The organism is Kitasatospora sp. NPDC056076 (genome assembly GCF_042266305.1).
Classification (GTDB): Bacteria; Actinomycetota; Actinomycetes; order Streptomycetales; family Streptomycetaceae; genus Kitasatospora.
On record NZ_JBHJWG010000004.1, the window covers coordinates 174,147 to 228,488 of the forward strand.

At 74.3% G+C, this 54,342-nt stretch carries 53 protein-coding genes and 1 riboswitch (2 of these 54 running past the window's edge); of the genes, 29 read left to right on the plus strand and 24 right to left on the minus strand.

Annotated features, from left to right (window positions below; translation table 11 throughout):
* Positions 1–575: the start of an SDR family NAD(P)-dependent oxidoreductase gene (locus ACFC1T_RS05410; protein WP_375884028.1), read on the minus strand. It extends 910 nt beyond the left edge of the window; only the first 575 of its 1,485 coding nucleotides appear in the window; it begins with the start codon at positions 573–575; its stop codon lies off the left edge, out of view.
* Positions 576–888: 313 nt separating this feature from the next.
* Here ACFC1T_RS05410 and ACFC1T_RS05415 point away from each other — a divergent pair, with 313 nt between their 5' ends.
* On the plus strand, positions 889–2,328 hold the full coding sequence (locus ACFC1T_RS05415) for a GuaB1 family IMP dehydrogenase-related protein (protein WP_375883858.1): 1,440 nt from the start codon (positions 889–891) through the stop codon (positions 2,326–2,328).
* Positions 2,329–2,364: 36 nt separating this feature from the next.
* Here ACFC1T_RS05415 and ACFC1T_RS05420 read toward each other — a convergent pair whose 3' ends face one another.
* Positions 2,365–3,288, minus strand: a complete 924-nt coding sequence (locus ACFC1T_RS05420) for a DUF5995 family protein (RefSeq protein ID WP_375883860.1) — start codon at positions 3,286–3,288, stop codon at positions 2,365–2,367.
* Between the two features lie 232 nt (positions 3,289–3,520).
* Between ACFC1T_RS05420 and ACFC1T_RS05425 the strand changes: the two genes are divergently transcribed.
* Complete coding sequence (locus ACFC1T_RS05425; protein ID WP_375883862.1) at positions 3,521–4,363, plus strand: poly-gamma-glutamate hydrolase family protein; 843 nt, start codon at positions 3,521–3,523, stop codon at positions 4,361–4,363.
* A gap of 68 nt (positions 4,364–4,431) precedes the next feature.
* Here ACFC1T_RS05425 and ACFC1T_RS05430 read toward each other — a convergent pair whose 3' ends face one another.
* Positions 4,432–4,818: a DUF3224 domain-containing protein gene (locus ACFC1T_RS05430; protein ID WP_375883865.1), complete on the minus strand. Its 387-nt coding sequence runs from the start codon at positions 4,816–4,818 to the stop codon at positions 4,432–4,434.
* A gap of 196 nt (positions 4,819–5,014) precedes the next feature.
* Positions 5,015–6,103: a PP2C family protein-serine/threonine phosphatase gene (locus ACFC1T_RS05435; RefSeq protein WP_375883867.1), complete on the minus strand. Its 1,089-nt coding sequence runs from the start codon at positions 6,101–6,103 to the stop codon at positions 5,015–5,017.
* Between the two features lie 261 nt (positions 6,104–6,364).
* Between ACFC1T_RS05435 and ACFC1T_RS05440 the strand changes: the two genes are divergently transcribed.
* From ACFC1T_RS05440 to ACFC1T_RS05450, 3 genes are all read left to right on the plus strand, one after another.
* Positions 6,365–7,312, plus strand: a complete 948-nt coding sequence (locus ACFC1T_RS05440) for an RluA family pseudouridine synthase (RefSeq protein WP_375883868.1) — start codon at positions 6,365–6,367, stop codon at positions 7,310–7,312.
* A 197-nt stretch (positions 7,313–7,509) separates the two neighbouring features.
* Positions 7,510–8,298: an SDR family oxidoreductase gene (locus ACFC1T_RS05445; protein ID WP_375883870.1), complete on the plus strand. Its 789-nt coding sequence runs from the start codon at positions 7,510–7,512 to the stop codon at positions 8,296–8,298.
* Positions 8,295–9,362, plus strand: a complete 1,068-nt coding sequence (locus tag ACFC1T_RS05450; protein WP_375883872.1) for an S-adenosylmethionine:tRNA ribosyltransferase-isomerase — start codon at positions 8,295–8,297, stop codon at positions 9,360–9,362. Before ACFC1T_RS05445 ends, ACFC1T_RS05450 begins: the two co-directional genes overlap by 4 nt.
* A gap of 43 nt (positions 9,363–9,405) precedes the next feature.
* Here the strand turns inward: ACFC1T_RS05450 and ACFC1T_RS05455 are convergent, their stop codons facing one another.
* From ACFC1T_RS05455 to ACFC1T_RS05465, 3 genes are all read right to left on the minus strand, one after another.
* Positions 9,406–9,810 (minus strand): nuclear transport factor 2 family protein, encoded by a 405-nt coding sequence (locus ACFC1T_RS05455; RefSeq protein ID WP_375883874.1) that lies wholly within the window; start codon positions 9,808–9,810, stop codon positions 9,406–9,408.
* 120 nt (positions 9,811–9,930) lie between these two features.
* Positions 9,931–13,614: a SpoIIE family protein phosphatase gene (locus tag ACFC1T_RS05460; protein WP_375883877.1), complete on the minus strand. Its 3,684-nt coding sequence runs from the start codon at positions 13,612–13,614 to the stop codon at positions 9,931–9,933.
* 1,239 nt (positions 13,615–14,853) lie between these two features.
* Complete coding sequence (locus tag ACFC1T_RS05465; RefSeq protein WP_375883879.1) at positions 14,854–16,332, minus strand: MFS transporter; 1,479 nt, start codon at positions 16,330–16,332, stop codon at positions 14,854–14,856.
* A 132-nt stretch (positions 16,333–16,464) separates the two neighbouring features.
* Between ACFC1T_RS05465 and ACFC1T_RS05470 the strand changes: the two genes are divergently transcribed.
* Entirely contained in the window at positions 16,465–17,013 is a 549-nt protein-coding gene (locus tag ACFC1T_RS05470; protein ID WP_375883881.1) for a winged helix-turn-helix transcriptional regulator, read from the plus strand.
* Between the two features lie 84 nt (positions 17,014–17,097).
* Here the strand turns inward: ACFC1T_RS05470 and ACFC1T_RS05475 are convergent, their stop codons facing one another.
* The 5 genes from ACFC1T_RS05475 to ACFC1T_RS05495 all read right to left on the minus strand — a co-directional run bounded on the left by ACFC1T_RS05475 (position 17,098) and on the right by ACFC1T_RS05495 (position 22,332).
* Entirely contained in the window at positions 17,098–18,300 is a 1,203-nt protein-coding gene (locus ACFC1T_RS05475; protein WP_375883883.1) for an alpha/beta hydrolase family protein, read from the minus strand.
* A 170-nt stretch (positions 18,301–18,470) separates the two neighbouring features.
* Positions 18,471–19,301: a hypothetical protein gene (locus ACFC1T_RS05480; protein ID WP_375883885.1), complete on the minus strand. Its 831-nt coding sequence runs from the start codon at positions 19,299–19,301 to the stop codon at positions 18,471–18,473.
* Positions 19,302–19,591: 290 nt separating this feature from the next.
* On the minus strand, positions 19,592–20,647 hold the full coding sequence (locus tag ACFC1T_RS05485) for a serine hydrolase domain-containing protein (RefSeq protein WP_375883887.1): 1,056 nt from the start codon (positions 20,645–20,647) through the stop codon (positions 19,592–19,594).
* Positions 20,648–20,725: 78 nt separating this feature from the next.
* On the minus strand, positions 20,726–21,634 hold the full coding sequence (locus ACFC1T_RS05490) for a glycoside hydrolase family 19 protein (RefSeq protein ID WP_375883890.1): 909 nt from the start codon (positions 21,632–21,634) through the stop codon (positions 20,726–20,728).
* A 281-nt stretch (positions 21,635–21,915) separates the two neighbouring features.
* Entirely contained in the window at positions 21,916–22,332 is a 417-nt protein-coding gene (locus tag ACFC1T_RS05495; RefSeq protein WP_375883893.1) for an HIT family protein, read from the minus strand.
* A 177-nt stretch (positions 22,333–22,509) separates the two neighbouring features.
* On the opposite strand from ACFC1T_RS05495, the gene ACFC1T_RS05500 reads away from it, so the two are divergent.
* Positions 22,510–22,698, plus strand: a complete 189-nt coding sequence (locus tag ACFC1T_RS05500; protein WP_375883894.1) for a YegP family protein — start codon at positions 22,510–22,512, stop codon at positions 22,696–22,698.
* A gap of 142 nt (positions 22,699–22,840) precedes the next feature.
* Here the strand turns inward: ACFC1T_RS05500 and ACFC1T_RS05505 are convergent, their stop codons facing one another.
* Positions 22,841–23,536 carry an MSMEG_1061 family FMN-dependent PPOX-type flavoprotein gene (locus ACFC1T_RS05505; protein ID WP_375883897.1) on the minus strand — a complete coding sequence of 232 codons (696 nt, stop codon included), beginning with the start codon at positions 23,534–23,536 and terminating at the stop codon, positions 22,841–22,843.
* 144 nt (positions 23,537–23,680) lie between these two features.
* Here ACFC1T_RS05505 and ACFC1T_RS05510 point away from each other — a divergent pair, with 144 nt between their 5' ends.
* Positions 23,681–23,995: an antibiotic biosynthesis monooxygenase family protein gene (locus ACFC1T_RS05510; protein ID WP_375883900.1), complete on the plus strand. Its 315-nt coding sequence runs from the start codon at positions 23,681–23,683 to the stop codon at positions 23,993–23,995.
* A gap of 57 nt (positions 23,996–24,052) precedes the next feature.
* On the opposite strand, the gene ACFC1T_RS05515 is transcribed toward ACFC1T_RS05510, so the two are convergent.
* Complete coding sequence (locus tag ACFC1T_RS05515) at positions 24,053–24,298, minus strand: SCO4226 family nickel-binding protein (RefSeq protein WP_375883903.1); 246 nt, start codon at positions 24,296–24,298, stop codon at positions 24,053–24,055.
* A 281-nt stretch (positions 24,299–24,579) separates the two neighbouring features.
* Positions 24,580–24,707: riboswitch (FMN riboswitch) on the plus strand.
* A 219-nt stretch (positions 24,708–24,926) separates the two neighbouring features.
* Between ACFC1T_RS05515 and ACFC1T_RS05520 the strand changes: the two genes are divergently transcribed.
* From ACFC1T_RS05520 to ACFC1T_RS05565, 10 genes are all read left to right on the plus strand, one after another.
* A complete protein-coding gene (locus tag ACFC1T_RS05520) occupies positions 24,927–25,658 on the plus strand; it encodes a riboflavin synthase (protein WP_375883905.1) in 732 nt (243 codons plus the stop codon).
* Complete coding sequence (locus ACFC1T_RS05525) at positions 25,655–26,302, plus strand: nicotinamide riboside transporter PnuC (protein WP_375883906.1); 648 nt, start codon at positions 25,655–25,657, stop codon at positions 26,300–26,302. The genes ACFC1T_RS05520 and ACFC1T_RS05525 overlap by 4 nt, the downstream gene beginning before the upstream one ends.
* The gene (locus ACFC1T_RS05530; RefSeq protein ID WP_375883908.1) at positions 26,299–27,654 is read left to right on the plus strand and encodes a bifunctional 3,4-dihydroxy-2-butanone-4-phosphate synthase/GTP cyclohydrolase II; all 1,356 of its coding nucleotides are present in this window, start codon (positions 26,299–26,301) and stop codon (positions 27,652–27,654) included. Before ACFC1T_RS05525 ends, ACFC1T_RS05530 begins: the two co-directional genes overlap by 4 nt.
* A gap of 39 nt (positions 27,655–27,693) precedes the next feature.
* Positions 27,694–28,167 (plus strand): 6,7-dimethyl-8-ribityllumazine synthase, encoded by a 474-nt coding sequence (gene ribH, locus ACFC1T_RS05535; protein WP_375883911.1) that lies wholly within the window; start codon positions 27,694–27,696, stop codon positions 28,165–28,167.
* Positions 28,168–28,269: 102 nt separating this feature from the next.
* Positions 28,270–28,542, plus strand: a complete 273-nt coding sequence (locus tag ACFC1T_RS05540) for a phosphoribosyl-ATP diphosphatase (protein WP_363567577.1) — start codon at positions 28,270–28,272, stop codon at positions 28,540–28,542.
* A gap of 49 nt (positions 28,543–28,591) precedes the next feature.
* Positions 28,592–29,440: an ATP phosphoribosyltransferase gene (gene hisG / locus ACFC1T_RS05545; protein ID WP_375883914.1), complete on the plus strand. Its 849-nt coding sequence runs from the start codon at positions 28,592–28,594 to the stop codon at positions 29,438–29,440.
* 112 nt (positions 29,441–29,552) lie between these two features.
* Positions 29,553–30,074, plus strand: a complete 522-nt coding sequence (locus ACFC1T_RS05550) for a PH domain-containing protein (RefSeq protein WP_375883917.1) — start codon at positions 29,553–29,555, stop codon at positions 30,072–30,074.
* A 288-nt stretch (positions 30,075–30,362) separates the two neighbouring features.
* The gene (locus ACFC1T_RS05555) at positions 30,363–31,706 is read left to right on the plus strand and encodes a hemolysin family protein (RefSeq protein WP_375883919.1); all 1,344 of its coding nucleotides are present in this window, start codon (positions 30,363–30,365) and stop codon (positions 31,704–31,706) included.
* Positions 31,703–32,749: a hemolysin family protein gene (locus tag ACFC1T_RS05560; protein ID WP_375883921.1), complete on the plus strand. Its 1,047-nt coding sequence runs from the start codon at positions 31,703–31,705 to the stop codon at positions 32,747–32,749. The genes ACFC1T_RS05555 and ACFC1T_RS05560 overlap by 4 nt, the downstream gene beginning before the upstream one ends.
* 113 nt (positions 32,750–32,862) lie before the next feature.
* The gene (locus tag ACFC1T_RS05565) at positions 32,863–33,849 is read left to right on the plus strand and encodes an NAD-dependent epimerase/dehydratase family protein (protein ID WP_375883924.1); all 987 of its coding nucleotides are present in this window, start codon (positions 32,863–32,865) and stop codon (positions 33,847–33,849) included.
* Between the two features lie 35 nt (positions 33,850–33,884).
* On the opposite strand, the gene ACFC1T_RS05570 is transcribed toward ACFC1T_RS05565, so the two are convergent.
* Both ACFC1T_RS05570 and ACFC1T_RS05575 read right to left on the minus strand, forming a co-directional pair.
* On the minus strand, positions 33,885–35,951 hold the full coding sequence (locus ACFC1T_RS05570) for an AAA family ATPase (RefSeq protein WP_375884029.1): 2,067 nt from the start codon (positions 35,949–35,951) through the stop codon (positions 33,885–33,887).
* A 388-nt stretch (positions 35,952–36,339) separates the two neighbouring features.
* Positions 36,340–36,996, minus strand: a complete 657-nt coding sequence (locus tag ACFC1T_RS05575) for a uridine kinase (RefSeq protein WP_375883927.1) — start codon at positions 36,994–36,996, stop codon at positions 36,340–36,342.
* A 211-nt stretch (positions 36,997–37,207) separates the two neighbouring features.
* Here ACFC1T_RS05575 and ACFC1T_RS05580 point away from each other — a divergent pair, with 211 nt between their 5' ends.
* Entirely contained in the window at positions 37,208–38,371 is a 1,164-nt protein-coding gene (locus ACFC1T_RS05580; protein WP_375883928.1) for an acyl-CoA dehydrogenase family protein, read from the plus strand.
* 210 nt (positions 38,372–38,581) lie between these two features.
* Here ACFC1T_RS05580 and ACFC1T_RS05585 read toward each other — a convergent pair whose 3' ends face one another.
* Positions 38,582–39,082 (minus strand): hypothetical protein, encoded by a 501-nt coding sequence (locus tag ACFC1T_RS05585; protein ID WP_375883930.1) that lies wholly within the window; start codon positions 39,080–39,082, stop codon positions 38,582–38,584.
* A gap of 232 nt (positions 39,083–39,314) precedes the next feature.
* Here ACFC1T_RS05585 and ACFC1T_RS05590 point away from each other — a divergent pair, with 232 nt between their 5' ends.
* From ACFC1T_RS05590 to fxsA, 5 genes are all read left to right on the plus strand, one after another.
* A complete protein-coding gene (locus ACFC1T_RS05590) occupies positions 39,315–39,755 on the plus strand; it encodes an Lrp/AsnC family transcriptional regulator (protein ID WP_218200145.1) in 441 nt (146 codons plus the stop codon).
* 31 nt (positions 39,756–39,786) lie between these two features.
* The gene (locus ACFC1T_RS05595) at positions 39,787–41,394 is read left to right on the plus strand and encodes an amidohydrolase (protein ID WP_375883933.1); all 1,608 of its coding nucleotides are present in this window, start codon (positions 39,787–39,789) and stop codon (positions 41,392–41,394) included.
* Positions 41,395–41,455: 61 nt separating this feature from the next.
* Complete coding sequence (locus ACFC1T_RS05600) at positions 41,456–41,908, plus strand: N-acetyltransferase (RefSeq protein ID WP_375883935.1); 453 nt, start codon at positions 41,456–41,458, stop codon at positions 41,906–41,908.
* A 119-nt stretch (positions 41,909–42,027) separates the two neighbouring features.
* A complete protein-coding gene (gene lnt, locus ACFC1T_RS05605; RefSeq protein ID WP_375883938.1) occupies positions 42,028–43,680 on the plus strand; it encodes an apolipoprotein N-acyltransferase in 1,653 nt (550 codons plus the stop codon).
* Between the two features lie 55 nt (positions 43,681–43,735).
* Positions 43,736–44,314, plus strand: coding sequence for an FxsA family membrane protein (gene fxsA, locus ACFC1T_RS05610; protein ID WP_375883940.1), 579 nt, complete (start codon positions 43,736–43,738; stop codon positions 44,312–44,314).
* 121 nt (positions 44,315–44,435) lie between these two features.
* Here fxsA and ACFC1T_RS05615 read toward each other — a convergent pair whose 3' ends face one another.
* The 3 genes from ACFC1T_RS05615 to ACFC1T_RS05625 all read right to left on the minus strand — a co-directional run bounded on the left by ACFC1T_RS05615 (position 44,436) and on the right by ACFC1T_RS05625 (position 47,009).
* A complete protein-coding gene (locus ACFC1T_RS05615; RefSeq protein ID WP_350506367.1) occupies positions 44,436–44,810 on the minus strand; it encodes an RNA polymerase-binding protein RbpA in 375 nt (124 codons plus the stop codon).
* A gap of 278 nt (positions 44,811–45,088) precedes the next feature.
* On the minus strand, positions 45,089–46,702 hold the full coding sequence (locus tag ACFC1T_RS05620; RefSeq protein ID WP_375883943.1) for a hypothetical protein: 1,614 nt from the start codon (positions 46,700–46,702) through the stop codon (positions 45,089–45,091).
* Between the two features lie 112 nt (positions 46,703–46,814).
* Complete coding sequence (locus tag ACFC1T_RS05625; protein WP_188305060.1) at positions 46,815–47,009, minus strand: hypothetical protein; 195 nt, start codon at positions 47,007–47,009, stop codon at positions 46,815–46,817.
* A 421-nt stretch (positions 47,010–47,430) separates the two neighbouring features.
* Here ACFC1T_RS05625 and ACFC1T_RS05630 point away from each other — a divergent pair, with 421 nt between their 5' ends.
* From ACFC1T_RS05630 to ACFC1T_RS05645, 4 genes are all read left to right on the plus strand, one after another.
* On the plus strand, positions 47,431–47,823 hold the full coding sequence (locus tag ACFC1T_RS05630; RefSeq protein ID WP_375883946.1) for an ankyrin repeat domain-containing protein: 393 nt from the start codon (positions 47,431–47,433) through the stop codon (positions 47,821–47,823).
* Positions 47,824–47,847: 24 nt separating this feature from the next.
* A complete protein-coding gene (locus ACFC1T_RS05635) occupies positions 47,848–48,363 on the plus strand; it encodes a GNAT family N-acetyltransferase (RefSeq protein WP_375883949.1) in 516 nt (171 codons plus the stop codon).
* 29 nt (positions 48,364–48,392) lie between these two features.
* The gene (locus ACFC1T_RS05640; protein WP_375883951.1) at positions 48,393–49,466 is read left to right on the plus strand and encodes a serine hydrolase domain-containing protein; all 1,074 of its coding nucleotides are present in this window, start codon (positions 48,393–48,395) and stop codon (positions 49,464–49,466) included.
* Between the two features lie 95 nt (positions 49,467–49,561).
* Positions 49,562–50,062: an NUDIX domain-containing protein gene (locus ACFC1T_RS05645; protein ID WP_375883953.1), complete on the plus strand. Its 501-nt coding sequence runs from the start codon at positions 49,562–49,564 to the stop codon at positions 50,060–50,062.
* A 9-nt stretch (positions 50,063–50,071) separates the two neighbouring features.
* Here ACFC1T_RS05645 and ACFC1T_RS05650 read toward each other — a convergent pair whose 3' ends face one another.
* The 3 genes from ACFC1T_RS05650 to ACFC1T_RS05660 all read right to left on the minus strand — a co-directional run bounded on the left by ACFC1T_RS05650 (position 50,072) and on the right by ACFC1T_RS05660 (position 52,445).
* Positions 50,072–50,722, minus strand: coding sequence for a vitamin K epoxide reductase family protein (locus tag ACFC1T_RS05650; RefSeq protein WP_375883956.1), 651 nt, complete (start codon positions 50,720–50,722; stop codon positions 50,072–50,074).
* A gap of 96 nt (positions 50,723–50,818) precedes the next feature.
* Positions 50,819–51,625 (minus strand): DsbA family protein, encoded by an 807-nt coding sequence (locus tag ACFC1T_RS05655; protein ID WP_375883959.1) that lies wholly within the window; start codon positions 51,623–51,625, stop codon positions 50,819–50,821.
* 145 nt (positions 51,626–51,770) lie between these two features.
* Positions 51,771–52,445 carry a hypothetical protein gene (locus ACFC1T_RS05660; RefSeq protein WP_375883962.1) on the minus strand — a complete coding sequence of 225 codons (675 nt, stop codon included), beginning with the start codon at positions 52,443–52,445 and terminating at the stop codon, positions 51,771–51,773.
* Between the two features lie 180 nt (positions 52,446–52,625).
* Between ACFC1T_RS05660 and ACFC1T_RS05665 the strand changes: the two genes are divergently transcribed.
* Positions 52,626–53,504 (plus strand): CHAD domain-containing protein, encoded by an 879-nt coding sequence (locus ACFC1T_RS05665; protein ID WP_375883965.1) that lies wholly within the window; start codon positions 52,626–52,628, stop codon positions 53,502–53,504.
* A gap of 24 nt (positions 53,505–53,528) precedes the next feature.
* Here ACFC1T_RS05665 and ACFC1T_RS05670 read toward each other — a convergent pair whose 3' ends face one another.
* Positions 53,529–54,342, minus strand: the 3' portion of a protein-coding gene (locus ACFC1T_RS05670; protein ID WP_375883967.1) for a helix-turn-helix transcriptional regulator. It continues 71 nt past the right edge of the window; only the last 814 of its 885 coding nucleotides appear in the window; the start codon falls outside the window, past its right edge — the gene reads right to left on this strand; its stop codon occupies positions 53,529–53,531.

Genomic DNA, 54,342 nt, shown 5'->3' on the forward strand with positions numbered 1-54,342 from the left:
CGGATCGCGTCGTTGGGGAAGCGGGTGGTGATGGTGGTGTGGGCGCCGTCGCGCAGCAGCATCAGCGCGATGTACATCCCGATCTTGGCCCGGCCGCCGGTGAGCAGCGCGCGCTTGCCGGTGAGGTCGGCCCGGGCGTCCCGGCGGGACCGGTTCAGGAGGGCGCACTTCTGGCACAGGTTGTGGTAGAACGCGTCGACCTCGACGTACCGGGTCTTGCAGGTGTAGCAGGAGCGCGGGCGCTCCAGGATGCCGGCGATCTCGGTGGTGGTGACGGTGGTCAGGCCGAAGGCGCCGGCCGTCTCGTCGTCGATCCGGGTCGGCGCGCCGGTGGCGGTGCGGGCGGTGACCTCGCGGTCGTTGGCCGTCTTGCGGGCCCGGGTCTCCTGGCGGCGGCGCTGCTTGAGCGTCCGGAATATGCCGCCGACGGCCTGGCGCACGGTGATCGCGTCCGGGTGGTCGACGTGCAGCTCGTCGAGCTCGGCGAGCACCTCCAGGCAGAGCCGCAGCCGCTCGGGGGCGAGGCCCGGACCGTAGTCGATCTCCTCCTCGCCTTGACCCTGCTCGATGTCCATCTGCTCGATGCTCACGCCCGCTGCTTTCCCGATCGCCCCGCCGTTACCGCCTGAATGCTACGGGAGCGGCCCCGGCCGGGGCGAAAGCCGGAAGCGGGAGCCCGGCCCCGACGGGCTTTGGAGGATCGCACATGTCTACGCGCGGAGCATTGATCATGCTTTGTGTGCACACCCAGCAATGGTGTTCGAACTGGCTTTTGTCCCCACCCTCACGGAGAATCGAATGCTGGGTGCCGGGCGCCCGAGTGCGCCCCGGCGGCATCGCCGCAACCGCACCCGAGGTGTACCTTCCCCCAGCCGGAGAGCCCCCTTCATGCGCTTCCTGAACGACCTCAAGCCCTCGTACGACCTGACGTACGACGACGTCTTCATGGTCCCCAGCCGTTCCTCCGTGGGCTCCCGGCAGGCCGTCGACCTCTCCTCGAACGACGGCACCGGCACCACCATCCCGCTGGTCGTCGCCAACATGACCGCCATCGCCGGCCGCCGGATGGCCGAGACCGTCGCCCGCCGCGGCGGCCTGGTCGCCATCCCCCAGGACATCCCCACCGAGGTCATCGCCGAGGTCATCTCCTGGGTCAAGCAGCGCCACCTGGTGGTCGACACCGCGATCACCCTCGCGCCCGGCGCCACCGTCGCCGAGGCCCTCTCGCTGCTGCCCAAGCGCGCCCACGGCGCCCTCGTGGTGGTCGAGGACGGCAAGCCCGTCGGCGTGGTCACCGACTCCGACTGCCAGGGCGTCGACCGCTTCACCAGCCTCGCCGACGTGATGTCCCGCGACCTGCTGCTGCTCGACGAGGGCCTCGACCCGCGCACCGCCTTCGACAAGCTCACCGAGGCGCACCGCAAGCTCGCCCCCGTCGTCGACGGCGAGGGCAAGCTGGTCGGCCTGCTGACCCGCAGGAACGCGCTGCGCGCCACCCTGTACACCCCGGCCGTCGACGCGAACGACAAGCTGCGGATCGCCGCCACCGTCGGCATCAACGGCGACGTCGCGGGCAAGGCCAAGGCGCTCATCGACGCCGGCGCCGACGTGCTCGTCGTCGACACCGCGCACGGCCACCAGGAGAGCATGATCAGCGCGCTGCGCGCCGTGCGCGGCCTGGACCCGCAGATCCCGATCGTGGCCGGCAACGTGGTCTCCGCCGCCGGTGTCCGCGACCTGGTCGAGGCGGGCGCGGACATCCTCAAGGTCGGTGTCGGCCCCGGCGCGATGTGCACCACCCGGATGATGACCGGCGTCGGCCGGCCGCAGTTCTCCGCCGTCCTGGAGTGCGCCGCCGAGGCCCGCCGGCTCGGCAAGCACGTCTGGGCCGACGGCGGCGTGCGCCACCCGCGCGACGTCGCCATGGCGCTGGCCGCCGGCGCCTCCAACGTGATGATCGGCTCCTGGTTCGCCGGGACCTACGAGTCCCCGGGCGACCTCCAGACCGCCGCCGACGGCCGCCAGTACAAGGAGAGCTTCGGCATGGCCTCGGCCCGCGCGGTCAGCAACCGCACCGCCCAGGACTCCTCCTACGACCGGGCCCGCAAGGCGCTGTTCGAGGAGGGCATCTCGCACTCCCGGATGTTCCTCGACCCGGCCCGCCCGGGCGTCGAGGACCTGATCGACTCGATCGTGGCCGGCGTGCGCAGCTCCTGCACCTACGCGGGCGCCAACACCCTGGAGGAGTTCCACGAGAAGGCGATCGTGGGCATCCAGAGCGCGGCCGGCTACGCCGAGGGCAAGCCGCTGCACTCCAGCTGGGCCTGATCCGGCTGCCCGGTCTCGCCCGGCTGCCCGGCCTGGTCAGCCTGCGGAGCCTGCCGCGCTGATCGGCCCGGCGGGTTCGCTGAGCCGGTTGGGCCCGCCCGCGTCCGTACCGTCGGCCGTCCGGTTCCTCGCTTCGGGGAGCCGGGCGGCCGCGGCCGTTCCGGGGCCCGCGCCGCCCTCGTGCCGCTCGGCGTCCGCTGCGAGCGCGGTGCGTCCGGCACGGTCGTGGGCGCTGCGGTCGCCGCCGTCGTGGTGGTCGCCGTGGTCGCCGTGGTTGTCGTACGGCACCAGCGGGAGCAGCAGCGCGTGGCCGAGCAGCCCGACGGAGCCGTCCAGCATCGTGGCGAAGGCCTGGGCGGCGGTCGGGAGCCCGCGCAGTTCCCAGAGCGCCTGGACGGCGGACCAGGCCCCTTCCCGGGCGGCCTCGACCGACCAGGCGCCGAGCAGGTGGGTGAGCAGTTCGGCGCACCCGGGCAGCTCGGACCCGGGCAGCAGCTGCTCCCGGACCACCGCCTCCACCTCGGCCAGCACCCCGTTGATCCGGTGGTAGTCCTGCTCGACCCCCGCCGGTGCGCAGTCCCGGCGGCGGCACAGCTCCACCACCGCGAGCGGCAGGTCGTGCTGGATGTGGGCGTTCATCCCGGCCAGCGCGAACTGCAGCGGGTGCACGCCCGGGTGGGCGCGCAGCGCGAACAGCGGCCGCCAGCAGGCGGGCGGCTCCTGCCCGGCCGAGTCGGCGGCCACGGCCAGCAGGTACCGCCCGGCGAACAGCGCGTCCAGCTCGGCCACCGCGGGCGGGTCGATGAAGTACCCGTCCGCGAGCCGGTCGCGGACCGCCTCTGTGACGGTGAGGTAGAGGCGGTTGAACACCGCCACCCCGTCCGCCAGGGGCAGGGCCGCCGCGATCTCCCGCAGCCGTCCGGCCACCTCCTCGACCGACGCCGGCGTGCGGGCCGCCACCGTGGCTGCCGATGCTGCCGTTGCCGCAGGGCCTGTTGCGGTACCGGGCATGTGCCACCCTCCGATGCCGATCGTGCACTGATCGCATCATCGTGACAGCGTGGAGGTAGGCCCGGTGGTCGCGGCGCGCGTCCGCGGAGCCCGTGTCACACGTTCAGGCCGCCCCCGCCGCAATGGGGTGCAGACTTGATCGTTGCTTTGCGTCGACTTTACCGATGCCCCACCTCCTGTCATGATCCCGAACGTGATCAACCGTCGTACCCTGATCGCCGCGCTCGCCGCGGCCCCGGCCCTCAGCACCCTCGGCGCCGCCGTGGGCAGCACCCCCGCGAGCGCCGCCGACCAGTACCCCTCCAACACCGCGCTGTACGCCGACCCCAGCCTGGTCGAGGGCGTCGACTACGGCCGCCGCTACCGCCGGCACCTGATCGACGACCAGAGCCCGCAGGGCCGTCCGGCCTTCATCCGGACCACCGTCGTCGCCCCGCACGGCGGCGGCATCGAGGGCGGCACCTCCGAGCTGTGCCTGGCCGTCGCCGGCTACCACCCCGCCGACCTCGCCCCGATCCCGGCCACCGGGCCGGTCCACGACTTCTGGATGTTCGAGGGCCTGCGCCCCTCCAACAACAGCGCGCTGCACGTCACCTCGACCCACTGCGACGACACCGTGGTCCGGGCGATGTGCTCCGGCAGCCTCAACGTGCTCTCGCTGCACGGCTGCACCACCGGCCAGGCAGGTCTGGAGGCGGGTGCCCGGGCCGTGCTGGTCGGCGGGCTGAACTCCACCTTCCGCCAGTACCTGATGGAGGAGTTCGGCGCAGCGGGCATCCGCGCCGTCACCGCCTCGGGCGAGGAGGAGATCGCCGGCATCTCCCCGGAGAACATCTGCAACCGCAGCATGCTCGGCGCGGGCGCCCAGTTGGAGCTGACCACCGAGCTGCGGGTCGCGATGTTCGCCCCCGGCAAGAACACCCGGGCCGACCGGGCGGCCAACACGCTGCCGCTGTTCTGGAGCTTCGCGACGGCCGTCCGGACCGCGATCCAGCGCCTGGAGGCGACCCAGCCCATCCTCTGAGCGGACACGGGGCCGGACCGCACCGGCCCCGGCTGCCACCGGTCCGGTCCGGGCCGGTGCGCCGGTCGTCAGCCCAGCTCGTAGGCCAGCACGTAGGTGTGGGCGCCGGACGCGTCGACGGCCAGCCGGAACTCGCCGGTGATCCCGGCCAGCTCGCCCGCCCCCGTGCCCGGCACCACGCGTATCGTCACACCGGTGGCGTCCCAGGCCGCGTGCTGCAGCACGAACGAGCCCTTGCGCCCGTCCAGTTCGCCCGTCACGTGCTCCACCGCGACGTACGAGGCCGGCCCGCCCGAAGCGTCGCCGACGGACAGCATCCGCACCTCGCCGCGACCGCTCAGCCCACCCGTGAAGGTCTTGGCGATCCGCACCCGCCCGAACACCGCGCCCTCGCGCTGCTCCGTCTCCACCGGCTCGAACGCCGTCACCTCGAACGACCCGCTCGCCTCGGCCATGGCACGCTCCCCTCGTCGGTCCTCACGCGCCGTCGACACGCGCCGCCCGGCACGTACTCCGACCCGTACGGTCGACTTCCGGCGACCGTGTGTGAAGCGTTGCACACGGCACTGACAATCGCGTCCGCCAGCGGCGGTCCGCCGTCCGCCAGCCGCCGGCGGCCTCCCGCGCTCCCGTACTTCCGGCGCCCCTGCCTCAGTGGTCCCAGCGCAGCGCCAGCAGCGCCGCGTCGTCCGCCAGCCCGGCGTCCCCGACCCAGCCCCGGACGTCCGCCAGCACGGCGTCCAGCAGGTCGGCGGGGCTGCTGCCGTGCAGTCCGGGCAGCCGCTCCGCCAGCGGGTAGAACCGGCCCCCGGAGTCCCGGGCCTCGGACACCCCGTCGGTGTGCAGCAGCAACAGGTCGCCCGGGCCCGGTTCGAAGCGGCTGGCCGAGTAGTCCTCCCCGGTCAGCTCGCGCAGGCCCAACGGCGGCGCGGGGACGGTCGGCGCGAGCTCCTCGACCCGGCCCGCCCGGCGCAGCAGCGGGGGCGGGTGGCCGCAGTTCACCACCCGCACCGGCTCCCGGCCGGCCGGCACGTCCAGCAGCAGCGCGGTGGCGAACCGGCCGTCGCCCGGCCGCGCGGTGAGCGCCGCGTCCAGCCGCTCGGCGAGCCGCCCGGGGTCGGGCTCGGTGCGGGCCGCCTCCCGGAACACCCCCAGCACGTCGGCGGCCGTCTCCACCGCCGGGAGCCCGTGGCCCTGTACGTCGCCCAGCAGGATCCGCACCCCGAAGCGGGTCTCCACCACGGCGTACAGGTCCCCGCCGATCCGGGCCTCGGCGGTCGCCGCGACGTACCGCACGGCCAGCCGCAGCGGCCCGATCCGTTCGGCGGGCGGCCGCAGCAGGGCCCGCTGGGCGGCCTCGGCCACCGTCCGGACCTGGTACAGCTGCCGCTCCCGGGCCGCCACCAGCACCACGCTGGCGGCACTGGCCAGGGTCGCCGCCAGCACCGTGACCGGCACGCTGATCCGCACCGAGAGCGGCAGCTGGGTGTTGTCGGACTCCAGCGCGCCGACCGCCAGCAGCGCCGCCGCGCCGACCAGCAGCGGCACCCGGGCCTTGCGGGTGGTGGCCCCGAAGAGCACCGGGGCCACCGCGAGCAACGGGGACAGGGTCGCTCCGGGGCCGAGGGCCAGGGCGGCCACCACCGCGGCGACCAGCAGGACGAGGGCGCCGTACAGCAGCAGCCGGGTCCGCCGTGGCAGGTGCAGCGGCGGAAGCCCGTCCGGGCCGTCGGCGCTCACGCGTTCTCCTCCAGTGGTCGGGAAGCTCCAGGCCCCAGGGCCTGTCCCCTGGATCCTTTGGATCCTTGCCGGGTCCGCCGGAATCCAGGAGACAGGCCCGAGGGCCTTCGAACCACTTTCCCCGCCCTGCCCCGGGTCAGCACCTCGGCGCGGGGGCGCACCGGCGGCGTGCCGGTGCTCGGACCCTCCCGGCACCTCGCCGCCGGGGCGGACGGGGCGCGCACCGGGCCCTGTCCGGCAGGGCCTAGGCTGGGCCGGGAGATGAGACGCAAGAACCGCCGCCCGGCCTCCCCCCTCCCGCAGCGCCTCGGCGTGGACCCGGTGCACCTGCGGCTGCCCCTGGAGGGCGACTGGCCGACCGTCCGGGAGCACCTGGTCGAGCGGCTGCCCGCGGTGGCGGCGGCGCGGATCGACGCGGCGCTGCGCGCGGGCGAGATCGTCGGCGAGCAGGGCCCGGTCGCCCCCGACGAACCGTTTCGTCCCGGCGCGCACCTGTGGTTCTACCGGGACCTCCCGGCGGAGGTGCCCGTCCCCTTCGAGCTGGTGGTGCTGCACCGCGACGAGCACCTGGTGGTGGTCGACAAGCCGCACTTCCTGGCCACCACCCCGCGCGGCCGGCACGTCATCGAGACGGCGCTCTGCCGGTTGCGGCACGCCCTCGACCTGCCCGCGCTCAGCCCCGCCCACCGGATCGATCGGCTCACCGCGGGCCTGGCCATGTTCGTGGTCCGCCCCGAGGACCGCGGCGCCTACCAGACGCTCTTCCGCGACCGGCAGGTGCGCAAGGAGTACCGGGCGATCGCGCCGTACGACCCGGACCTGGCACTGCCGTGCACGGTGCGTAGCCACATCGTCAAGGAGCGCGGGGTGATCGCCGCCCGGGAGCTCGACGCGCCGCCGAACAGCGAGAGCCGGATCGAGCTGCTGGAGCGCCGCGACGACCTCGCCTGCTACGGGCTGCAGCCGCTCAGCGGGCGCACCCACCAGCTGCGGCTGCACATGAGCGGCCTCGGAGTGCCGATCCTCGGTGACCCGGTGTACCCGGTGGTGCTGCCCGAACCGGCCCCCGACGACTTCCGCCGACCACTGCAACTGCTGGCCTCGACGGTCGAGTTCACCGACCCGCTGACCGGTCGGGAGCGCCGCTTCGAGAGCCGCCGCACGCTCGCCGCCTGGGACGACCCGTCCGGCTGGGCGGCCGGGGGCTGACCTCCCGCCGGGGGTGCAGGCCACCCGGGCCGATCTCCCGCCGGGGGGGGGGGGGGGGGAGGGGGAGGGGGAGGGGGAGTGGGAGTGGGCCCCCGGGTCCCGGTCCTAGGTCCGGCCGGCGGTCTAGGACGAACGGAGGGCCCGGCCCCGGTTCCAGGGCCGATCCGCCGCCCGCCCGGTGGCGCGATGGTAGGGCCATGAACGCAGCGCAGCACACCGATTCCGCTCCCGTCGCCCTGGTCACCGGTGCCTCCCGCGGCCTCGGGCTGGCCCTCGCCCGCACCCTCGCCGCCGAGGGCTGGCGGCTGGTGGTCACCGCCCGGGGCGCGACCGCACTCGCCGGGGCCGCGGCCGAACTGTCCGCCCTGACCGAGGTCGTCGCCCTGCCGGGTTCGATCGTCGACGACGACCACCGGGCCCACCTCGCCGCGGCCGCCGACCGCCTCGGCGGCGCGAGCCTCCTGATCAACAACGCCGGTTCGCTCAACGGCGCCACCGCGCCCGGCGCCGAACCGCTGCCCCGGATGGCCGACTTCCCGCTGCCGGACCTGCTGGAACTCTTCGAGGTCAACGCGCTCGCCCCGCTCGCCCTCACCCAGCTCGTCCTGCCGCAACTGCGCGCCCACGCCGGGGCCGTGCTGAACATCAGCTCGGACGCCGCCGTGGAGCCCTACCTCGGTTGGGGCGGCTACGGTGCCAGCAAGGCGGCGCTCGACCAGGCCACCGCCGTACTCGCCCGGGAGGAGCCGGAGTTGCGGGTCTGGGCGGTCGACCCGGGCAGCATGCGCACCGCGATGCTGCAGGAGGCCAGTCCCGGCGAGGACATCTCCGGCGAGCCGCTGCCCGAACAGGTCGCCCCGCTGCTGCTCGGCCTGCTGCACCACCGCACGCCGTCCGGCCGCTACCGCGCCGAGGACCTGGCCGCCCTCCCCGCCCCTGCCCCTGCCACCGTCCCCGCCCCTGCCCTCGGCCGGAGCGGGCGATGACCACCCTGGCCGCGCTGGGCCTCGATGTGACCGTCCCGTCCGAACTCTCCGCCCGCGCACCGGCGGAGGCCCGCGGCACGGCCCGGGACGGGGTGCGGATGCTGGTCGGCCGGCGCGACACCGGCGCCGTCGAGCACCACCGCTTCACCGAGCTGCCCGAGGTGCTGCGCCCGGGGGACCTCCTGGTGGTGAACAACTCGGCCACCGTCCCGGCCGCCCTCCCCGGCCGACTGCCCGACGGCACCCCGGTCGCGCTGCACCTGTCCTCCGCCCAGCCCGACCGACAGGGCTCCTACCTGGTCGAGTTGCGCCGGTCCGTGCCGGGCGCGGCCGCGGCCTACTACCCGCCGGAGGAGTCCCCGGCCCGTCCCGGCCTGCGCGTCGCCCTGCCGGCGGGCGGCGGGGCCGTCCTGGTGCAGCCCTTCACCGCCCGTCTCTGGTACGCCGAACTGTCCCTGCCCGCGCCCCTGTTGTCGTACCTGGACCGGCACGGCCGGGCGATCCGGTACGGCTACGTGGACCGCGACTGGCCGATCGAGGCCTACCGGACGGTCTTCGCGACCGTCCCCGGCAGCAGCGAAATGCCCAGCGCCGCCCGCCCGTTCACGCCGGACTCGGTGGCGCGGCTGGCCGGTCGGGGCGTGCTGGTCGCTCCGGTCACCCTGCACACCGGGGTGGCCTCGCCGGAGGCGCACGAGGCCCCGTACGCGGAGCGCTTCCACGTCCCGGCGGCCACCGCCCGGCTGGTCGGTCACGTCCGGGCCGAGGGCGGCCGGGTGGTCGCCGTCGGTACCACCGTGGTCCGCGCCCTGGAGTCGGCGGTCGCGCCGGACGGCACGCTCCAGGAGGCGGACGGCTGGACGGAGTTGGTGATCACCCCGGAACGCGGCGTGCGCGCGGTGGACGGCCTGCTCACGGGCTGGCACGAGCCGCGCGCCTCGCACCTGCTGATGCTGGCCGCCGTCGCGGGCCGTCCACTGTTGGCTGCCTGCTACCGCGCGGCCGTGCAACAGCATTACCTGTGGCACGAGTTCGGGGACGTCAACCTGCTGCTGCCGGACTGAGCGGGTGCCGCGGCCGACTGCCGGTCGCCCGGCCGGCAGGGGCTCAGGCCAGCAGGGTCCGCGCCACGTGGTGGGTGTCCAGGTACTCGCGGACGGCGGTGATCAGCCCGTTCTCGACGGTGAACACGCCCAGGCAGTGGTTCTCGTAGCGGGCGCCGTTGGCGGCCGTCCCGACGGCGGTCCACTCGGCCACCGCCTGCGGGCCGTCGGCGAGGACGCCGGTGAGGGTGAGGCTCGGCAGGCCGTCGGAGGCGAAGAGGGTGCCGACCTGACCGAGGAAGTCGCCGAAGATCTCCTGCTTGCCTCGCCAGGTGCGGGAGAGCGCCAGGTCGCCCGGGTAGGTCCAGGTGGCGTCCTCGGCGAACAGGGCGACGGCGGCGTCGAGTTCGCCTGCGGCGAGCCGGGTGACGTACTCGGTGACGACGGTGCGGGCGTCGTTCTGCGGCATGGTGGGCTCCTGTGGCTCGTCGTTCCGTCCGGTCGGGCTGCCCGGCCGTGGCACCAGCAAAGCCCTGCGGCCGCCCCGGGGGCCAACAACGCCCGTCCCGGGCCGACAACCCATCGTTGTTCACACAGGCGGCGGGTGGTCCGGCGGCAGTTCCAGCTCGAACCAGACCACCTTGCCGTCCGCGGTCCGGCGGCTGCCCCAGCGGTGCGCCAGCTCGTTGACCAGGTGGATGCCGCGGCCGCCCTCGTCCTCGCTGCGGGCGCGCCGGATCCGGGGCGTCTCGCTCTCCCGGTCCGCGACCTCGACGGTGAGTACCCGGTTGCAGAACAGCCTTAGCTGGACGGGTGATCCGGCGTGCACCAGGGCGTTGGTGATCAGCTCGCTGGTGAGCAGCTCGGCCCAGTCGGTGAGCGAGGCCAGGCCCCAGGCGGTGAGCGTCTCGCGGGTGAAGCGCCGGGAGTGGGCGACCATCGCGTGGTCGCCGGTGAGCGGCAGGACGGCGATCCGGTCGGCGCCGGCCGGGCGGACCTGCGCCATGATGACGGCGATGTCGTCCTCCTGGGTGCGCCCGGTGAGCCGGGTCAGGACGGCGTCGCAGGTCTGCTCCAGCGAGCGGCGCCGGTCGGCGACCGTGCGGCAGAGCAACTCCAGCCCCTCGTCCAGGTCGTGGCCCCGGCGCTCGACCAGTCCGTCGGTGTAGAGGGTCAGGATGGCCTGCTCGGGGAGGGTGAACTCGACGCTCTCGAACGGGACTCCACCCACGCCCAGCGGTGCGCCGGGTGGCAGTTCGACCAGGTGGGCGTTGCCCTCGGTGTCGGCGACGACGGGCGGCAGGTGGCCGGCGCAGGCGGCGGTGCAGCTGCGGTCCGCCGGGTCGTAGACCACGCAGACGCAGGTCGCGAACTGTCCCTCGCCGAGCGCCGAGGTGGCCTCGTCCAGTCGGTGCAGGACTCGTACCGGGTTGAGCTCCAGGGTGATCAACGTCCGTGCCACCGTCCGTAGTTGGCCCATGGTGGCGGCGGCCCGGATGCCGTGGCCCATCACGTCGCCGACGATCAGGGCGACCCGGCCGGAGGACAGCGGGACCACGTCGAACCAGTCGCCGCCGACCTCGCTGACCACGCTGCTCGGCAGGTAGCGGTAGGCCAGCTCCAGGCCGAGGGTGCGGTGGATCTCCTGCGGCAGCAGGCTGCGCTGGAGGGTCAGAGCGGTGTCCCGCTCCCGGCGGTAGAGCCGGGCGTTGTCGATCGCCAGTGCGGTGCGGGCGGCCAGCTCCTCGGCCAGCGAACGGTCCGCCGGTCCGAACGGCGCCGGATTGTGGGTGCGGACGAACTCCGCGCCGCCGAGCACCAGTCCGCGCGCCACCAGCGGCACCATCAGGTAGGAGTGCACCCCGGCGGCCAGCCCCGGCTCCACCCGGTCGGGGGAGGCGACGATCCGCCGCAGTTCCTGCTCCGTCACCTCGGAGACCAGGATCGAGCGCCGGGTCCGCAGGCTCTGCGCGTACACCTCGGCCGACTGCGAGGTCTCGCCGACCTGGTCCGCGGCCGCCGTCATACTGCCGTCCGGCGCCGACTCGCCGACCGCCACCGCCCGCATCAGCACCGGCCCGTCCCTCGGCACCGGCCCGGGCTCCTCGCCGCCGAGCACCGCGTCGCGCAGGTCCACCGTCACGAAGTCGGCGAAGCGCGGGATCACCACCTCCACCAACTCCCGTGCGGTGCGGTGCAGATCGAGCGTGGTGCCGATCCGGTTGCTGGCCTCGTTCAACAGGCCCAGCCGCTGCTGGGCGGCCCAGGCCTCGTCCAGCGCCCGCTGCCGGGCCGCGGCCGCGTCCCGCTCCCGGGTGAACAGCAGCGCATTGTCGATCGACACCGCCGCGCGTACGGCCAACTCCCCGGCCAGCGCCAGGTCCTCGTCCTCGTACGGGCGCTCCACCAGCGTCCGGTAGAAGCCCGCGACACCGACCGGATTACCGCGCGCGATCAGCGGGACGACCATGAACGAGCGCACGTTCTGCTCCCGCACCGCAGCCGTGCGCACCGGATCGTCGGCGAACCAGGCCAGCCCCTCCTCGTCCATCCGCGGCACCAGCACCGGCCTGCGGTGCGCCAGGCTCCACGCGTACGGCGAACCGGGCTGGAACCGGTGCACCCCGCCCAGTCGGGCGATCGGCGCCAGGGTGGAACCGCGCACCGAGTGGAACGCCATCCGCCGCAGCAGCGCCGAACCGTCCGCCGGGGCGCGCGGCTCGCGCTCGCCCCGCACGAGCTCCTCCAGCACCTCCACCACGACCGTGTCCGCCAGCCGGGGCGTCGCCACCTCGGCCAACTCGTGGGCGGTGCGGTCGAGATCGAGCGTGGTCCCGATCCGGGCGGAGGCCGTGTTCACCAGCGCCAGCCGCTCCTGCGCGGCCTTCGCCTCGCGCAACGCCTGCTGCCGGGCCAGCACCGTCTGGTGCTGGCGCAGGTACAGCCGGGCGTTGTCGATCGCGACGGCCGCGCGCGAGGCCAGCTCGTCGCCGAGCGTGATGTCCGCCTCCGCGAAGGACTCCCGCTCGCCGCGCCGCGAGTAGACCACCATGCCGAGCGTCGTGCCCCGCGCCACCAGCGGGGTGATCCGCACCGAGCGCGGCCGGTCGCCCAGGAACGCCCGGCGACGGCTCTCGCTGAGCGCGTCGGCCAGCGGCGACAGCTCCCAGGACGGCACCACCACCGTCCGCCCGGTGATCAGCGCCCGGGCGTACGGGGAGTCCGCGGTCAGCTCGTACACCGAGTCCACCGGCAGCGCGTCGGCCGGGTACAGCGGATCCGTGGTGGCCAGCGCCAGCCGGCGCACCAGCTGGGCCGCGTCCGGGGCGGGCGGCTCGACGTTGCGCCCGGCGATCAGCGCCTCCAGCGCGAACACCCCGCTGATGTCGGCGACCCGGGGCACCATCGCGTCCGCCAGCTCCCGGGCCGTCTGCCGCAGGTCCAGCGTGGTGCCGATCGAGGCGGTCGCGTCGACCAGCAGCGACAGCCGCTCCTGCGCCCTCGCCGCCCGGGCATCGGCCCGGTAGCGCTCGGTGACGTCGATGATGGTCGCGCTCACCCCGAGCACCCGCCCGCTCCGGTCCGCCAGCCGGAAGTACGAGGCGGACCAGGCCCGGTCCCGCTGCGGATCCCCCGGCGTACGGCCCTGGGTACGGAAGTCCACCACCGGCCGGCCGGTCGACAGCACCTGCCGCATCACCGCCTCGGCCTCGTCCCCGTTGATCCCGGGCAGCACCTCGGTGAGCCGGCGGCCCAGGTGCTCGGGCACGGCCAGGCCGTTCGCCACCGCCAGGGCCTCGTTCAGCCGCACGTAGCGCAGACCGGTGTCGAACACCGCCATGCCGACCGGGGACTGGGTGAAGAAACCGTCCAGCACGGCCAGGTCCGCCTGGATCCGGCGCAGCGTCGTCACCTCCGACGCCACCGCCAGCACCAGCGGCTCCCCGCCGGGCCCCCGGACCGGATGGGTCCGGAACTCCAGGTTCACCAGGTGCCCGTCCCGGTGCCGCACCGGGAACACCCCGGACCACTCGCGGCCCGCCAGGATCTCCCGGAACAGCTCCAGCACCTCCGGCCGGTGCTCGTCCGAGGTCAGCAGCCGGGCGGCCTTCGCCCCCACCGCCTCGTCCGCACGGTAACCGAGCAGTGCCTCCGCGTCGCCGCTCCAGTGCAGGATCCGCCCGTCGGCCTCGATCAGCGCCGTGGCGATCGGCACCATCAGCAGGGCGCCGTGCTGCGGCTCCCCCCGGCGTTGCGCGTCATCGTCCACCATGGCCAGAGAACCGCCCGGAGATCGTTCCCACCAGCCCTGCCATCCTCGCACGCAGCCCCCGCGCCCCGCCCCTCGTGGCCGCCGCCGACCCGCGCGAGCAGGCTGTACCCGATCCGGCACCGGGCGTCACCCGCGACCCTGGCTCCCCGCTCACCCGCGGCAACGCTCCGACAGCCGAACGAAGTTGGGCAGACGTCTGTCGGACGCCGGGGGACCCCTGCGATCCTCGGACAGAGCCCGCTCACCCGCACGCCCCGACCACCTGGAGGAGCCCCCATGCCAGACTTCGGCGGAGGATTCACCGACCCCGACGAGCCCACCGACGACCAGCCCGAAGACCTCGCCGACGAGCCCCCCACCGAGGAAGCCCCCACCCCCAACGACTGACCCCCATGGCAGGCCCCGACCCGCACAGGAAGTCAGCCGGATCGACTTCCTGCGTGGCCTGCGTTCCGGCCGGGCTGCTGTAGTCGCCGTGGGCAGGAGTTGCCCGGTGCCTGTCTGGTGGGTGTGCGTGGGAAGTCGGTGGGTCCGACTTCCTGTGTCGGCCGCGGGACCAGATGGCCTTTGCAGCCGAGGGTGGTCGGCTGGTTCGCGTCGGGGTGTCGGCGTGCATGGAAAGTCGGCCGGGTCGACTTCTTGTGTTGGTTGTGGCGGGGCCAAGCGGCCTTCCCGTTCCAGGTGGCTGGTTGGTCTGCGTAGGAAGTCGGCGGGTTCGACTTTCTGTGCGGCCTGCGTTCCGGCTGAGTGGCTGGTGCCGCCGTGGGCAGGAGTTGCCCGGTGCCTGTCTGGTGGGTGTGCGTGGGAAGTCGGCGGGTCCGACTTCCTGTGTCGGCCGCAGGACCAGATGGCCTTTGCAGCCGAGGGCGGTCGGCTGGCTCCCGTTGGGGCGTCGGCGCGCATGGAAAGTCGGCCGGTCGACTTTCCATGAGGCCATGGCCCTGGCGGAGTGTGCATTCGGCGGCTGTGTCCGGGAGGTCGGCGGTTTCGACTTCTTGGGCCCGGTGGTAGCGGGGCCAAGCTGCCTTACCTACTCCTGGCGCCTAGGTGGTGTGAGTGGTAAGTCGGCGGGGCCAGGTGGTTCTTGCAGCCGAGGGCGGTCGGCTTGTTCGCGTCGGGGCGTCGGCGTGCATGGAAAGTCGGCCGGGTCGACTTCTTGTGTTGGTTGTGGCGGGGCAAAGCAGCCGGGTGGGCTGTGTGGGAAGTCGGCGGGGTCGACTTTCTGTGGGCCACGCCCGGTCATGGGGTCTGGGCTCCGGCCTGGGTGCGGTGTTCGGCGTGGCGGGCGGCGAGGGCGAGGGTTGCGCCGAGGAGGCAGAGGGTGGCGGCGAGCAGGACCGCGCGGTCGGTGCCGGTGGCGAGGGCCTGGGCGGCGGCCTCGGGGCCGGGGGTGTGGGGGTGGGCGGAGGAGGCGACGGCGACCGTCGCGGCGACGCCGAGGGCGGAGCCGAGGTAGCGGGAGGTGTTGTTGGCGCCCGAGCCCATGGCCGCGCGGTGGGCGGGGACGCTGCTGACCGCCAACCGGGCGAGGGCCGCGTTGAGGACGCCGCTGCCGAGACCGGCCACGGCCAGGCCGGGGGCCAGCCGGAGCCAGGAGGAGTCGGGCCCGAGGCCGTACAGTCCTGCCTCGCCGAGCCCGCAGACGAGCAGACCGAGGGCGACCTGGGTGGTGGCCGACAGGTGGGCGGCCAGGCGGCGGGCCTGGAGGGCGGCGACCACGGACAGGCCGGACCACAGGGCGAGTACGCCGCCCGCCGCCAGGCCGGAGAGGCCGAGCACGCCCTGGAGCAGGGTGGGCAGGTAGCTCATGAAGCCGACCAGTGAGAGCCCGGTGAACAGGGCGCCGCCGGTCGCGGCGAGGAAGCCGGGGCTGCGGAACAGGGCCGGGTCGAGCATCGGCTCGCGGACCTTCGTCTCGACCACCGCGAAGGCGGCGAGCAGCAGCACCCCGCCGACCAGCAGTGCCACCACCGGGGCCCGCCCCCAGCCGCCGCGGCCCTCCGCGAGCCCGGCGATGAGCAGGGTGGTTCCGGTGGCGAGGGTGAGCACGCCGTACGGGTCCAGGGCGCGGGGCCGTTCGGCCCGGGACTCGGTGAGGAGGACGGCGGCGCAGGCGGCGACGACGGCCGAGACGACGGCGAGTCCGCCGCCGACCGCCCGCCAGCCCGCCCACTGCTGGACGAGCGCGCCGTAGACCGGTCCGACCGCGATGCCGAGGCCGACGGCCGCGCCCCAGACGCCGAGCGCCCGGATCCGTTGCGGCCCGGCCGGGTGGGCGTGGCTGATCAGGCCGAGTGCGGGCGCGAGGACGGCGGCGGAGGCGGCGCCGAGCAGGATCCGGGCGGCCAGGTAGACGGTGCCGTCGGGAGCGAGTGCGGCCAGGGCCTCGGCGGCGGCGAACAGCAGGACGCCGGAGGTGAAGACCCGTTTGCGGCCGTGGTCGTCGGCGGCGCTGCCGGCCGTGAGCAGGAGGGCCGAGATGCCGACGAGGGTGCCGGTGAGGATCCAGGTGCGGCCGGTGGCGCCGAGGTGGGCGGCCTGGGCGGTGGCCGCGAGCGAGGCGGTGGGGGCGGTGTACGCGACGGTGACCAGGGCGGTGGCGGCCGCCGTGACGGCCAGGATGGCACCGGGCCGCACGGGCCAGCGGGGCCGGACGGTCCGGCGGCCCCGGACGAGCGGGCCGGGCAGTGTGGAAGGGGCAGGCGGTGCGGGGGACATGGGTGTTCCCTCCGGAGGGCGGCCAATGGGTCTGGGTCTGGGTCTGGTGAATGAACCTTCGTCTTGAGTGGGACGCTACCACCGAAAGTCTGTTCATTGAACCAACATCGGCCGTGGACTACGCTGGCCCGCATGGCGCTGGGAACGGACTACGAACTGCAGGACTGCGCACTGGCCCGCGCCCTGGAGGTGGTCGGCGAGCGCTGGAGCCTGTTGATCGTCCGCGACGCGTTCTACGGCGTGCAGCGCTTCAACGACTTCCTCGTCCACCTGGGCATCCCGCGAGCCGTCCTCACCGCGCGACTCAACGCCCTGGTCGCGGCGGGGGTGCTGCGCAAGGAGCCGTACCAGCAGGCGCCGCTGCGCCACGGCTACCTGCTCACCGAGACCGGCCTCGAACTCTGGGGCCCGCTCTACCAGTTGAGCCGCTGGGGCGGCCGGCACGCGACCCCGGGCGGCCCGCACCACCTGTTCGCGCACCGCGCCTGCGGCACCGACCTCGACCTCATCGGCGCCTGCCCCGGCTGCGGCGGCGGGCCCGTCCCCCCGGCCGAGGTCACCATGCGCCCCAGCCCGGCCCAGGCCGGCGGCCACCGCGAGGACGCGGTCTCCCGTGCCCTGGTCCGCCCGCACCCGCTGCTCGAACCGATCGCCTCGGCAGCCGCCGCCTCCGCCGCGTAGCGGAGCCCCCCGGGCCCCCGGGCGGTGGGCGCAGAGCCGAAGGGGCCGCCGGCAGTGCGCCGACGGCCCCTCGGGTGCGCCCGGTCAGGAGTGGAAGCGGACCTCCGGGTCGGCGGCGGTCGGTCCGTCGAGCAGCGGCTGGTCGATGCCCTTCAACTGGAGGTCGAAGAACGCCCCGACGTACCGGCGGGTGAGTTCGACGGCGCGCTGCCCCGTGATGGTGGTCCCCGGGGGCTGGGGCGCGCCGAGCGCCTTGAGGAAGAGCGGGTAGTCGGTGAAGCTGCCGTGGTCGGTGCCGTCGACGGTCAGCCACCGCTTCCAGCCGTCGAGCCGGGGCCAGCTGTCGGTCCAGCTGGTGTCCTCGGCGCCGTCGGGCAGCGGGTGGCCGATCATCAGGTACGGCTTGCCGCCGATCCCGGACTCGGGCACCTCGTAGTCCATGCTGCCGTCAAGATCCACCCCCGCCCGGATCCGGTCGTCGGTCACCAGCGCCGGGACGCTGGCCGCGCCACCGGCGGAGTGCCCGGCCATGCCGATCCGGTCGCGGTCGATCATGCGGGCGTAGCGCCAGGCCGGGTGGGGGCGGGCGGTCAGCTGGTCGATGACGAAGGAGGCGTCCTTCGCCCGGCTCTCGTCCAGGCCCTTCCAGGCCTCTGGGGTGGTGAGCCGGCCGCACTCCACGCAGGGCAGCGTCTGCCCGTCCGGGAAGGTGGTGCCGGTGTTCTCGTAGGTGTGGTCAACCAAAGCCACCACGTAGCCGCGGCTGCCCAGGTCCTCGGCGAGGCTGCTGAGCGAGGCGCGCGGCATGGTGAAGCCGGGGGAGAGGACCACCAGCGGGTAGTGGCCGCCCTGCGGGCGGGCGTCCGTCCTGGACCAGGTCCGGGTGTCGGCCACCGCCTCGGCCGGGACGGTGTTGCCCGGGAGCTTGGCGTCCAGCAGCAGCCGGGCGGCCGCGGCGGTCATGTACGGGGCCGGGCTGCCCGTCCCGGCGTGGGCGGGGTAGTACATCGTGACCATCAGTTGGCGCGGCCCGGCGGAGGGCACCCATGGGTCCGGGCGGTTCTCGTCGACCAGGTGCAGGACCTCCTGCCCGACCGCGAACGGCCCGGTCGGGCGCGGGAGTTCGAGGTGGACGGCGCTCGGCGTGCCGGCGGTGCCAGCAGTGGCGGCGACCGGCGCGGCGGGTGCGGCCAGGGCCGGTGCCGCCGCTGCGACGGACAGGGGCACCGCGAGCAGCAGGGCCGCGACCGCGGCGGTGGTGCGAAGTCGGCTCGTGTGTCGGCTCATATGAGCGACGGTAGGTCGCGGGCAGGCGAACTGACGTCCACTCAGCGATGTACTGATCCCTTGCGGGACGGACCCCCGGCAGCCCCTAGGGGATGATCGGTCGGGCCCGCACGAGCCCGCCGGATCCGCCCGGTGCCGGTCTGCGCCAGCCGACCGCCTCCAGGGTCGACCTAGGTGTCCGCCAAGGTGACCCGGGCCCCGGCCCGGACGGCCTCCAGGAAGTCCGCCGCCGCACGGGCGTTGGGCACCGGGAGGGTGAGCGGCAGGCCCGCCGACCGTGTCCGGAGTTCCAGCTCGCCGAGGCCTGACGCCCGGGCCGAGTGCACCTCCGCCCACCGGTACGCCTCCGCCGCGACCAGGGGGTGCGGAGGCCGGTGCACCAGCCCGCCGGCCGTCACCGTCAGCCGCCCCCGGGCGAACCGGACGCTCCCCTCGCTGCGCAGCGCCTCGTGCAGTGCGGCCCGGAGGTGCGGGGACAGGAACTCGTCCGCCTCCCGCGCCAAGCCCTCCAGCCCGTGCAGGTGGGCCAGCACCAGGGGCTCGGTCGCGCCGACGGGCCATATTCGGATCCGCTCGGGATCCCGCCGCCGCCCGCCGGAGAAGCCGGGGAACCTGGCGGAGGCGGGGGAGTGCTCGACGGCTTCGATGCCCGCCCACGGCAGCAGCCGCTCGCCGGCGCCCGCCCCGACCAGTGCCAGCCCGCCCTCATGGACCCGTACGGCGCGCAGCCCGGGCGCGGACCGTAGGGCGCCGTACCCGTTCGCGGCCAGCACCGCCGCGGCCGCCACCACGGGGGCCGGCCACCACTCGCCGAACGCCAGGCAGACCACCAGTGCCAGGACCGCCGCCACGGTGTCCAGCCATGTCCGCGCCCGCCACGGGACCGGCCGGAACGCCCGGTGCACCTGCACCACCGGCCCGAGCGGACCGGCCGACCTGCGACGGCCCTGTCCGTTCTCCACGAACGGCCACGCCCACCCGGGCGACCACAGCATCGCCACTTCGCCCTCCTTGCCCTCGACGGTCTCCCCAACCGGAACTACGACTCCCGGATGTCGGACCACCAGGATCGATCGCCCACCACCCTCCGGAACAGTGCCAATCGACACCCTTTGGCCCGAAACAGCCGGAGCGTGTCCGGCAGCAGGGGGTGCCGTTCGGCAGGGGCGACCGAAGCGCCGGTTGGCGGGGGAGGCGAGGTGCAGGAGGCGGCAGGAGGCGGCCGCGGCAGCGGGGGAGGCCCCGCCCGTCAGCGCCCGCCCGTCAGCGCCCGTCCGTCAGGCCCCGCCCGTCAGCGCCCGCCCGTGCCGAGCCCCACCTGCAGCCGCCGCAGCAGCGCCGTGCCCGCCTCGTCCACCGACCGCCGGGAGTTGGCCAGCACCACCACCCCCACCTGCTGCTCCGGGTCGAACGCGAGGAAGGAGGCGGATCCACCCGTCCCCCCGTTGTGCCACAACTGCAGGTGCCTGCCCTGCTGGGCGTGCAGCCGGTGGCCGAGCCAGCCGAGGTGCGTCCAGGCGAAGGGGTTGACCCGGTGCCTGGTCTCCCGGGCGAGCAGCATCGCCGGCGCCAGCGGTGCGTCCGGCTCGCCCTCGGCCGCCAACTGCGCCCGCAGGAACGCCGCGAGGTCGGCCGCCGTCGAGCGGAGCCCGCCCATGCCGGGGAGCGCCGCGAACTCCCAGGACGGCACCGGGCGCCCGGTCGGCGCGTGGCCGGACGCCAGCCGGGCGGACTGGTCGGCGTCCGGCCGCAGGCAGGTGTCCGTCAGCCCCAGCGGTGCGCAGACCTCGCGGTCCACCAGCTCCCCGTACGTGGTGCCGGCCCGGTGGGCGAGGGCCAGCCCGAGCAGCCCGGCGCCGAGGTTGGAGTAGCGGAAGTTGCGCCCGGGGGCGGAACGCAACCGGGTCCGCCCGAGCCCGGAGAGTATTCGCTCGGCGGTGCAATGGGCGTACGGGTCCGCCCGGTCGGGCCGCAGCAGCGCGCGCAGCAGCACGCCCCGGGGCAGCCGGGGGAGCCCCGAGGTGTGGGTGGCGAGGTGCCGGAGCGTGATCGCCTCCCCGCCCCGGGACGGGACGGCCGTAGAGCGGGGCAGCAGCTCCGCGAGCGGCTCGTCGAGGCGCACCGTGCCGTCGAGCGCCAGCCGCGCGAGCGCGAGCGCGGTGAACACCTTGGTGACGGAGCCGACGTCGAACAACGTCCGGGCCCCGGGCACTTCGCCCCCCGGGCCCGTCCGCCCGGCACCGCGGATCTCCACGGCGCCACCGGCCACCCCGGCGACCACCACACCGACGCACCGGCCCGCCACCCGGTCGGAGGTCTGCTGCACGAGGCGCGCGAGTTCGTTCATGCCCCGACCTTAGGGCCCGGCTTCGAGCTCCCGCCCTCCGGGCGGACGACGGGAGTTCGAGGACGGACCCAGGGCCCGTCAGCAGCTCAGGTTGCCCCCGGGCACGGTGCCGAGGATCTGGACGAAGCTCTGGTACAGGCTGATCCGGTGCTGCATCTGCGCGGTGTTGTTGCCGTTGCACTCCAGCGCGCCGTTGATGCTGCGGATCGTCTCACCGAAGCCCTTCCCGTTGACCATCGCGTCGTGCGCGGTCATGGTGCCGGGACCGTTCTGGGTGTTCCAGTACCAGAGGCCGGTCTTCCAGGCCACCGCCGGGTCGGTCTGCACCAGGTCCGGGTTGTGCAGCAGGTCGATGCCGAGAGCGTCGCCCGCCGCCTTGTAGTTGAAGTTCCAGCTGAGCTGGATCGGTCCGCGCCCGTAGTACGCGGACTGCCCGGCCGGGCACCCGTACGGCTGCGAAGTGTCGCAGTAGTGCGGGTAGTTGGAGGTGTCCTGCTCGACCACGTAGACCAGCCCGCCGGTCTCGTGGCTGACGTTGGCGAGGAAGGCCGCGGCCTCCTGGTTCCGTACGGTGTCGCTGCCGGTGGCCGCGAAGCCGGGGTAGGCGCTGGTGGCGTCGAGCAGGCCCTGGTAGGTGTAGAAGGGGTTCCGGTTCGGGAACATCCGGTCGAACTGGGCCTGGCTGACCGGGAATCCGCCCGGGTTCGGGGTCGGCGTGGGGGTCGGGCCGGGGTCGGTGGGGCCGCCGCAGGGGCCCTGGTCGGACCAGACCCCGGAGCCCCCGGTGCTCGGCGGTTCGTTCTGGGTCCACCACTTGGCGGTCCAGTTGTGGCTGTTGTACGAGACGGCGGCGCCGCCGGTGTACACGGCGGTCGCGCTCCACGCGGTGCCGCAGGCGGCGGCGCTGGCGGAGGCCGGGAGGAGCACCGCGAGCGCGAGCGCCGTGACCACGGCGGACAGCAGCGCGAGCAGGCGTTTGACTGACACGTCATCACCCCTTGTGCGGTGGGGGCCGCACGTCGTCGGGACCGGGACCTGGTGGGGCAGGGGAGCCGTGGCCCGTGCGGGGGCGCGTCGTGGGGGACGGCCGACCGGGGTGCGGGCCGGTACGGGGCCGACACCGACTCAAGCGGAGTGGTCTATACCTGTCAAGAGGTCCGGCCGAAGTGCCCGACAGAAGAGCCCGGTCGAAGTGCCCGGTCGAACGCCGAAAACCCCCGCCGTCCCCCGCCGCCCCTACCCCCCGCCGCCCCTACCCCCCGCCGCCCCTACCCCTCCTCAAGCGCCGCCCGCAGCCGCGCCGCCACCTCCGCCGCCCCCGCCTCGTCCGGGTACTTCCCCCGCGGCCAGAAGAACCCGCGCAGCCCGTCCTTGGGATTGCGCGGCACCACGTGGACGTGCAGGTGCGGCACCGACTGGCTGATCCGGTTGTTCGCCGCCACGAAGCTGCCCGCCGCGCCCAGCCCCCGCTCCACCGCCGTCGCCACCCGCTGCACCCGCAGGAAGAACGGCCCGACCTCCTCGGGCGGCAGGTCCGCCAGGGTCCGGTGGTGGGCGCGCGGCACGACCAGCACGTGACCGGGGAACAGCGGCCGGCGGTCCAGGAAGGCCACCGCCGCCACGTCGTCCAGCACCCGGTGCGCCGGTTCCTCGCCCGCGACCACCGCACAGAACACGCAGTCCATCCGTCCATTCAAACCACCGGCGGCCTCCCCGGCACCCCCGCAAACCCGGGTCGGCCCGGCGTCACCCGTCCGGCGGCCGACCGGGTGCGCCCGTGCCCGCACCGGGCGCACGGTACTGCGAGGGGGAGGGGGACGGATCGACGCGGCGCACCCGTGCCGCACGAGGAGGTGGCCCGGATGTCGGGCAAGTTCGAGGTCTACGAGGACACCGGCGGCAAGTACCGGTTCCGGCTCAAGGCGGGCAACGGCGAGATCGTCGCGACCGGCCAGGGCTACGTCAGCAAGGACGCCGCCCACAAGGGCGTCGAGGCCGTCCAACGGGCCGCCGACGGCGCGGCGGTGGTCGACGTCCCGAAGGCTGCCTGACCCGGGCCGGGGCGAGCGAGGGCCCCGCGGCCGGTCCACCCGGACCGGTGGCGGGGCCCACCGGCGCCGGCGCCCACCCGCACCGGCGCCCACCCGCACCGGCGCCCACCCGCACCGGCGCCCACTCGTACCGGCGCCGCGCCTACTCGTACCGGTACAGGAGCGCCTCCCGCTCCGTCTGCTCGATCATGTCGATGGTCAGCGAGTCGTCCCTCAGGTGTGACAGCGTGACCTCCGCCGACGTCGGCTGGGCGTCCTTCGCCAGCCAGTCCTCCGGCTTCCAGGCCGAGCCCCGCATGAGCGACTTCGGGCAGTGCGCGTACACCTCCTCCACGGCCACCACGATCGCGCTGCGCGGGGGCTTGCCGACGGCCGTCAGCTGCCGCAGCAGCTCCGGGTCGGTGGAGATGCAGGCCCGCCCGTTGACCCGCAGCGTGGTGTCCCGCCCCGGGACGACGAAGAGCAGTCCGACCCGGCCGTTCTCCAGGATGTTGTGCAGGGTGTCCAGGCGCTTGTTGCCGGTGGCGTCCGGAATGGCCAGGGTGTGCTCGTCGAGCACCGAGACGACCCCGGCCGGGCCGCCGCGCGGGGAGACGTCGCAGCGGCCGGCCGCGTCGGAGCTGGCCACGAACACCAGCGAGGCGCAGGCGATGAGGCGCTGGGCGACCTCGTGGAGGTGGTCCACCTGCTTGCGGCGCGCGTGGTCGCCGGGCTGCTCGTAGACCTCACGCAGCTGGGCCGGCTCGGTGAGGGCACGCGCGCTGAGGGCGGCGAACAGGCTGTTCGGTGCGTCCGGAGCGGGGGTTGACGGTGCGGGAGCTTCCGGTGTGAGGGTCATACCGGGAATCTAACGGAGGGCTCTTCCCGCGCCCTGTCTCCCGGCTTCCTCAACTCTCCGTGAAAGAGTCGCTCCACCCCTCCCCACCAGCGGTTTTCCGCTGATAATGGGGCCAGGGACTCCAGCCAGCCGGAGGTGGTGGCCGTGATCATCAGAATTTGGGCCGGGCAGGTCACGGCCGATCGCATCGAGGAGTTCTGCGCGCACCTGGTCGGCCAGGTGATCCCGCAGTTGGGGCGGACGGACGGCTGCCTCGGCGGTGAGCTGTTGCGCTCGGTGACCGAGGACGGGCACCGGGTGCTCGTGGTCAGCCGCTGGCGCGACGAGGAGGCCCTGCGGGGGTACGCCGGGCCGATGTGGCGGATCCGGCCGGTCTGGTCGGAGGGCGAGTTGCACTACCTCGTGCACCCCCCGGAGGTCACCCACTTCACGCCGATCGCCGCACCCGCCACGCTCTGAGCCCGGCCGGGGCCGAAGGCCCCGGAACCCTCACACCGAGACGGTCATACCGGACGGTCACACCGAGAACGGCACCGAGTGGATCTCGGCCGCCGGGTGCCCGGTCCGTTCGTGGACCCGCTGCACCGCCTCCCTGGACGGCGCCTCGGACAGGCAGTACACCGTGCCGGACTCGGGGTCCGCCCAGGCCTGCTCGAAGTGCACGCCCTCCTCGCCCTCGACCGCCAAGTCGGCCGTGTGGGCCGCCCTGAGCTGCTCCGGCGTGATCCCGACCATCCCGTGGTGGACGTCCATGAACTTCATCGTGCTCGCCTCCGTACCTTGCGAACTCCGCGAACCCCGCGAACTTTCAGAACCTTCCGAACACTGCGAGTCCTGCGAACCGCGCGGATCCCGCGAACTCCGCAGACCCCGCCGGCCTTCCGGCCCCACCACCAGGGTCACCCTGCGCGCACGGCGGCGCCACCGGCGCCGGCCCGGACCCACCGCGCATTCCCCGCGGGGCCGTGAAACAGGCCACAGCGGAACCCTCTCCCTCGGCTCGCGCCCCGCGTGGCACAATGACGTCATCAGCAGTGACGTTCAGCGCACTCCGGGGTCGGTGAAAATCCGAACCGGCGGTTACAGTCCGCGACCCGTCCGCAGCCAGCGGCCGGTTGACCAGGTGAAATTCCTGGACCGACGGTTAAAGTCCGGATGGGAGGCGTGCGCGGGCGGACGAAGAGCAGTACCCGTGGTCCATCACGAACCGGACCGGACCACGGTCAGGTGAACGGCGGGAGAGGTGTCTCCCGGGTCGGGTGAGCGATCTCCCGGCGGTTCCGGCATCCCGGCGACGGGTCGTGTCGGCAGCCCCGTGCACCGGTGCCCGTCCGTTTGTCATCTCCCTCTGCCGCCCCGGAGTCCGCGCCCCAAGCGCGAGGAGACCCGGGTGTTCACCGGCATCATCGAAGAGCTCGGCGAGGTCGTGTCGATCGAGGAGATCGGCGACTCCTCGCGAATCCGCCTCCGTGGCCCGGTGGTTCGTGTCGGTGCGCGTCACGGCGACTCCATCGCGGTCAACGGCGTCTGTCTGACCGTGGTCGACAGTGCCGAGGAACTGGCCGCCGAGGCCGGCGAGTTCAGCGCCGACGTGATGGCCGAGACGCTGCACCGTTCCAGCCTGGGCGAGTTGAAGCCCGGCTCCCCGGTCAACCTGGAGCGCGCGATGGCGCTCGGCGCCAGGCTCGGCGGGCACCTGGTCCAGGGCCATGTCGACGCCACCGGGCGGCTGTTGAGCCGCGAGCCCGGCGAGCGCGACGCGGCCGGCAACCTGCGCTGGGAGGTGCTGCGCTTCTCGCTGCCGGAGTCCATCTCCCGCTATCTGGTGGAGAAGGGCTCGATCACGGTCGACGGCGTCAGCCTCACCGTGGTGGAGGCGGCCCGCGACAGCTTCACCGTCAGCCTCATCCCGGCCACCCTCGCACTGACCACGCTCGGCGCCAAGACCCTCGGGGAGAGCGTCAACCTCGAGGTGGACGTGCTCGCCAAGTACGTGGAGCGGCTGCTCGAATCGCGCACCCTCCCGAACCTTCCGCACACCGCACCGGCCGCACAGGCCATGCACGCCGCGGACACCGCAGACACCGCACACATCACGCACAGCACGGGGGACAAGGAATGAGCTGGCTCAGCGGCGAGGCGTTCACCGTCCTCGGTGAACACGTGAAGTGGGCCGACATGATCGGCAACCTGTTCGGCTTCGGCGGCCTGGCGCTCGGCTGGCGCCGTTCGGTGTGGAGCTGGCCGGTCCAACTCCTGTCCGGCGTCGTGCTGATCGCCGCCTACCTCGGGGGCCACGTCCCCGGTCTGATCGGCAAGCAGCTGATCGTCATCGTCACCGCCGCCTGGGGTTGGGCGCAGTGGCGGCGCGGGCGCCGTGACACCGGCACCATCTCGGTGCGGTTCGCCAGTTGGCCCGAGCGGGCCGCCCTGGTGGCCGGCACCGCGGTCGGCACGGTCGCCCTGGCGCTGCTGTTCACGGCCTACCCCGAACTGTCCTGGAGCCCCTGGTCGGACGCCTACATCTTCGTCGGCACGCTCGCCGCGATGGTGGCCCAGGCACGCGGCTGGCTGGAGTTCTGGTTCGCCTGGATCGCGGTCGACGCGGTCGGCGTCCCGTTCGCCTTCAACAGCGGTTACACCTTCTCGGGCCTCACCTACTCCGTCTACTTCGTCCTGGTGCTGCTCGGCCTGCGGTCCTGGTGGCTGAGCACCCGTGAGCCGCGAGCCACCTCCGCCAACGTCCCGCAGGGAGTCACGGCATGACCGAGAACCAGATCCGGCCCGGCGACGAGCCCGGCGACGAGCCCGGCGACGAGCCCGGCACCCGGCCCGGCGACGAGCCCGGCACCCGACCCCGCATCGACGGCGGCAGCGGCGCCGAGGAGTTCGTCCTCGACCCGGTCGAGCGGGCGATCGCCGACATCGCGGCCGGCCGCGCGGTGATCGTGGTCGACGACGAGGACCGCGAGAACGAGGGCGACTTCATCTTCGCCGCCTCCGCCGCGACCCCCGAGCTGATGGCCTTCACCATCCGCTACAGCTCCGGCGTGATCTGCACCCCGATGACCGGTGAGGAGCTGGACCGCCTCAAGCTCCCGCCGATGACCCAGGTCAACGAGGACCGCAAGGGCACCGCCTACACCGTCTCGGTGGACGCCCGCGAGGGCGTGGACACCGGCATCTCCGCCGCCGACCGCGCCCGCACCGTCCGCCTGCTGGCCTCGCCCGGCACCGAGCCGGGGGACCTGACCCGCCCGGGCCACGTCTTCCCGCTGCGCGCCGTCGACGGCGGCGTGCTGGTCCGCCCCGGGCACACCGAGGCCACCGTCGACCTGGCCCGGCTCGCCGGGCTGCCGCCTGCTGGCGTGTGCGTCGAGGTGGTCAACGACGACGGCACCATGGCCCGGCTGCCCGAGCTGGTCGCCTTCGCCCGCGAGCACGGCCTGGCGATCATCTCCATCGAGGACCTGATCGCCTACCGCCGCCGCACCGAGCTGCACGTCGACCGGGCCGCGACCACCGCCCTGCCCACCGTGCACGGCGAGTTCACCGCGGTCGGCTACCGGGGCACCCTCGACGGCGTCGAGCACATCGCGCTGGTGGCCGGCGGCCTCGGCGAGGACGGCCGACTGCCGGACGGCGAGGACGTGCTGGTGCGGGTGCACTCCGAGTGCCTGACCGGCGACGTCCTCGGGTCGCTGCGCTGCGACTGCGGTCCGCAGCTGGAGGCCTCGCTCCGGCGGGTCGCCGAGTCCGGCCGCGGCGTGGTGCTCTACCTGCGCGGCCACGAGGGCCGGGGGATCGGCCTGGCCCACAAGCTGCGCGCGTACGAGCTGCAGGAGCAGGGGCGCGACACCGTCGACGCCAACCTGGACCTGGGGCTGCCCGCGGACGCCCGCGACTACAGCATCGCGGCGCAGATGCTGGTGGACCTCGGCGTCCGCTCGCTCACCCTGATGACCAACAACCCGCGGAAGCAGACCGCGCTCACCGACCACGGGCTCAAGGTCAAGGGGCGCGAGGCGGTCGAGATCGCGCCCGGTGAGCACAACCTGCGCTACCTGCGCACCAAGCGCGACCGGATGGGCCACGACCTGCCCGGGCTCGGCTCCTGAACCACTGAACCACCCACCGACCACAGGAAGTAGGAAGACATGAGCGGCCACGGAGCCCCCGAGCTGACCATCGACGGCGCCGCCGACCTCAAGGTCGCGGTCATCGCCGCCCAGTGGCACGACAAGGTGATGAACGGCCTGCTGGACGGCGCCCACCGGGCGCTCAAGGAGCTGGGCGTCGCCGAGCCGACCGTGCTGCGCGTCCCGGGCACCTTCGAGCTGCCGGTCGCGGCCAAGCGCCTCGCCGACCGCGGCTACGACGCCGTGATCGCCCTCGGCGTGGTGATCCGCGGCGGCACCCCGCACTTCGACTACGTCTGCCAGGCGGCCACCGTCGGCCTGACCCAGGTCAGCGTGGACACCGGCGTCCCGGTCGGCTTCGGCGTGCTGACCTGCGACAACGAGGAGCAGGCGCTGGACCGGGCCGGTCTGCCGGGCTCCGCCGAGGACAAGGGCCACGAGGCCGTCACCGCCGCCGTCGCCACCGCCGTCGCCCTGCGCGACGCCCGCTGACGGCAGGCCGTCCGGTCCCGGAGCGTGGACGTCCACAGGACTGTCCACGCTCCGGGACCGTTTACCGTCCGCCACCCCGCACGCCGTATGGTGAGTCCCATCATGGCTTCGAAGACATTCGAGGAGCTCTTCTCCGAGCTCCAGCAGAAGGCCGCCACCGGCGACCCCTCGTCCTCCCGTACCGCGCAGCTCGTCCAGCAGGGCGTCCATGCGATCGGCAAGAAGGTCGTCGAGGAGGCCGCCGAGGTCTGGATGGCCGCCGAGTTCCAGTCGGACGAGCAGACGGCGGAGGAGATCTCGCAACTCCTCTACCACCTTCAGGTGATGATGATCGCCCGTGGGCTGACGCTCGACGACGTGTACAAGTACCTCTGAACCGCTCCCGACAGCACCCCTCCCCGAACAGGTAAGGAACCGACTTCCCATGCTGCGCATCGCCGTCCCCAACAAGGGTTCGCTCTCGGGTCCCGCGGCGGAGATGCTCCATGAGGCCGGCTACCGCCAGCGGAAGGACCCGAAGGAGCTCGTCCTCGTCGACCCGGCCAACGAGGTCGAGTTCTTCTTCCTCCGCCCGCGCGACATCGCCGTGTACGTCGGCTCCGGCCGCCTCGACGTCGGCATCACCGGCCGCGACCTGCTGCTGGACTCGCACTCCAACGCGGAGGAGGTGCTCGCCCTCGGCTTCGCCGGGTCGACCTTCCGCTTCGCCCGCCCCGAGGGCGTGGACGTCAAGGACGTGCAGGGCCTGGAGGGCCTGCGGATCGCGACCTCCTACACCGGCCTGGTCGAGCAGCACCTGGCGGACCACGGCGTGACGGCGACGGTCACCAAGCTGGACGGCGCGGTCGAGACCGCCGTGCAGCTGGGCGTCGCCGACGTGATCGCCGACGTGGTGGAGACCGGGACCAGCCTGCGCAACGCCGGCCTGGAGGTCTTCGGCGAGCCGATCCTGATCTCGGACTCCGTGGTGATCCGCCCCAAGGGCGCGGGCGAGGACGCCCGGGTGGAGCAGTTCCTGCGCCGTCTCCAGGGCGTGCTGGTGGCCCGCCGCTACGTGCTGATGGACTACGACATCCGGGCCGAGAAGGTCGGCGCCGCCGTGGCGCTCACCCCCGGTCTGGAGTCGCCGACCGTCTCCCCGCTGCACACCGAGGGCTGGGTGGCCGTCCGGTCGATGGTGCTCCGCAAGGAGGCCCAGCAGATCATGGACGACCTGTGGGGCATCGGCGCCCGGGCGATCCTGGTCACCAACATCCACGCCTGCCGCCTCTGACCTGCTTGCACGCCAGAGAGTAAAGAACGGTTCAATAGGGGCGGGGACGCCGGTCGGCGTCCCCGCCCCTTCGCCGTCCCGGCGGTCCCCACCGTCCCACCGTCCCACCGCCATGACCGCCATGACCGCCATGACCGTCATGACTGCCACGACCGCCACGACCGCCACGATCCAGAGCCACCGGAGACCCCACGTGTCCACGCCGCCCGTCGAGTTCCCCGTCACCTGGGCGCCCCGGCGCACCCGCGCGGTGCTGCTGCCGGTCTGCGCCGTGCTCGTGGCCCTGTTCGTGGTGCTGGCCGTGCTGCTCCCGGCGAACTGGCAGCTCAACGACCGGATCATGATGGTCGCCAGCGGCGTGCTGTTCGCCGCCGTCGGCCTGATGCTGGCCCGCCCCCGGGTGAGTGCGGACGCCGAGGGCGTGACGGTGGTCAACTTCGTCCGCAGCCGCCGGCTGGCCTGGCCGGAGATCGTCCGGGTCAACTTCCGCCAGGGCGACCCGTGGGCCACCCTCGACCTCGCCGACGGCACCTCGCTGGCCGCGGTCGGCATCCAGTCCGGCGTCGGCAAGGACCGGGCGATCGCGGACGCCCGTGCGCTGCGCGACCTGGTCGAGCACCACGCCCGGGCCTGACCCCGGACGCCCGCACCCCGGACGCCCGCACCCCCGGATCCCGCGACGCCCGAACCCCCGGGGTCCCGGCCCCCCGAACCCCGGCCCGGGGTCCCGGCGGGTCCGAACACGCTTCCTACCGTCGCGCCGATATGGTCTACGCTGGTAAAAGTGGGGCAAAACTTCAATCCTGCCCCCGGCACGACCTGTACCGCACCGACCAGAGGAGTGACACTCCCCCTCGATGGACGATCCGTCCGGTAGTACCTGCGCCGCCTCGCTTCCGACCCCCGGAAGGCAGGCGGCACTGTGATCACCGCCTGGCTGCTGTTGCTCGCGGCCCTGCTCCTGATCCTCGCCAACGGCCTCTTCGTGGCCGCCGAGTTCGCCTTCGTGACCGCCGACCGCGGCGCGGTGGAACGTTCCGCCGAAGCCGGTGACGTCAAGTCCCGCCGGGTCTCCCGGGCCCTGCGGCACCTGTCCTTCGAACTCTCCGGCGCCCAGCTGGGCATCACCGTCACCTCGCTGGTGGTCGGCATGCTCGCCGAGCCGGCGCTGTCGACCCTGCTCTCGCCCGTGATGTCGGGCATCGGGGTGCCGGACTCGGCCGCCCGCGGTGTCGCCGTGGTGGTCGGCATGGTGCTGGCCACCGTCGTGCAGATGGTGATCGGCGAGCTGGTCCCCAAGAACTGGGCGATCTCCCGCCCGCTCCAGGTGGCCCGCGCGGTCGCCGCCCCGCACATGGCCTTCTCCTTCGCCTGCCGCCCGCTGATCAGCTTCCTGAACGGCGCCGCGGACCGCACCGTCCGGGCCTTCGGCATCGAGCCGCAGGAGGAGCTGGAGCACGCCCGCACCCCGGCCGAGCTGGTCTCGCTGGCCCGGCACTCGGCCAAGGCCGGCGCCATAGACGAGGAGTCGGCGACCCTGTTCGTCCGCACCCTCGGCCTCGGCGAGCTCACCGCCGAGTCCGTGATGACCCCGCGGATCGACGTCGCCGCCCTCCAGCGCGACGCCACCGCCTCCGACGTCATCAACCTGACCCGGGCCACCGGCCTGTCCCGCTTCCCCGTCTACACCGACACCGTGGACGAGATCACCGGCATCGTGACGCTCAAGGACGCCCTCGCCGTCCCGGCCGCCCGCCGCGGCCTGGTCCGGGTCGCCGAGCTGGCCTCGCCGCCGCTGCTGGTGCCCGAGACCCTGCCCGCCGAGCGGCTGCTGGACCAGCTGCGCCGCCTCCAGCCGATGGCCATCGTGGTCGACGAGTACGGCGGCACCGCCGGGGTCGTCACCGTCGAGGACATCGTCGAGGAGATCGTCGGCGAGGTGCAGGACGAGCACGACCCGGAGGACCACCCCGACCTGCTCCAGCTGCCGGCCGTCGACGGCCTGCCCGTCTGGGAGGCGGACGGCCGCGCCCGGCTCGACCAGCTGGAGGCGATCGGCCTGAACGCCCCGGACGGCCCGTACGAGACCCTGGCGGGCCTGGTCTCCGACCTGCTCGGCAAGCTCCCCGAGGTGGGTGAGCAGGCCGAACTGCCCGGCTGGCGATTCACCGTGACCGGTGTCGACCGGCACCGCACCAGCCAGGTCCGGGTGGAGCGCACCAGCGCGCCCGGCCGGTTCGGCGAGAACGGGGAGGGCGTCCGATGACCGTGCTCCAACTCGCCGTCGCCGTCGTGCTCCTGCTCGGCAACGCGTTCTTCGTCGGCGCCGAGTTCGCCGTCGTCTCGGTGCGCCGCAGCCAGATCGAGCCGCTCGCCGAGGCCGGGCACAAGCGCGCCCGGACGGTGCTGCACGCGCTGTCCAACGTCTCCGCGATGCTGGCCGCCGCCCAACTCGGCATCACCGTCTGCTCGCTGGGCCTCGGTGCGCTCGCCGAACCGACCATCGCCTCCCTGCTGGAGGGCCCGTTCCACGCGATCGGCGTCCCGTCCGGCCTGATGCACCCGCTCTCGTACGGGATCTCGCTGGCCCTCGTGGTCTTCCTGCACATGGTGATCGGCGAGATGGTGCCGAAGAACATGGCGATGGCCGGCCCGGAGCGGGCCGCGCTGCTGCTCGGCCCGCCGCTGGACCGGCTGGCCCGCTGGCTCGCCCCGGTGATCCGGGCGCTCAACGCCTGCGCCAACGGCGTGCTGCGGCTGTTCCGGGTGGAGGCCAAGGACGAGGTCGAGTCGGTGTTCACCACCGAGCAGCTGATGTACCTGCTGGTCGACTCCCGGGACGCCGGCCTGCTCGACGAGGACCGCCAGGAACGCCTGGAGGACGCCCTGGAGCTGGGCCGCCGCCCGGTCACCGACGTCCTGCTGCGGCCCGAGCAGCTGGTCACCGTGGATCCGAAGGCGACTGCCGCCGAGGTCGAGGAGCTCGCCCTGCGCACCGGCTTCTCGCGCTTCCCGGTCACCGACGGGGACCCGGCCGGCCACGGCTACCTGGGCTACCTCCACCTCAAGGACATCCTCGACGTGGACGACCCGTCGGCGCCCGTCCCGGCCCGGCTGTGGCGGCCGATCACGGTGCTGCGCGGCAGCCTCCCGCTGGACGACGCCCTCGGCGCGATGCGCCGGGCCACCTGCCACCTGGCCGCCGTGCTGGACCAGGACGGCCGCACGGTCGGCGTGGTGATGCTGGAGGACGTCCTGGAGGAACTGGTCGGCGAGATGCACGACCCGGACCACCGGACGACCGCCTAGCCTCGGGAAGCACCCGAAGGCCCCCATCCGGCGACGCCTGTCCGCCGAGGGCGAATCTGCCCACAGCAGGCAACGGTTCCCCTGCCGGCCACCCTCGGAGGAGGGTGGTCGGCATGAGACTCCTGCTGCTGGGTGGAACGAAGTTCGTCGGACGGGCCGTCGCCGAGGAGGCGCTGGCCAGGGGCTGGGAGGTGACGGCCCTCAACCGCGGCACGCAGCCCGCGCCCGAGGGCGTCCGGGTGCTGCGGGGCGACCGCACCGCCGAGGAGGGCCTGGCCGCGCTCGGCACGGGGGAGTGGGACGCGGTGGTGGACACCTGGTCCTGGGCCCCGGCGGCGGTGCGCGACAGCGCCCGGCGGCTGAACGGCCGGGTCGGCCACTACGCGTACGTCTCCAGCCGCTCGGTCTACGACCACCCGCTGCGCGCCGGGGCCGACGAGAGCGCACCGGTGGTCGACTCAGCCCCGGACCTCACCGGTGAGGTGGGCTACGCGGAGGCCAAGCGCGGCGCCGAACTGGCCCTGGAGGCGGAGTACGGCGGGCGCGCCCTGCTGATCCGCGCCGGACTGATCCTCGGCCCGTACGAGGACATCGGCCGGCTGCCCTGGTGGCTGAACCGGATCGCCCGGGGCGGCCCGGTGCTCGCTCCCGGCCCGCGCGAGCTGCCGCTGCAGTACATCGACGGCCGCGACCTCGCCGCCTGGACCCTGGACGCGGTGGCGGCCCGGCTGGGCGGGCCGTACAACGTGGTCAGCCCGGCCGGCCACACCACCATGGGCGGGCTGCTGGAGGCCTGCGTCGGGGCCACCGGCTCGGACGCCGAGCTGCGCTGGACCGACCCGGAGCGGATTCTGGCGGCCGGTGTGCAGCCCTGGACGGAGCTGCCGGTCTGGCTGGCGCCCGGTGAGCTCTACGACTTCCTGCACGGCGCCTCGGTCGCCCGAGCCGTCGACGCCGGGCTGCGCTGCCGCCCGGTCGCCGAGACGGTCGAGGACACCTGGGCCTGGCTGCGGTCGATCGGCGGCGAGGCCCCGCAGCGGGCCGACCGGCCGAGGGTCGGGCTCGACCCGGAGCGCGAGGCGGAGCTGCTCAGGGGCTGAGGCCCGGTGGGGGAGCCGGTCGTCAGCCCCGGTCGTCAGCTCCGGCCGTCGATCAGCTCCCCGTACGCCTGCACCAGGTCCGGCAGCCGCAGCGTCGCCAGGTCCTCCCGGCCCGGCGCCACGCGCAGCAGCGAGAGCCGCAGGTCCCGGTAGGCGCAGGACTTCTCGTACAGGGTGCGGATGAACCGGCCGTTGCCCAGCTCGTCGATCCAGCCCTCGCGCACCACGTGGGTGCAGATGCTGGCCAGCTCCTCGGCCGCGTCCTCGTCCCAGCCGTCGCCGTCCCGGCCGGCCAGCGCCGCGCCGATCGCGGTCAGTTCGTTCGGCCGGTAGCTGGGGAAGTCGACCCGGGTGGTGAAGCGGGAGTTGAGGCCGGGGTTGGTGGCGAGCAGCCGGTTCATCCCCTCCGGGTAGCCGGCCAGGATCACCACCAGCCGGTCCCGGTTGTCCTCGGCCCGCTTGAGCAGCACCTGGAGCGCCTCGTCGCCGTAGGCGTCGCCCTTGGTGTAGCCGGAGTTGGAGAGGCTGTACGCCTCGTCGATGAACAGCACGCCGTCCAGCGCGGAGTCGATCAGCTCGTTCGCCTTGACGGCGGTCTGGCCGAGGAACTCGCCCACCAGGTCCGCGCGTTGGGCCTCCACCAGGTGGTCGCCGGAGAGCAGTCCGAGGGCGTGGAAGACCCGGCCGAGGATCCGTGCCACGGTGGTCTTGCCGGTGCCGGACGGGCCGGAGAAGACGAAGTGCCGCTTCGGCGGCTGGACCGGCAGCCCCTGCTCGGCGCGCAGCCGCGACATCCTCAACTGGGCCGAGAGCGCCCTGACTTGGCGCTTGACCGGCTCCAGGCCGACCATCAGTGAGAGTTCGGCCAGGGCCGCGTCCAGCTCCCGTTCGTTGCCGGCGGTCCGGGGCGGCGGAGCGGCGGCGGTGCGGGGCTGGGCCTCGCCGCGCACCGGCAGCGGCGGTGCGGCGGGGCCGGCCGGGGCGCCCGAACCCGAGCGTTCGCCGGCCGCCTGGGGTGCGCCGTCCGCGGCGGCGGGGTCCGGTTCCGGCGCGGTGAGCGGGCCGTCCACGAGGGTCGCGTCCACCGCGGGCCCGCCGCCGACCGGGGCGCCGCCGACCGGGGCGGTGCCGGTGCCGAACTCGGCGTCGTAGAGCGGCCCTTCGGCGTAGCCGGGGTCCTCCTGGTAGCCCGTCCCACCGCCCGCCCCGGCTCCCTCCGGACCCGCGCCGTCGAGGCCGCTCCCGTCCAGCCCGACGCCCTCCAGCCCGGCCCCGTCGAGGCCGCCCCCGTCCAGCCCGGCCCCGTCGAGCCCGGCCCCGTCGAGCCCGACGCCGTCCGGGCCGAAGCCGTCCAGCCCGCCGGAGCGCCCGTCCGCGAGCAGCCCGTCCGCGAGCGCGTCCTCGGCCGAGATGGCCGTCAGCCGGGCCGAGGTGTCCATGAACGCCGGGTCCGCCCGGTGCACCGCCCGGTAGAGCGGCAGCGCCGCGGCGCTGCGCCCGGCCCCCTCGTAGGCCCGGGCCAGCCAGTAGCGCAGTTCCTTGCGCTGCGGCTGCTCGGAGCGGCAGCGGGCCAGTGAGGCGGCCAGCGGGGCCTGCGCCTGGGCGCACATGTCCAGCCGCACCCGGGCCATGCCGGCGAAGAGCCCGGCCTCGATGCCCAGCAGCGGGTCGTCCAGCAGCCGGTCGGTGTCCCGGATCAACTGCTCCCAGTCCTTGAGCAGGTAGGACCGGCAGGCGTACAGGAACTGCGCGGACGGGTCCTCGCTGGGGGCCGGGCACTGCTCCAACGCCCGGTCCAGCTCGGCCAGGTGGCGGCCGTCCAGCCAGTGCGAGGCGTGCGCCAGCGCGAGGTCGCGGGCGTCCTCCAGCACCGGCTGCACCCACCACCCCAGCCAGTACCAGGAGCTGAGCGGGCGGCGGTGCAGCCGCCGCTGCTCGCCGAAGCGGTTCTGGTTGCGGTACATGGCGAGCAGGGCGGCCGAGGTGTCGCTGCGCAGCGCGTGCAGGCCGAGCCAGGCGTCGGCCATGCCGGGGTCCAGCCGGACGGCCGCCCGGAACTCCTCCTCGGCCCGGGCGTAGGCACCGGCGGTGTAGGCGTCCATGGCCCGCAGCCAGGCCCGGTCGGCGAGCCGGTCCGGGCCGCCCGCCGTGCTGTCGGAACTGTCGACCGTCGTCACTCACGCCCCCCGCGGTGTGGCCCGGGGCTCGGCCGGCGGATCGCCTGTACGCAGCCGGGCCGGTGGTCGTCGAGCCCCCGGGGCGCATATGCGCCTACCGGGAATCGTACCGGCGCGGGGCTGATCCGGAAGGGTGCCGCACAGGGTCAAATGCGATCGCGCACACGGTGGTTGGGCGGCCGGATGGCCGAAAAACCGCTGACCGGGGGGCTGGGGGAGGGGACCGGACGGCGCTCCCGGCTCACGGGGGAACAAGTCGGGAGCGCCGGGTCCGAAGCGGCCGGAACGGTGGGTTCCGGCGACTGAGGAGAACCTAAGTCCTGGTGATGTCGCAGGTCAAGGGCTTAGTTGAAGGTTCACCGACGGTGCTCGGCACGATCCGCCCGGTCACCCCGTCGACCCTGGTGGCGGCGTGCGGACGGCTCGGGTCGGCGGCGAAGTGCGCCGCCTCCGCGCGGGCCCAACCCGCCCAGAACGCGGCGAGTTCCGGCCCGTCCCGCTCCTCGCCGCGCCGACGGGCCGCAGCGGCCTCCAGCTCCATCCAGATCACCCGGGCCAGCCACGGCCGCACCTCGCGGCGCCCCGCGCCGACCCCCTCCACCAGCACCACCGGGGCGAGCGGCACCCGGGCGGTGCCGGCGAAGCGGCGCAGCGTCCAGTCGTACACCCGGTGCTCGGCGTCCCGGCCGGCCGCCAGCGGCTCCAGCACCTGCTCGCGCAGCCGTCCGGTCCAGTCGAAGAGCTCGGTGTGGGTGGCCAGGTCGTCGAGGTGGACCACCGGTGCGCCGCCGAGCGCTGCCGCCAGCCGCCCGGCGAATGTCGTCTTGCCGGAGCCCGCGTGCCCGTCCACCGCGACCAGCCGCACCGGCCCGCAGGAGGGCGGCAGCGCCCGCAGCTCCCGGACCAGCCCGGTCAGCGGGTCGGCGGGAGCGGGCGGACGGGAGGAGGGGGCGGTTCCGGATGCAGCCACAACGTCAACCCTACGGTGCCGTAGCCCACCACTGCGGACAGATCATCTGTGCAGGTCGTGACGGCAGCGCGGGTTTCGGGCATACTCGCCTTCGCCACGCCTGTGAACGGCCGTTCACCGCAACCCGGTGCCGGTCGGGCCGACCTGCCACACCCGCGCCGGACCACCCGCCACCCCGGGCCGGCGCCCGATCGAGGAGGCGACCCTCGCCATGACCCCGTCCCCCGTGAAAGCCGTGGAGCGCCAGCTGCCCAGCGAGGAGGCCCGCGAGCTGCTGAGCCTCACCCGGGACCTGGTCCAGCGCGAGCTCCAGCCGCGCGCGGCGGAGGACGAGGCCGCGGACCGCTTCCCCCGGGAGGTCTTCCGCACCCTCGGCGAGGCCGGCCTGCTCTCCCTCCCGTACGACGAGAAGTACGGCGGCGGCGAGCAGCCCTACGAGGTGTACCTCCAGGTCCTGGAGGAGCTCGCCGCGGGCTGGCTGGCGGTGGGCCTCGGCGTCAGCGTGCACACCCTGTCCTGCCACGCGCTGGCCACCTTCGGCAGCGACGAGCAGCGCGAGACGTGGCTGCCCGGCATGCTCTCCGGCGAACAGCTCGGCGCCTACTGCCTCTCCGAGCCGCAGTCCGGCTCCGACGCGGCGGCCCTGCGCACCCGCGCCGACCTCGACGGGGACGAGTACGTCGTCAACGGCACCAAGGCGTGGATCACCCACGGCGGCCAGGCCGACTTCTACAGCGCCCTGGTGCGCACCGGGGTGGACGGCCCCAAGGGAATCAGCTGCCTGCTCGTGCCCGGCGCCCAGCAGGGCCTGTCGGCCGCGCCGCCGGAGCACAAGATGGGCATGCGTTCCTCGCCGACCGCCCAGCTGCACTTCGACGGTGCCCGGGTGCCCCGCGAGCGGCTGGTCGGGGAGGAGGGCCAGGGCTTCCAGATCGCGCTCGCCGCGCTGGACTCCGGCCGCCTCGGCATCGCCGCCTGTGCCGTCGGCGTCGCCCAGGCCGCGCTCGACCTCGCCGTCGACTACGCCCGCACCCGGCGCCAGTTCGGCCGCCCGATCGCGGACTTCCAGGGCCTGTCCTTCATGCTCGCCGACATGGCCACCCAGATCGAGGCCGGGCGGTCGCTCTACCTCGCCGCCGCGCGGCTGCGGGACGCGGGCCGGCCGTTCTCCAAGGAGGCGGCGATGGCCAAGTTGTTCTGCACCGACGCCGCGATGCGGGTGACCACCGACGCCGTCCAGGTGCTCGGCGGCTACGGCTACACCCAGGACTTCCCGGCCGAGCGCTACATGCGCGAGGCCAAGGTGCTGCAGATCGTCGAGGGCACCAACCAGATCCAGCGCCTGGTGATCGGCCGCCACCTCACCAAGGGCTGAGCCGAGGCGGGCCCGGAGCCCGGCCCGGTGCCGAAGCCCGGCCCCGGTGCCGAAGCCCGGCCCCGGTGTCGAAGTCCGGCCCCAGGGCCGAAGTCCGGCTCGGAGGGCGCGGCCTCCCCGATACGGCCCCCGGCCGTCACTCCAGGGTGCGGAGTGACGACCGGGGGCAATTCTCCGATCAGGCGTCAACTCGCCTGCTGCCGCAGCAAATCAGCGCCGCGCGAGCCGCCGGCGCTGCTCCGGGATGGTGGCGAGCGGGACGGCCGAGGCGACCGCCCGCCCGGCCTTGGCCGGGGCGGCGACACCGCCGCCCGCGCTGCGCACCGGGCGGTGCACCGGTGCGTGCGAGAACGGCTGGGTGCGCCAGTCGAGCCCGCTCGGCAGCTTGCACAGCGCCTCGAACCCGGTCGGTTCGGCGTCCTCCCGGGTCTCCGCCTCGGCCAGGTCGTCGGTCAGGGTGCCCGAGCCGGGGCAGATCGCGGGGGCGAAGGGGTTCCAGGCCGTGGGCAGCAGTGCGTGCTGCGGCAGCTGCTCCTCGTCCGCCACCAGGGCGATCGGGCGGCGGCACTCGGGGCAGTGGACCCGGAAGATGTCCCAGGTCTCGGCGTCGCCGGGGTCGGTGCCCGGCGCGTGGTCGACCGCGAGGTCGTCGCGGCCGGACAGATCGTCGGTCTCGTCGAGAGCCAGCACGCGCTGGTCGGTAGCAGGCATGGAGATCCCCCTAGGATCGGGCCCGGCGTGGTCGCTCTGGGGCCACAACCAGCACTTCCCTGCGGCTCGGGCTCATAACCCTGCGGACTTGCGCACCGTGATGCACCGGGTGTGTCCTTGGCCACACCGCCCGCCACATTCACCAGGCACATGCCCGTACGACACCTGCGGTCCGACCCCGTGCAACCACCGTGCGCCCCCCGTGCTCCCCGAGCGGGTAGGTTTGCGCACCGTGGAGGATCTCGACCAACGCATCGTCCAGCTGCTCCTAGAGGACGGCCGGATGAGCTACACGGACCTGGGCAAGGCCACCGGCCTGTCCACCTCGGCGGTGCACCAGCGGGTGCGCCGCCTCGAACAGCGCGGGGTGATCCGCGGCTACACCGCGATCGTCGACCCCGACGCCGTCGACCTGGCGCTGACCGCGTTCATCTCGGTCAAGCCCTTCGACCCCAGCGCCCCGGACGACACCCCGGAGAGACTGGCCGGCCTGCCCGAGATCGAGGCCTGCCACAGCGTCGCCGGCGACGAGAACTACATCCTCAAGGTCCGGGTCGGCGCCCCGGGCGACCTGGAGGACCTGCTGGCGCGGATCCGCAGCGCCGCCGGAGTGTCCACCCGCACCACGGTGGTGCTCTCCACCCCCTACGAGGCACGACCCCCGAAGATCTGAGCGCGAACCGGCGGGGTGCAGACTTGGGCGCATGACCGAACGCACCTCCCGGACCGTCCTGCTGCGCGGCGGCGCCGTCTACAGCCCCGCCGACCCCTTCGCCACCGCGATGCTCGTGGAGGGCGGGCACATCGCCTGGGTCGGCAGCGACGGCGCCGCCGAGGCGTACGCCGCGACCGCCGACGAGATCGTCGAGCTGGACGGCGCCCTGGTCACCCCCGCCTTCGTCGACGCCCATGTGCACGCCACCTCCACCGGGCTGGCGCTCACCGGCCTCGACCTCACCGGCAGCCCCTCGCTGCCCGCCGCGCTGGCCGCCGTCACCGCCTTCGTCGAGGCGCAGCCGGAGACCGGCGGGGTGCTGATCGGCCACGGCTGGGACGAGACCGGCTGGCCCGAGGGCCGCCCGCCCACGCGCGCCGAACTCGACGCGGCCGCCCGCGGCGCGGCGCTCTACCTCTCCCGCACCGACGTCCACTCCGCGCTCGCCACCACCGCGCTGCGCACCCTCACCGAGGACCTCACCGAGCGCCCCGGCCACCACGCCGACGGCCCGCTCACCAAGGACGCCCACCACGCCGTCCGGCAGACCGCGCTGGCGCACCTCACCCCCGAGCAGCGCCGCCGCGCCCAGCGCGCCACCCTGGCCCGCGCCGCCGAGCTCGGCATCGGCGCCCTGCACGAGTGCGCCGGCCCGGAGATCTCCTCCGAGGCCGACCTCGCCGCGCTGCTGGAGCTGGCCGCCGAGGGCGAGGGCCCCGAGGTCTTCGGCTACTGGGGCGAGCTGGGCGGCATCGAGACCGCCCGCCGGCTCGGCGCGGTGGGCGCCGGCGGCGACCTCTTCGTGGACGGCGCGCTCGGCTCGCACACCGCCTGCCTGCACGCCCGGTACGCCGACGCCGAGCACACCGGCACCGCCTACCTGACCGCCGAGCAGGTCGCCGAGCACGTCGCCGCCTGCACCGAGGCCGGACTGCAGGCCGGTTTCCACGCGATCGGCGACGCGGCGCTCGCCGCCGTGATCGAGGGCGTGCGCACGGCCGGGGAGCGGGTCGGCGCCGACCGGGTCAAGGCGCTGCGCCACCGCGTCGAGCACGCCGAGGCCCTGGACGACAAGGCGATCGCGGCCTTCGGCGAACTCGGCCTCACCGCCTCCGTCCAGCCCGCCTTCGACGCCGCCTGGGGCGGCCCGGAGGGCATGTACGCGCAGCGCCTGGGCGCCGAGCGGGCGGCCGGCCTCAACCCGTACGCGGCCCTGCTGCGGGCCGGTGTCCCGCTGGCCTTCGGCTCGGACGCCCCGGTCACCCCGCTCGACCCCTGGGGCACCGTCCGCGCCGCGGCCTTCCACCGGACCCTGGAGCACCGGATCTCGGTCCGCGCCGCCTTCACCGCCCACACCCGCGGCGGCTGGCGCGCGATCGGCCGCGACCACGACGGCGTGCTGGTGCCCGGCGCGGTCGCCAACTACGCGCTCTGGGCCGCCGACGAGCTGGTCGTCCAGGCCCCGGACTCCCGGGTGGCGGGCTGGTCCACCGACCCGCGCTCCGGCACCCCCGGCCTGCCCGACCTCACCCCGGGCCACGAACTCCCGCTCTGCCTGCGCACGGTGGTCCGCGGCCGCACCGTGTACGAGCGGTAACACCGTGCACGAGCGGTAATTCGGGTGATCGGCGGGCGGTCGCCCTCGTAGGGTGCCGACCATGACCGAGATCGTCCCCGCCGACTTCACCGTCCCGCGCGAGCTGCTCGCCCCGGAGTTCCGCCTGGAACCCCTGGGCGAGCAGCACAACGCCTCCGACCACGCCGCCTGGACAGGCAGTATCGAGCACATCCGCGCCACCCCCGGCTGGGCGGGCCGCGGCTGGCCGCCCGCCGACGGCATGCCCCTGGCGGACAACCTCGCGGACCTGCGCCGGCACGCCGCCGACTTCGAGGCCCGCCGGGGCTTCACCTACACCGTCCTGGAGCCGGACCGGGCCGAGGTGATCGGCTGCGTGTACATCTACCCGGACCGCGAGGACGCCTCCGTGGTCTCGGTCAGCTCCTGGGTCCGCGCCGACCGCGCCGAGCTGGACGCCCCGCTGTACCGCGCCGTCTCCGCCTGGCTCACCGACCACTGGCCGCTGGGGCGCTTCCACTACGCGGAGCGCTGACCCCACCACCCCCCCGAACCGGCCCAGCACCCTGACCTCACGCGCCCGCGACGTTCCGGGGTACCTTCTTCGCACAGCGTCCGAACAGCAAGCCCCAGGAAGATGGTGCGCCGGTGGCCATGCCCGTCACCCAGGAGCGGTCCGGGACCGCTCCCGAGCAGCCGGAACCGGCCCCGACCCCCGGCCGCCTCGCCCGCGCCCTCGCCAAGGTCCGGGCCGGCCTGCCGCGCACCGGCCTCGCCGCGCTGTCCGGCCTGCTGCTCGCGTTCGCCTTCCCGCCGTACGACCTCTGGCCGCTGTCGCTGCTGGGCGTCGCCGCGCTGTCGCTGCTCACCCGCGGCCGCACCTTCCGCCAGGGCGCCTGGACGGGCTTCGCCTTCGGCTTCCCGTTCTTCCTGATGCTGCTCAGCTGGCTGCGGGTGGTCGGCTGGGACGCGACCGTCGGCCTGTCGGTGATCGAGGCGCTGTTCCTGGCCCTGCTCGGCGGGGCGCTGGCGCTCACCTCCCGGCTGCCCGGCTGGGCGTTCTGGGCGGCCGCCCTGTGGGTCACCCAGGAGTGGGCGCGCGACCGGCTGCCGCTGGGCGGCTTCCCCTGGGGCCGACTGGCCTTCGCCAACACCGCGACGCCGTACACCCCGCTGGCCGCCCTCGGCGGCGCGCCGCTGGTGACCTTCGCCGTCGCCCTGTCCGGCACCCTGCTCGCCTGGGCCGCGCTGCGCCTGCGCGGGCCGGGCCGGGCCCCGAAGGCGGCCGCGCTGGCGGCGCTCGGCGCGGTGGCCGCGCTGCTGGCCGGCTACCTCGTCCCGGTGCCCACCGCCGCGGCCGACACCGTGAAGGTCGCCATCGTCCAGGGCAACGTGCCCAACCCGGGCATGGACTTCCTCGGCCGCCCGATGATGGTGCTCAACAACCACGCCTCGGCCACCGAGCGCCTGGCCGCCGACGTGCAGGCGGGCAAGGTCCCGCGCCCCGACGTGGTGATCTGGCCGGAGAACTCCTCCGACCTGGACCCGTTCAGCGACCCGCTGGCCCGCCAGCGCATCGACGAGGCGGTCAAGGCCGTCGGCGTGCCCACCCTGGTCGGCACCCTGGTGGACGGCCCGGACGCGCAGCACGTCCAGAACGAGGGCATCGTCTGGGACCCGGTCACCGGCCCCGGCGCCTCCTACACCAAGCAGCACCCCGTCCCGTTCGGCGAGTACGTGCCGTTCCGGGCCCAGCTGATGAAGGTGATCACCCGCCTCCAGCGGGTCGCCCGCGACTTCTACCCCGGCGACCACAACGGCGTGATGCAGCTCGGCCCGGCGCGGATCGGCGACGTGATCTGCTTCGAGGTGGCCTACGACGAGATCGTCCGGGACACCGTGGACAGCGGCGCCCGGGTCCTGGTCGTCCAGACCAACAACGCGACCTACGCCGAGACCGGCCAGCCCGAGCAGCAGCTGGCGATGAGCCGGCTGCGCGCGGTCGAGCACGGCCGGGCCGTGCTGATCGCCGCCACCAGCGGCATCAGCGCCGTGATCGCCCCGGACGGCACCGTCGAGCAGCGCACCCGGGAGCTGACCCCGGCCGAGCTGTCCGCCACCGTCCCGCTGCGCGACGGCACCACGGTCGCCGACGAGGTCGGCTCCGCCCCGGAGTGGACGCTGGCCGTCGGCGGCCTGCTGGCCTGCGCCGCCGCCCTGCTGGTCGGCCGCCGCCGGAAGGCCGTGGACGGAACGCTCCACGGAACACCGGCCGCCGCGGAATCGTTGGACCAGGTGGTGCCGTAGCCGGCCCGGACCTCCCGTGCGGCGCGCAGAGCACCGCTTGGAGTGGATCCGTACCGTGACCCAGCAAGCTACCCCCGCCCGTCCGGCCCCGCGTAGCAGGCTGCGCCGGGTGCTGCCGCTGCTGTTCACCGCCTGGCTGGTGCTGGAGATCTGGCTGCTGGTGCAGGTCGCCTCCTGGCTCGGCGGCCTCACCGTCCTGCTGCTGCTCATCGCCGGCGCGGTGATCGGCGGCTCGCTGATCAAGCGGGCCGGGCTCAAGGCCCTGTCGGCGGCGATCGAGCAGAGCAAGAACCCGCAGTCCGAGCAGCCGCAGACCGGCACCAGCATGACCGTGGGGGCCGGGCTGCTGCTGATCGTGCCGGGCTTCCTGTCCGACCTGGTCGCCCTGACCCTGCTGTTCCCGCCGACGCGGGCGCTGTGGCGGGTGGCGGGCCGCCGGGTCGCGGACAAGGCGATGCGCAGCACCTCCGCCGTGGGCGCCGACGCGTTCGCGGACGCGATGCGGCTGCAGGAGCAGATGCGCATCCACCGCCCGGACGGCAAGGTCGTCCAGGGCGAGGTGGTCGACCCGGAGACCGGTCCGCGCGGACCGCAGGGCCCCGACACCACCTACCGCCCGCCGATCTCCGGCTGACGCCCGCTGCTCCGGCACCCACTGCTCCGGACAACGCGAACTGCTCCGGACAACGCGAAAGGGACCCTGGTGGCCAGGGTCCCTTTTCGCGTCCTCCCGCCTGCGGCGGGAGCGAGATGGGTCAGGCGCTCTTGCGGGTGTCACGCGGGTGCACCGCGAGGTTCATCCCGCCGGAGCGGAGCACGGCCAGCCGCTCGGCCAGCACCTCCTCCAGCTCCTCGCGCGTCCGGCGCTCCATCAGCATGTCCCAATGGGTGCGCGTGGGCTTGGTCTTCTTCTCCTCAGGCTCGTCACCGTCGAGGAGAACCGCCTCCTGGCCGCAGAAGCGGCATTCCCAGGCCTGAGGGATCTCCGCCTCGACCGAGAAAGGAACCTCGAATCGGTGTCCGTTCTGACATGCGTACTCGACGGTCTGGCGCGGAGCCAGATCGATACCACGGTCGGTCTCGTAGCTAGTGGCCCCGAGTCGCGTGCCGCGGAGAGCTCGCTCGCTCATGAATCGTGCCTCCCGGGCTTAATGGCCCACAGGACTAGTGGTCGCTGTTCTTCGTCGTTCGGTCAACGCTCGGCTTCCGACGAAGATTCCCGTCCCGGGACATGCGTCGTCTGTCGTGCCGCCCCTGTTTGTACCCACCGTCGCCCGATTTGTCACATCTGGCCGGTGATATCACCCCAGGTGTCACCAATTTCACATCTGGTGATCGTGCGGACTTTCTGTGACGAGCGTACCGGTCGGCGATTCCGCGGCGCCGGTCGCCCCCGCTTCCCGGGCGGTCAGGAGATCGGTCGGGAACGGATCATCGGCTCGGTCTTGCCGAGGTCGACCGGGCGGACGGGCGCGGCGGCGTCCGGCGGGACCACCGGCGGGCGGTCCGGGCGGGGCGGCGCCGCGGAGGCGGGCTCGGTCCGGCTGTCGCGGTGCGGCAGCAGGGCGATCACCGCGTCGCGCAGCTGGGCCGGGGCCTCCTCGTCCAGCGGGTCGACGGTGGCGGGCACCTGGAGCCGGACCGGGGTGCCGTTGCCGATCCGGGCGTAGCCGCGGCCGACCGGGGCGTGGGCGGCGGGCACGATGTCCAGCGGCGCGCCGAGCGCGGCGTGGCCCTCCTCGGGCCCGGCCGGGCCGAGCAGCACCCTGGCCCGGGCGGTGGCCCGGACGGTCGGGGTGATCCGGTCCCGGGCCTCGACGTCGTCGGCGATCACCACGGTGACCCGGGCGGCGCGGCCGTGCCGCAGCGGCAGCTCCAGCAGCTCCTGCGGGTCGGGGCGGCCCTCGGCGTGGGCGAGCTCGCCCAGCTCGGTCGGGTGGTCCAGCAGCAGCCAGAGCGGCCGGGTGAGGTCCTCGGGCAGCGGGGTGCCGGTGTGCCGGGCGGTGTTCAGCGCGGTGAGCCGCCGCTCGGTCTCCTGGGCGGCCCACTCCAGGGCGGCCAGCGCGCCGTGCAGGCTGGTCTCCACGGTGTGCACGCCGGGCCGGTTGACCAGGCAGGCGTGCTCCCCGGTGCCGGCGCCGTCGATCACCACCAGGTCGCCGTACGGGAGCGCCTGGAGCGCGATCGAGCGGATCAGGCTGGAGGTGCCGTAGCCGGCGACGCCGAGGGCCAGCAGGTGCGGCTCGGAGGAGCGCGGGCCGGTGCGCCAGACCACCGGCGGCTGCTGGGCGGTGGCCCCGCCCTGGTGGACCGGGATGGTGCGGGCGGTGCCGTCCTCGTCGGTGAAGCCGAGCACGATCTCGCCCGGGGCGGCGACGAAGCGCTGGGCGGCGATGTCGGTGGGCAGCGGGGCCAGCGCGGTGATCCGCAGCCGGTTGGACTCCTCGTCCCAGTCGAAGCGGTACTCCCGGGCCCGCCCGGCCTTGCCCTGGACGACCTGCTCGATCCGGGCCCGGGCGGCGGGCTCGGTGTCGGTGAAGTAGGCGGGGTAGCTCAGCTCCAGCCGGGAGAGCCGGCCCTCGCCGTCGAACTCCCAGGAGCCGAAGGCGTTCTTGTAGCCGCCCTCGAAGTGGTACAGCGGATTGGCGTCCTCGGGGCCGCACAGGTACGGCGTGAGCGCCGAGTAGAGGGCGGCGAGCTTGACGTCGGCGACGTCGGGCGCGGGCGGGGCGGGCGCCGCCTTGGGGGCCCGGCCGGCCCAGGCGGCGCTGGCCATCAGGCCGACCAGGGCGAACAGCAGGCCGTGCGGCAGCAGGTAGATGCCGACCAGCATGGCGGCCGACAGGAACAGCGTCGGTCCGCGCCGCTCCTTCGGGGTGGCCTGCCAGCGGCCCTTGGCCCAGCCGGCGTGGTGGCGCAGCCCGCGGCCGATCACGGTGAGCGGGGCGAACATGTCGGTGGCGTGGTCCCCGGCGGTTCGGGCGAACTCGCGGCCCTTGCCGAGATGGCGGTGGAGCGGCATTCCGTGACTCCCCGGTCGAGTGGGACGGGTGGGGTGAGGGGGCACTGCTCGTGGTACGACGGGGCCCGGGGCGGTGGGATCCGCGCCCGGGCCGGTGGGGGAGAGGCGGCGCCTAGAACCGAAGGCCGCCGAGCAGGCTCGCCAGGCTGGCGCCGCCCGCGGTGATGCTGGGGGCGATCGAGGAACCGGCGACGTAGAAGCCGAAGAGGGCGCAGACGATGGCGTGCGAGACCTTTAGTCCGTCCCTGCGGAAGAACAGAAAGGCGATGGTGCCGAACAGGACGATGCCGGAAATCGAGAGGATCACTTCTGCTCCTCGGGGAGGGGGACGGGGGACAGTGTTACTTAAAGTGCCCTAATCGTGACAAAAAGTAATAGATGATGGAACGGCGCAAATGGGTGGTTCTGCCGTTCATTGCCGTTGGGTGAGCCGGGCGGCGGTGTGCGAACCGGCCGGGGTGGGGGCCTGGAGTCGTGCGGGATCCGGGTGGGACCGGTGCCGCGAGGCATTCCCGGGGGGTGGGTGGGAAGTTTCCGGGGGGTCCCGGAAGTTCGCTCGAATGGCCGCGCAACCCGTGCGGCCGCACGTCGTACCGCACGGCGTACCGCGCCCGGGGCCGGTGGGGCCGCCGTCCGGAATCCGGACGCCCGCTGGTCCGTCGGCGGCGCCGGCCGCTACGGTGCGGTACGCACGAGCCCTCGTCACCCCTCTGGAAAGGCAGTCCGCCATGACCGATGCCCCCGACGCCGAGGTGATCGCGCTCGCCGGGAAGCTCTTCGACGCCGCCCGGGCCGGCGACACCGCCGCCCTGACCACCGCGCTCGACGCCGGGGTCTCCGCGGACCTCACCAACGGCAGCGGCGACACCCTGGTGATGCTGGCCGCCTACCACGGCCACGCGGCCACCGTGGAAACCCTGCTCCAGCGCGGCGCCGACCCGAACCGCGCCAACGACAAGGGCCAGACCCCGCTCGCCGGGGCCGTCTTCAAGGGCGGCTCGGACGTCGTCGACGCCCTGCTGGCCGGCGGCGCCGACCCGAGGGCCGGTGTCCCGTCCGCCGTCGACGCCGCCGCGATGTTCGGCAAGACCGAGCTGCTCGCCCGGTTCGAGTCTCAGTAAGGGCAGGTCGTAGGCTCTTCGACCATGGAGAGCACCGCCGCGCAGGCCGCCAGCACCGTCGAGTTCCGCATCACCGGGTACGCCCACCCCGACGCGCAGGCCCTGTCGGCGGAGGTGCAGCAGGAGTACGTCCGCCGCTACGGCGACCCGGACGAGACCGTGATGCACCCCGAGGACTTTGAGGCCCCGGCCGGCCTGTTCATGATCGCCTACCTGGACGGCCGGCCGGTCGCCTGCGGCGGCTGGCGGGCCAAGCAGGCCGGCCCGGACGGGCTGCGCGACGGCGACGTCGAGCTCAAGCGGATGTTCGTGGTCCCCGCCGCCCGCGGCCGGGGCCTGGCCCGGGCGGTGCTGCACCACCTGGAGGAGACCGCGGCCGAGGCCGGGCACACCCGCGTCATCCTGGAGACCGGCAGCGAGCAGCCCGAGGCCATCGCGCTGTACGGCTCCGAGGGCTACACGGCGATCCGCAAGTTCGGCATCTACAAGGACCACCCGCTGAGCATCTGCCTCGGCAAGGAACTCCCCGCGGCGGTCTGAGCGGCCGGCGCCCCGGGTAGACACCCGGGGTGGACCACCGAGCACCCGAGGCGGAGCGCCTCCCCGCCCTGGCCGCGCCCGGCGGGGAGCTGGACCGGCTGGTCCTGGCCGGCCTGCGCGCCGTCGGCGCGGGCGCGGTCTGGGCCGTCGGCGACGCCGGGGGCGCCCTCGGCGGCGGCAGTCACGGCACCCTCGGGCAGGGCCCGTACGCGCGGCTCGCGCCGGGGCCGGACACCCTGTACGACCTCGCCAGCCTCACCAAGGTGGTGGCGCTCTGGCCCGCCGCCGGAGTGCTGTGGCAGTCCGGCCGGCTGCCGCTGGACGAACCGCTCGGCCGCTGGTGGCCGCCCGCCGCCGGGCGGCCCGTCGGCATCGTGACGGTCCGTCAACTCATGGCCCACACGGCGGGGTTGCTGCCGTACACCCGCTTCGAGCAGCTCTACGGGCGGGAGTCGGCGGCGATCCGGGCCGGGGTGCTGGCCGCCCCGCTGCACCGTGCGCCGGGAGCGGCCGTGGAGTACACCGACCGCGCCGCCGTGCTGCTCTGCTACCTGGTCGAGGACCTCGGCGGCGCGCCGCTGGACGTCCTCGCCGAGCGCTGGACCTGGCGGCCGCTCGGCATGACCGACACCCGGTACGGGCCGCTCGGCGCCGCGGACACCGCCCGGACGGCGCCCACCGAGTGGCACGAGCCGACCGGCGCCCACCTGCACGGCGTCGTCCACGACCCCTCCGCCCGGCTGCTCGGCGGCGTCTCCGGCAACGCCGGCGTCTTCTCCACCGCCCGCGACCTGGCCTGCTTCCTCACCGCCGTGCTCGCCCCGCCGCCCGAACTCCCGTGGGGCGCGCGGTGGATCACCGCATCGCTGCGCGAACAGACCGGCGGCCTGGCCCCCGCGCGCGGCCTGTCCTGGCTGGTCGCCGCCGGCACCGACCCGGCCGAGGGCACCTTCGTCCACTACGGCTTCACCGGCACCGGCTGCTGGGTCTCCCGCCGCCAGGGCCGCTGGGCCCTGCTGCTCACCAACAAGGTGCACCACGACCGGAACACCCAGCCGCTGACCGACCTGCGCAACGCCTTCCGGCGAGCCGTCTTCGGGTGATACCCGATCGGGTGGATTAGGTACGAACCGCCTTTGCCGGGGCGGCGGTTGCGGCAGAGTGACCGGGACGGGCAGCGGCCGGCGGAGGAGGCGCGATGACGGAGACCTGGGCACTCACGGAGGAACAGTGGCTCGCCCGGATACTGCGCGCCTACATCGGCTGCAGTGTGCTGCTCACCGGCGAGGACGGCAAGGTCCTGCTGCTGAAAGCGAGTTACCGCGACCAGTGGCAGTTCCCCGGCGGCGGGATGGACCCGGGGGAGGGCCCCGCCGAGTGCGCCGCCCGCGAACTGCGGGAGGAGACCGGGCTGTCGGCGGGCGAGCTGCGGCTGCTGGTGGTGGAGTGGCGCGAGGCGATCCCCGACCAGGGCCGGCACGCCCACCCGGCCGTGCACTTCATGTTCGACGGCGGTGCGGTCGAGCGGGGCGCGGTGATCCGGCTGCAGGCGGAGGAGATCGCCGACCACGGCTACTTCACCCCCGCCCGGGCGGCCGCCCTGCTGCACCCCAGCGCGGCGCGCCGGCTCACCGGGGCCCTGGAGGCCCGGCGCACCGGCGCCGCCGTACTGCTGCACTCGGCGGGGTACGTGGGCTGACCGGGCCGGTCAGAGGAGGGTGCTCCAGTAGTACCAGAACCGGCTCAGGACCAGCAGCGCGATCACCGCCGCCCACAGCACCGGCAGCGCCCAGTGGTAGCGCGCCGCCTCCCGGACCACCGCCCGCGCCCTGGGCCCGACCGGGATCACGCCGGAGCGCAGGTTGTGCAGCGTGACGTACCAGAACAGCACCACCACCGTCGCCCAGACCACCATGCAGTACGGGCACAGCGCGCCGATCTCGTACAGCGCCTGGTCGATCAGCCAGTGCACGAACACCACGCCCAGCGCCGTCCCGGCGTGCAGGCCCAGCCAGAACCAGCGCCGGTACGCGGCGCCCGCCAGCAGCCCGGCCCCGATCGCCGCCAGCGCGCCGAACGCGGCCAGGCCGAGCAGCGGGTTCGGGAAGCCGAAGACCTCCGCCTGCTCGGTGCGCATCACCGAGCCGCAGCTGATCACCGGATTGATGTTGCAGCTGGGGACGTACGACGGGTTCTCCAGGATGCGGAGCTTGTCGAAGGTCAGGACGGCCGAGGCGGCCAGCCCGACCAGTCCGCCGAGGAACAGCAGGAGGGCGAGGGCCCGGCTCGCGCCGATCGGGCCACGGCCGGCGGCGTCGGGGACGGACGGGGAGGGGTGCACGGTGGTCGGGGCGGTCATGACAGCACACTCCGGTGGCTGGCTGGGAGGAGCCGGCCCGGCCGGGAGTTCGGCCGGGCCGGTGGTGCCGTGCGGGGCGGTGTGGTGCGGGGCGGCCTACTGGAGGCCGGCGGCCTGCTTCACCTGGGCGGTGAACTGCTCCGGCGTGGCGGTGGTGTTGCCCGCGAACAGGTTGATCGTCTTGCCGTCCACCTTGACCGTCGGGGTGCCGGTCACCTGGCTGTTGTTGAACGCGTCGGCCACCTTCGCCGCCCACGGCGCGTACGTCCGGTCGGTGACCGCCTTCACGAAGGCGTCCGTCTTGAGCCCGGGCACCTGGCCGGCCAGGTCCAGCAGGTGGTTGGTGTCGCCGAAGTCGTCGCTGCGCTCGTCCGGCTGGTTGGCGTACAGCACGTCGTGGAAGGCCTTGAACTTGTCCACGCCCTCGTTCAGCGCGGCGCCCGCGGCGGCCAGCGCGGTGCGCGAGCCCTTGCCGCCGAGGTTCTTGTCCAGGAAGGCGGCCAGGTGGAACTCCACCTTGATCTGGCCGTCCTGGGTGAGCTGCTTGACGGTCTGGCCGTTCGCCGCCTCGAAGTGCTTGCAGACCGGGCAGCGGAAGTCCTCGTAGACCTCCATGGTGTGCGGGGCGTCGGCCTTGCCGAGGGTGATCACCGTGCCGTCCGGGCCGGTGGCGTTCGCCGGCACGATCAGCGGGGCCGAGGAGGCGGCCGCGGCCGCCTTGTCGTCGTTCTTCGAACCGGTGTTGATCGCGAGCGCGACACCGCCGGCCAGCGCCAGCACGACGACGGCGGAGACCGACACGACGATCAGCTGACGGCGCTTGGCGGCCTGCTGCTCGCGGCGCTGCGCCTCCTGGATCCGCTCGCGGGCGCTGACGCGCTTCTTGTTCTTGTCCTGAGCCATGGGGAAGTCAACTCCTGTACGCGGCGCGCGGGCGCGCGCGGGTGGCCGCACTCGGGTGCGGCGGGGGCAAGTGACGCGGAGTCGAGCGCACTGCCCACGGGCGTACGGAACCGTGCACGCTCAGGTGCCGGAAGGGGGTACGCGCTCAGCAGGCAGGCGCGAGAACCGGCGGACCACGCCGGGGAGCCGGGCTCAGCACCACGTCCTCGCGGCGCGGCCGCTCGTGGTCGGACACCGGCAGCGGCACCCGCAGCACCGGGCGCACCGGGGCGGGGAGCAGCAGCAGGAGCAGCGCCCGCAGCGGGCGGGCCAGCGACTGGTGCAGCGCGCGCAGCGCCCGGGCCAGGCCGGACAGCGCGGCGTCGCCCAGCCGCAGCCAGGCCGAGGCGGCCAGCGCGATCGCCAGGTGCACCACCAGGAGCAGCAACTGGGTCGCCGCGGGCGCCAGTTCCCCGGTGTGCCCCAGCGGGCCGCCCAGCAGCGAGCCGTCCACCGAACCGCCGCCGCAGACCAGCAGGTTCACCCCGCGCGCGGACACGTGCTCGGAGAGCACCGGCCCACAGGCGGTCTGGCCCAGGTTGAAGGTGGTGTTCAGCAGCAGCTCGACCGGCACCATCACGGCGGTGATGTGCAGCAGCCGGCGTTCCCCGCCGGCCATCGCGGCCACCACCAGGAAGACGACGGCACTCGCCGTGGCCACCAGCGACAGCGACAGCGGGCGACCGGTGATGACCACCTGGCCCAACGCGGCCATCGGCACGGCGAGCGCGGTGAACACCGCGGCCCGCAGGGCCCTGGTCGCATGGGTGGAGGTCAGCACGCTCCGGAGTATGCCATGCCCCTCGTGCCGGGCACGAGGGCGCGTAGGACCCTTGACAGCCCGGGCGGTGCCCGCTCGGGCCGCGACGGTGCCCGCTCGGGCCCTGCGGGGTCGACAGCCGCCGCCCGGTGCCTACCCTGGAAGGCATCACCGGTGACCCCGACGAGGGGGTGCGCGTCCATGGCGAGGCCCGAGACCACGGTCGGAGAGGTGCTGCTCGACCGCGTCGAGGCCCAGGCGGTGGTGCTCGCCGGACTGGACGACGCCGTCCGGGCGGACGAACCCGACGCCGTGCACCGGATGCGGGTCGCCTGCCGACGGCTGCGCAGCGCGCTGCGGACCTTCCGCCGGCTCCTCGACCCCGGCGCCACCGACACCCTGGTCGCCGACCTGCGCTGGCTGGGCGCCACCCTCGGGCGGGCCCGGGACAGCGAGGTGCTCGCCGAACGGCTGGCCGCCCGGGCCTGCGCACTGCCCGAGGCCTGCGGGCCGGAACGGGTCGCCGGGTCGCTGCGGGAGTGGGGCGCGGCCGAGTACCGCCGGGCCCGGCCCGAGGTGGTCGCCGCCCTCGACAGCCCCCGCCGCCGGGCGCTGACCGAAGCCCTGACCACCCTGCTCGCCGACCCGCCGCTGCGCCCGCGCGCGGCCCGGGCCGCCGGCCCCGAGCTCTCCCGGATCGCGGCCCGCGAACAGCGCCGCACCGCCGCCCGGGTGCACACCGCCCTCGCGGCCGGCCCCGCGGAACGCGACGGCGCCCTGCACGAGGCCCGCAAGGCCGCCAAGCGGGCCCGCTACGCCGGGGAGACGGCGGCACCCGCGGTCGGCGCGGCGGCGGAGCGGTACGCGGAGCGGATGAAGGCCGTCCAGGAGGTGCTGGGCGAGCACCAGGACGCGGTGGTCGCCGCCGCGGCCCTGGCGTCCCGGCCCGCGGCGGCCGGCGAGCCCTTCGCCTGCGGGGTGCTCTACGCGGGCCAGCTGGCGGCGGCGGAGGCCGCCCGGGCCCGGCTGCCGCAGGTGTGGGCGGGGGCGGCGGGCCGGAAGCTGACGCGGTTCGAGTAGGGCGTGCCGGTACGTCGGATCGGATCAGCCAGTGGCGTCGTCGAGGGCCGGGGCGGTGCCGGTGCTCCCGCGCGCGGCGGCGAAGGCGCGGCGGGTGGGACTGTCCGGTGGGGCGAGGAAGGCGAAGACGTGGCGGCCCTCCTCGGGGAGCGGCAGCACGGTGTAGTCGAGGACGGCGGTGTCCAGCGCGGGGTGGCGGACGTGGAGGCGGCCGGGGCCGGGCGGGGCGGCCCGGTGGTGGTCCCAGAGCGCGGCGAACTCCGGGCTGGCCGTGGAGAGCCGGCCGACCAGGGCGAGCAGGTTCCGGTCGCGGGGGCGGTCGGCGTGCTGGGCGCGCAGGGAGGCGACCAGGTCGGCGCCGATCGAGCGGTCGGCGGCCGTGTTGCCCGGCGAGCGGTCCCGGTACGGGCAGCAGAAGACCTGCCAGAGCAGGTTGCGCTCGTGCGGCGGCCGCCGCTCCGGCCCGGCCAGCAGCAGGGCGGCGGGCCGGTTCCAGGCCAGCAGGTCGAAGGTCGGGCCGGTGACGAAGGCGGGGGCGGCGTCCAGGGTCTCCAGCAGGGCCAGGGTGGCCGCGGGGACGGCCGGGTCGGTGGAGGGGCCGGTGGAGGGGCCGGTGGCGGGCGGCGTCGTACGGTCGCGCCGTACGGCCAGCCGGTGCAGGTAGGCGCGCTCCGGGCCGCTCAGGTGCAGGGCCTCGGCGAGACCGTCCAGGACCGGGCCGGTGGGCACCCGTTGGCGGCCCTGTTCCAGCCGGGCGTAGTAGTCGGCCGAGATCCCGGCGCGGGCGGCGACCTCCTCGCGGCGCAGCCCGGGGGTGCGGCGGCGGCCGGCCGCGGGC

Bases quoted from the DNA above. Each gene is read 5' to 3' on its own strand.
- ACFC1T_RS05415 (WP_375883858.1), top strand. From the start codon at position 889: ATGCGCTTCCTGAACGACCTCAAGCCCTCGTACGACCTGACGTACGAC.
- ACFC1T_RS05425 (WP_375883862.1), top strand. From the start codon at position 3,521: ATGATCCCGAACGTGATCAACCGTCGTACCCTGATCGCCGCGCTCGCC.
- ACFC1T_RS05430 (WP_375883865.1), bottom strand. From the start codon at position 4,818: ATGGCCGAGGCGAGCGGGTCGTTCGAGGTGACGGCGTTCGAGCCGGTG.
- ACFC1T_RS05440 (WP_375883868.1), top strand. From the start codon at position 6,365: ATGAGACGCAAGAACCGCCGCCCGGCCTCCCCCCTCCCGCAGCGCCTC.
- ACFC1T_RS05445 (WP_375883870.1), top strand. From the start codon at position 7,510: ATGAACGCAGCGCAGCACACCGATTCCGCTCCCGTCGCCCTGGTCACC.
- ACFC1T_RS05450 (WP_375883872.1), top strand. From the start codon at position 8,295: ATGACCACCCTGGCCGCGCTGGGCCTCGATGTGACCGTCCCGTCCGAA.
- ACFC1T_RS05455 (WP_375883874.1), bottom strand. From the start codon at position 9,810: ATGCCGCAGAACGACGCCCGCACCGTCGTCACCGAGTACGTCACCCGG.
- ACFC1T_RS05460 (WP_375883877.1), bottom strand. From the start codon at position 13,614: ATGGTGGACGATGACGCGCAACGCCGGGGGGAGCCGCAGCACGGCGCC.
- ACFC1T_RS05465 (WP_375883879.1), bottom strand. From the start codon at position 16,332: ATGTCCCCCGCACCGCCTGCCCCTTCCACACTGCCCGGCCCGCTCGTC.
- ACFC1T_RS05470 (WP_375883881.1), top strand. From the start codon at position 16,465: ATGGCGCTGGGAACGGACTACGAACTGCAGGACTGCGCACTGGCCCGC.
- ACFC1T_RS05475 (WP_375883883.1), bottom strand. From the start codon at position 18,300: ATGAGCCGACACACGAGCCGACTTCGCACCACCGCCGCGGTCGCGGCC.
- ACFC1T_RS05485 (WP_375883887.1), bottom strand. From the start codon at position 20,647: ATGAACGAACTCGCGCGCCTCGTGCAGCAGACCTCCGACCGGGTGGCG.
- ACFC1T_RS05495 (WP_375883893.1), bottom strand. From the start codon at position 22,332: ATGGACTGCGTGTTCTGTGCGGTGGTCGCGGGCGAGGAACCGGCGCAC.
- ACFC1T_RS05500 (WP_375883894.1), top strand. From the start codon at position 22,510: ATGTCGGGCAAGTTCGAGGTCTACGAGGACACCGGCGGCAAGTACCGG.
- ACFC1T_RS05505 (WP_375883897.1), bottom strand. From the start codon at position 23,536: ATGACCCTCACACCGGAAGCTCCCGCACCGTCAACCCCCGCTCCGGAC.
- ACFC1T_RS05515 (WP_375883903.1), bottom strand. From the start codon at position 24,298: ATGAAGTTCATGGACGTCCACCACGGGATGGTCGGGATCACGCCGGAG.
- ACFC1T_RS05525 (WP_375883906.1), top strand. From the start codon at position 25,655: ATGAGCTGGCTCAGCGGCGAGGCGTTCACCGTCCTCGGTGAACACGTG.
- ACFC1T_RS05530 (WP_375883908.1), top strand. From the start codon at position 26,299: ATGACCGAGAACCAGATCCGGCCCGGCGACGAGCCCGGCGACGAGCCC.
- ribH (WP_375883911.1), top strand. From the start codon at position 27,694: ATGAGCGGCCACGGAGCCCCCGAGCTGACCATCGACGGCGCCGCCGAC.
- ACFC1T_RS05540 (WP_363567577.1), top strand. From the start codon at position 28,270: ATGGCTTCGAAGACATTCGAGGAGCTCTTCTCCGAGCTCCAGCAGAAG.
- hisG (WP_375883914.1), top strand. From the start codon at position 28,592: ATGCTGCGCATCGCCGTCCCCAACAAGGGTTCGCTCTCGGGTCCCGCG.
- ACFC1T_RS05550 (WP_375883917.1), top strand. From the start codon at position 29,553: ATGACCGCCATGACCGCCATGACCGTCATGACTGCCACGACCGCCACG.
- ACFC1T_RS05560 (WP_375883921.1), top strand. From the start codon at position 31,703: ATGACCGTGCTCCAACTCGCCGTCGCCGTCGTGCTCCTGCTCGGCAAC.
- ACFC1T_RS05565 (WP_375883924.1), top strand. From the start codon at position 32,863: ATGAGACTCCTGCTGCTGGGTGGAACGAAGTTCGTCGGACGGGCCGTC.
- ACFC1T_RS05570 (WP_375884029.1), bottom strand. From the start codon at position 35,951: ATGGACGCCTACACCGCCGGTGCCTACGCCCGGGCCGAGGAGGAGTTC.
- ACFC1T_RS05580 (WP_375883928.1), top strand. From the start codon at position 37,208: ATGACCCCGTCCCCCGTGAAAGCCGTGGAGCGCCAGCTGCCCAGCGAG.
- ACFC1T_RS05585 (WP_375883930.1), bottom strand. From the start codon at position 39,082: ATGCCTGCTACCGACCAGCGCGTGCTGGCTCTCGACGAGACCGACGAT.
- ACFC1T_RS05595 (WP_375883933.1), top strand. From the start codon at position 39,787: ATGACCGAACGCACCTCCCGGACCGTCCTGCTGCGCGGCGGCGCCGTC.
- ACFC1T_RS05600 (WP_375883935.1), top strand. From the start codon at position 41,456: ATGACCGAGATCGTCCCCGCCGACTTCACCGTCCCGCGCGAGCTGCTC.
- lnt (WP_375883938.1), top strand. From the start codon at position 42,028: ATGCCCGTCACCCAGGAGCGGTCCGGGACCGCTCCCGAGCAGCCGGAA.
- ACFC1T_RS05615 (WP_350506367.1), bottom strand. From the start codon at position 44,810: ATGAGCGAGCGAGCTCTCCGCGGCACGCGACTCGGGGCCACTAGCTAC.
- ACFC1T_RS05620 (WP_375883943.1), bottom strand. From the start codon at position 46,702: ATGCCGCTCCACCGCCATCTCGGCAAGGGCCGCGAGTTCGCCCGAACC.
- ACFC1T_RS05630 (WP_375883946.1), top strand. From the start codon at position 47,431: ATGACCGATGCCCCCGACGCCGAGGTGATCGCGCTCGCCGGGAAGCTC.
- ACFC1T_RS05635 (WP_375883949.1), top strand. From the start codon at position 47,848: ATGGAGAGCACCGCCGCGCAGGCCGCCAGCACCGTCGAGTTCCGCATC.
- ACFC1T_RS05645 (WP_375883953.1), top strand. From the start codon at position 49,562: ATGACGGAGACCTGGGCACTCACGGAGGAACAGTGGCTCGCCCGGATA.
- ACFC1T_RS05650 (WP_375883956.1), bottom strand. From the start codon at position 50,722: ATGACCGCCCCGACCACCGTGCACCCCTCCCCGTCCGTCCCCGACGCC.
- ACFC1T_RS05655 (WP_375883959.1), bottom strand. From the start codon at position 51,625: ATGGCTCAGGACAAGAACAAGAAGCGCGTCAGCGCCCGCGAGCGGATC.
- ACFC1T_RS05665 (WP_375883965.1), top strand. From the start codon at position 52,626: ATGGCGAGGCCCGAGACCACGGTCGGAGAGGTGCTGCTCGACCGCGTC.